The 53,395-nt window shown below is 68.8% G+C and carries 57 protein-coding genes and 2 tRNA genes (2 of these 59 running past the window's edge); 23 read left to right on the forward strand and 36 right to left on the reverse strand.

Going from position 1 to position 53,395, the window contains the following annotated elements; translation table 11 throughout:
* From nirB to cobA, 5 genes are all read left to right on the forward strand, one after another.
* Positions 1 to 177, forward strand: partial view of a nitrite reductase large subunit NirB gene (gene nirB / locus ASC67_RS19570; protein WP_056326201.1) — the final stretch only. It extends 2,271 nt beyond the left edge of the window; the window shows 177 of its 2,448 coding nt (coding positions 2,272-2,448); its start codon lies off the left edge, out of view; the stop codon is at positions 175 to 177.
* An 18-nt stretch (positions 178 to 195) separates the two neighbouring features.
* Positions 196 to 576, forward strand: a complete 381-nt coding sequence (nirD, locus tag ASC67_RS19575; protein ID WP_056326576.1) for a nitrite reductase small subunit NirD — start codon at positions 196 to 198, stop codon at positions 574 to 576.
* A 32-nt stretch (positions 577 to 608) separates the two neighbouring features.
* Positions 609 to 3,398, forward strand: coding sequence for a nitrate reductase (locus tag ASC67_RS19580; protein ID WP_056326206.1), 2,790 nt, complete (start codon positions 609 to 611; stop codon positions 3,396 to 3,398).
* 117 nt (positions 3,399 to 3,515) lie between these two features.
* Complete coding sequence (ybiB, locus tag ASC67_RS19585) at positions 3,516 to 4,472, forward strand: DNA-binding protein YbiB (protein ID WP_056326213.1); 957 nt, start codon at positions 3,516 to 3,518, stop codon at positions 4,470 to 4,472.
* Positions 4,456 to 5,235, forward strand: coding sequence for a uroporphyrinogen-III C-methyltransferase (cobA, locus tag ASC67_RS19590; RefSeq protein ID WP_056326217.1), 780 nt, complete (start codon positions 4,456 to 4,458; stop codon positions 5,233 to 5,235). Before ybiB ends, cobA begins: the two co-directional genes overlap by 17 nt.
* A 15-nt stretch (positions 5,236 to 5,250) precedes the next feature.
* Here cobA and ASC67_RS19595 read toward each other — a convergent pair whose 3' ends face one another.
* Positions 5,251 to 5,895, reverse strand: a complete 645-nt coding sequence (locus tag ASC67_RS19595) for an NMCC_0638 family (lipo)protein (protein ID WP_056326223.1) — start codon at positions 5,893 to 5,895, stop codon at positions 5,251 to 5,253.
* Positions 5,896 to 5,916: 21 nt separating this feature from the next.
* A complete protein-coding gene (gene alaS, locus ASC67_RS19600; protein ID WP_056326227.1) occupies positions 5,917 to 8,544 on the reverse strand; it encodes an alanine--tRNA ligase in 2,628 nt (875 codons plus the stop codon).
* Between the two features lie 170 nt (positions 8,545 to 8,714).
* Here alaS and ASC67_RS19605 point away from each other — a divergent pair, with 170 nt between their 5' ends.
* Positions 8,715 to 10,193: an NAD-dependent succinate-semialdehyde dehydrogenase gene (locus ASC67_RS19605; protein ID WP_056326232.1), complete on the forward strand. Its 1,479-nt coding sequence runs from the start codon at positions 8,715 to 8,717 to the stop codon at positions 10,191 to 10,193.
* 25 nt (positions 10,194 to 10,218) lie between these two features.
* Entirely contained in the window at positions 10,219 to 11,115 is an 897-nt protein-coding gene (locus ASC67_RS19610; protein WP_156466843.1) for an aspartyl/asparaginyl beta-hydroxylase domain-containing protein, read from the forward strand.
* 37 nt (positions 11,116 to 11,152) lie between these two features.
* Here the strand turns inward: ASC67_RS19610 and ASC67_RS19615 are convergent, their stop codons facing one another.
* The 3 genes from ASC67_RS19615 to ASC67_RS19625 all read right to left on the reverse strand — a co-directional run bounded on the left by ASC67_RS19615 (position 11,153) and on the right by ASC67_RS19625 (position 13,186).
* Positions 11,153 to 12,076: a diguanylate cyclase domain-containing protein gene (locus ASC67_RS19615; protein WP_056326241.1), complete on the reverse strand. Its 924-nt coding sequence runs from the start codon at positions 12,074 to 12,076 to the stop codon at positions 11,153 to 11,155.
* A 52-nt stretch (positions 12,077 to 12,128) separates the two neighbouring features.
* A tRNA-Gly gene (locus tag ASC67_RS19620) sits at positions 12,129 to 12,202 on the reverse strand.
* 42 nt (positions 12,203 to 12,244) lie between these two features.
* The gene (locus ASC67_RS19625; RefSeq protein WP_056326246.1) at positions 12,245 to 13,186 is read right to left on the reverse strand and encodes a LysR family transcriptional regulator; all 942 of its coding nucleotides are present in this window, start codon (positions 13,184 to 13,186) and stop codon (positions 12,245 to 12,247) included.
* A 129-nt stretch (positions 13,187 to 13,315) separates the two neighbouring features.
* Here ASC67_RS19625 and ASC67_RS19630 point away from each other — a divergent pair, with 129 nt between their 5' ends.
* The gene (locus ASC67_RS19630; protein ID WP_056326251.1) at positions 13,316 to 13,783 is read left to right on the forward strand and encodes a cupin domain-containing protein; all 468 of its coding nucleotides are present in this window, start codon (positions 13,316 to 13,318) and stop codon (positions 13,781 to 13,783) included.
* On the opposite strand, the gene ASC67_RS19635 is transcribed toward ASC67_RS19630, so the two are convergent.
* Positions 13,720 to 14,703 carry a helix-turn-helix domain-containing protein gene (locus tag ASC67_RS19635; protein ID WP_056326256.1) on the reverse strand — a complete coding sequence of 328 codons (984 nt, stop codon included), beginning with the start codon at positions 14,701 to 14,703 and terminating at the stop codon, positions 13,720 to 13,722. The genes ASC67_RS19630 and ASC67_RS19635 overlap by 64 nt on opposite strands.
* A gap of 97 nt (positions 14,704 to 14,800) precedes the next feature.
* Between ASC67_RS19635 and eat the strand changes: the two genes are divergently transcribed.
* The 3 genes from eat to eutC are packed head-to-tail and all read left to right on the forward strand — an operon-like array spanning position 14,801 to position 18,376.
* Positions 14,801 to 16,165, forward strand: coding sequence for an ethanolamine permease (gene eat / locus ASC67_RS19640; protein ID WP_056326261.1), 1,365 nt, complete (start codon positions 14,801 to 14,803; stop codon positions 16,163 to 16,165).
* Between the two features lie 7 nt (positions 16,166 to 16,172).
* Complete coding sequence (locus tag ASC67_RS19645; protein ID WP_056326267.1) at positions 16,173 to 17,585, forward strand: ethanolamine ammonia-lyase subunit EutB; 1,413 nt, start codon at positions 16,173 to 16,175, stop codon at positions 17,583 to 17,585.
* Positions 17,582 to 18,376, forward strand: a complete 795-nt coding sequence (eutC, locus tag ASC67_RS19650) for an ethanolamine ammonia-lyase subunit EutC (RefSeq protein WP_056326270.1) — start codon at positions 17,582 to 17,584, stop codon at positions 18,374 to 18,376. Before ASC67_RS19645 ends, eutC begins: the two co-directional genes overlap by 4 nt.
* Before the next feature lie 48 nt (positions 18,377 to 18,424).
* Here eutC and ASC67_RS19655 read toward each other — a convergent pair whose 3' ends face one another.
* The 3 genes from ASC67_RS19655 to ASC67_RS19665 all read right to left on the reverse strand — a co-directional run bounded on the left by ASC67_RS19655 (position 18,425) and on the right by ASC67_RS19665 (position 20,216).
* On the reverse strand, positions 18,425 to 18,931 hold the full coding sequence (locus ASC67_RS19655; protein ID WP_056326274.1) for an SRPBCC family protein: 507 nt from the start codon (positions 18,929 to 18,931) through the stop codon (positions 18,425 to 18,427).
* Between the two features lie 219 nt (positions 18,932 to 19,150).
* Entirely contained in the window at positions 19,151 to 19,630 is a 480-nt protein-coding gene (locus ASC67_RS19660; protein WP_056326279.1) for a hypothetical protein, read from the reverse strand.
* Positions 19,631 to 19,739: 109 nt separating this feature from the next.
* Positions 19,740 to 20,216, reverse strand: coding sequence for an LEA type 2 family protein (locus ASC67_RS19665; protein ID WP_056326282.1), 477 nt, complete (start codon positions 20,214 to 20,216; stop codon positions 19,740 to 19,742).
* Positions 20,217 to 20,301: 85 nt separating this feature from the next.
* Here ASC67_RS19665 and ASC67_RS19670 point away from each other — a divergent pair, with 85 nt between their 5' ends.
* Positions 20,302 to 20,772, forward strand: coding sequence for a DUF1772 domain-containing protein (locus tag ASC67_RS19670; RefSeq protein ID WP_056326287.1), 471 nt, complete (start codon positions 20,302 to 20,304; stop codon positions 20,770 to 20,772).
* Between the two features lie 35 nt (positions 20,773 to 20,807).
* The gene (locus ASC67_RS19675) at positions 20,808 to 21,017 is read left to right on the forward strand and encodes a DUF3565 domain-containing protein (RefSeq protein ID WP_056326292.1); all 210 of its coding nucleotides are present in this window, start codon (positions 20,808 to 20,810) and stop codon (positions 21,015 to 21,017) included.
* 567 nt (positions 21,018 to 21,584) lie between these two features.
* On the opposite strand, the gene pcaF is transcribed toward ASC67_RS19675, so the two are convergent.
* The 11 genes from pcaF to ASC67_RS19730 all read right to left on the reverse strand — a co-directional run bounded on the left by pcaF (position 21,585) and on the right by ASC67_RS19730 (position 31,904).
* Positions 21,585 to 22,799 carry a 3-oxoadipyl-CoA thiolase gene (gene pcaF, locus ASC67_RS19680; RefSeq protein WP_056326297.1) on the reverse strand — a complete coding sequence of 405 codons (1,215 nt, stop codon included), beginning with the start codon at positions 22,797 to 22,799 and terminating at the stop codon, positions 21,585 to 21,587.
* Positions 22,800 to 22,814: 15 nt separating this feature from the next.
* Entirely contained in the window at positions 22,815 to 23,444 is a 630-nt protein-coding gene (locus ASC67_RS19685; protein ID WP_056326304.1) for a TetR/AcrR family transcriptional regulator, read from the reverse strand.
* A gap of 13 nt (positions 23,445 to 23,457) precedes the next feature.
* Positions 23,458 to 24,543, reverse strand: a complete 1,086-nt coding sequence (paaE, locus tag ASC67_RS19690; RefSeq protein ID WP_056326308.1) for a 1,2-phenylacetyl-CoA epoxidase subunit PaaE — start codon at positions 24,541 to 24,543, stop codon at positions 23,458 to 23,460.
* A gap of 12 nt (positions 24,544 to 24,555) precedes the next feature.
* Complete coding sequence (gene paaD, locus ASC67_RS19695; RefSeq protein WP_056326579.1) at positions 24,556 to 25,092, reverse strand: 1,2-phenylacetyl-CoA epoxidase subunit PaaD; 537 nt, start codon at positions 25,090 to 25,092, stop codon at positions 24,556 to 24,558.
* Between the two features lie 8 nt (positions 25,093 to 25,100).
* Positions 25,101 to 25,874, reverse strand: a complete 774-nt coding sequence (paaC, locus tag ASC67_RS19700; RefSeq protein WP_056326311.1) for a 1,2-phenylacetyl-CoA epoxidase subunit PaaC — start codon at positions 25,872 to 25,874, stop codon at positions 25,101 to 25,103.
* Positions 25,875 to 25,886: 12 nt separating this feature from the next.
* Complete coding sequence (paaB, locus tag ASC67_RS19705) at positions 25,887 to 26,177, reverse strand: 1,2-phenylacetyl-CoA epoxidase subunit PaaB (RefSeq protein ID WP_036235297.1); 291 nt, start codon at positions 26,175 to 26,177, stop codon at positions 25,887 to 25,889.
* The gene (gene paaA, locus ASC67_RS19710) at positions 26,174 to 27,175 is read right to left on the reverse strand and encodes a 1,2-phenylacetyl-CoA epoxidase subunit PaaA (RefSeq protein ID WP_056326316.1); all 1,002 of its coding nucleotides are present in this window, start codon (positions 27,173 to 27,175) and stop codon (positions 26,174 to 26,176) included. The genes paaB and paaA overlap by 4 nt, the downstream gene beginning before the upstream one ends.
* A gap of 12 nt (positions 27,176 to 27,187) precedes the next feature.
* Entirely contained in the window at positions 27,188 to 28,495 is a 1,308-nt protein-coding gene (gene paaK, locus ASC67_RS19715) for a phenylacetate--CoA ligase PaaK (RefSeq protein ID WP_056326320.1), read from the reverse strand.
* A 14-nt stretch (positions 28,496 to 28,509) separates the two neighbouring features.
* Entirely contained in the window at positions 28,510 to 28,959 is a 450-nt protein-coding gene (gene paaI, locus ASC67_RS19720) for a hydroxyphenylacetyl-CoA thioesterase PaaI (protein WP_056326325.1), read from the reverse strand.
* Positions 28,960 to 29,013: 54 nt separating this feature from the next.
* Positions 29,014 to 29,814, reverse strand: a complete 801-nt coding sequence (locus ASC67_RS19725) for an enoyl-CoA hydratase-related protein (protein ID WP_056326330.1) — start codon at positions 29,812 to 29,814, stop codon at positions 29,014 to 29,016.
* Positions 29,815 to 30,443: 629 nt separating this feature from the next.
* Positions 30,444 to 31,904 (reverse strand): PLP-dependent aminotransferase family protein, encoded by a 1,461-nt coding sequence (locus ASC67_RS19730; protein WP_056326334.1) that lies wholly within the window; start codon positions 31,902 to 31,904, stop codon positions 30,444 to 30,446.
* Between the two features lie 153 nt (positions 31,905 to 32,057).
* On the opposite strand from ASC67_RS19730, the gene ASC67_RS19735 reads away from it, so the two are divergent.
* Genes ASC67_RS19735 through ASC67_RS19745 form a run of 3 tightly spaced genes read left to right on the forward strand, consistent with a single transcriptional unit; the run spans position 32,058 to position 34,077 of the window.
* Entirely contained in the window at positions 32,058 to 32,810 is a 753-nt protein-coding gene (locus ASC67_RS19735; RefSeq protein ID WP_056326337.1) for an alpha/beta fold hydrolase, read from the forward strand.
* 28 nt (positions 32,811 to 32,838) lie between these two features.
* The gene (locus ASC67_RS19740) at positions 32,839 to 33,768 is read left to right on the forward strand and encodes an alpha/beta hydrolase (RefSeq protein WP_056326342.1); all 930 of its coding nucleotides are present in this window, start codon (positions 32,839 to 32,841) and stop codon (positions 33,766 to 33,768) included.
* Positions 33,769 to 33,792: 24 nt separating this feature from the next.
* Positions 33,793 to 34,077, forward strand: a complete 285-nt coding sequence (locus tag ASC67_RS19745) for a YciI family protein (RefSeq protein WP_056326345.1) — start codon at positions 33,793 to 33,795, stop codon at positions 34,075 to 34,077.
* 335 nt (positions 34,078 to 34,412) lie between these two features.
* Here ASC67_RS19745 and ASC67_RS19750 read toward each other — a convergent pair.
* The 6 genes from ASC67_RS19750 to cysS form a co-directional block, all read right to left on the reverse strand.
* A tRNA-Ser gene (locus tag ASC67_RS19750) sits at positions 34,413 to 34,506 on the reverse strand.
* 13 nt (positions 34,507 to 34,519) lie between these two features.
* Positions 34,520 to 35,800: an aspartate kinase gene (locus tag ASC67_RS19755; protein ID WP_056326348.1), complete on the reverse strand. Its 1,281-nt coding sequence runs from the start codon at positions 35,798 to 35,800 to the stop codon at positions 34,520 to 34,522.
* Positions 35,801 to 35,901: 101 nt separating this feature from the next.
* Positions 35,902 to 37,254 (reverse strand): tRNA lysidine(34) synthetase TilS, encoded by a 1,353-nt coding sequence (gene tilS / locus ASC67_RS19760; protein ID WP_056326353.1) that lies wholly within the window; start codon positions 37,252 to 37,254, stop codon positions 35,902 to 35,904.
* Positions 37,205 to 38,176: an acetyl-CoA carboxylase carboxyltransferase subunit alpha gene (locus ASC67_RS19765; protein WP_056326356.1), complete on the reverse strand. Its 972-nt coding sequence runs from the start codon at positions 38,174 to 38,176 to the stop codon at positions 37,205 to 37,207. The genes tilS and ASC67_RS19765 overlap by 50 nt, the downstream gene beginning before the upstream one ends.
* A 57-nt stretch (positions 38,177 to 38,233) precedes the next feature.
* On the reverse strand, positions 38,234 to 38,887 hold the full coding sequence (locus tag ASC67_RS19770; protein WP_056326359.1) for a DNA-3-methyladenine glycosylase: 654 nt from the start codon (positions 38,885 to 38,887) through the stop codon (positions 38,234 to 38,236).
* Between the two features lie 31 nt (positions 38,888 to 38,918).
* Positions 38,919 to 40,304, reverse strand: a complete 1,386-nt coding sequence (gene cysS / locus ASC67_RS19775; RefSeq protein ID WP_056326364.1) for a cysteine--tRNA ligase — start codon at positions 40,302 to 40,304, stop codon at positions 38,919 to 38,921.
* Between the two features lie 161 nt (positions 40,305 to 40,465).
* Between cysS and ASC67_RS19780 the strand changes: the two genes are divergently transcribed.
* The 4 genes from ASC67_RS19780 to ASC67_RS19795 are packed head-to-tail and all read left to right on the forward strand — an operon-like array spanning position 40,466 to position 43,194.
* Entirely contained in the window at positions 40,466 to 41,032 is a 567-nt protein-coding gene (locus tag ASC67_RS19780; RefSeq protein WP_056326367.1) for a peptidylprolyl isomerase, read from the forward strand.
* A gap of 1 nt (position 41,033) precedes the next feature.
* Positions 41,034 to 41,537: a peptidylprolyl isomerase gene (locus tag ASC67_RS19785; RefSeq protein WP_056326372.1), complete on the forward strand. Its 504-nt coding sequence runs from the start codon at positions 41,034 to 41,036 to the stop codon at positions 41,535 to 41,537.
* A gap of 14 nt (positions 41,538 to 41,551) precedes the next feature.
* On the forward strand, positions 41,552 to 42,403 hold the full coding sequence (locus ASC67_RS19790) for a UDP-2,3-diacylglucosamine diphosphatase (protein WP_056326376.1): 852 nt from the start codon (positions 41,552 to 41,554) through the stop codon (positions 42,401 to 42,403).
* Positions 42,400 to 43,194, forward strand: coding sequence for a zinc-dependent peptidase (locus ASC67_RS19795; RefSeq protein ID WP_056326380.1), 795 nt, complete (start codon positions 42,400 to 42,402; stop codon positions 43,192 to 43,194). Before ASC67_RS19790 ends, ASC67_RS19795 begins: the two co-directional genes overlap by 4 nt.
* 59 nt (positions 43,195 to 43,253) lie before the next feature.
* Here ASC67_RS19795 and clpA read toward each other — a convergent pair whose 3' ends face one another.
* Together clpA and clpS are read right to left on the reverse strand one after the other, a co-directional pair.
* Positions 43,254 to 45,560 (reverse strand): ATP-dependent Clp protease ATP-binding subunit ClpA, encoded by a 2,307-nt coding sequence (clpA, locus tag ASC67_RS19800; RefSeq protein ID WP_056326384.1) that lies wholly within the window; start codon positions 45,558 to 45,560, stop codon positions 43,254 to 43,256.
* Positions 45,557 to 45,913, reverse strand: a complete 357-nt coding sequence (clpS, locus tag ASC67_RS19805; RefSeq protein WP_056326388.1) for an ATP-dependent Clp protease adapter ClpS — start codon at positions 45,911 to 45,913, stop codon at positions 45,557 to 45,559. Before clpS ends, clpA begins: the two co-directional genes overlap by 4 nt.
* Before the next feature lie 176 nt (positions 45,914 to 46,089).
* On the opposite strand from clpS, the gene ASC67_RS19810 reads away from it, so the two are divergent.
* Positions 46,090 to 46,371, forward strand: coding sequence for a cold-shock protein (locus ASC67_RS19810; RefSeq protein ID WP_056326394.1), 282 nt, complete (start codon positions 46,090 to 46,092; stop codon positions 46,369 to 46,371).
* 126 nt (positions 46,372 to 46,497) lie between these two features.
* Here the strand turns inward: ASC67_RS19810 and ASC67_RS19815 are convergent, their stop codons facing one another.
* The 4 genes from ASC67_RS19815 to ASC67_RS19830 all read right to left on the reverse strand — a co-directional run bounded on the left by ASC67_RS19815 (position 46,498) and on the right by ASC67_RS19830 (position 48,111).
* Positions 46,498 to 46,740, reverse strand: a complete 243-nt coding sequence (locus ASC67_RS19815; protein WP_056326397.1) for a hypothetical protein — start codon at positions 46,738 to 46,740, stop codon at positions 46,498 to 46,500.
* A gap of 432 nt (positions 46,741 to 47,172) precedes the next feature.
* Entirely contained in the window at positions 47,173 to 47,436 is a 264-nt protein-coding gene (locus ASC67_RS19820) for a hypothetical protein (protein WP_156466839.1), read from the reverse strand.
* Between the two features lie 70 nt (positions 47,437 to 47,506).
* Complete coding sequence (locus tag ASC67_RS19825; protein ID WP_082536139.1) at positions 47,507 to 47,785, reverse strand: hypothetical protein; 279 nt, start codon at positions 47,783 to 47,785, stop codon at positions 47,507 to 47,509.
* Positions 47,786 to 47,874: 89 nt separating this feature from the next.
* Positions 47,875 to 48,111 (reverse strand): hypothetical protein, encoded by a 237-nt coding sequence (locus tag ASC67_RS19830; RefSeq protein ID WP_056326410.1) that lies wholly within the window; start codon positions 48,109 to 48,111, stop codon positions 47,875 to 47,877.
* Positions 48,112 to 48,451: 340 nt separating this feature from the next.
* On the opposite strand from ASC67_RS19830, the gene ASC67_RS19835 reads away from it, so the two are divergent.
* On the forward strand, positions 48,452 to 48,655 hold the full coding sequence (locus ASC67_RS19835) for a hypothetical protein (RefSeq protein WP_056326414.1): 204 nt from the start codon (positions 48,452 to 48,454) through the stop codon (positions 48,653 to 48,655).
* Positions 48,656 to 48,713: 58 nt separating this feature from the next.
* Here the strand turns inward: ASC67_RS19835 and ASC67_RS19840 are convergent, their stop codons facing one another.
* The 4 genes from ASC67_RS19840 to hemN all read right to left on the reverse strand — a co-directional run bounded on the left by ASC67_RS19840 (position 48,714) and on the right by hemN (position 52,944).
* Positions 48,714 to 49,313 (reverse strand): regulator, encoded by a 600-nt coding sequence (locus ASC67_RS19840; protein ID WP_235566399.1) that lies wholly within the window; start codon positions 49,311 to 49,313, stop codon positions 48,714 to 48,716.
* A gap of 118 nt (positions 49,314 to 49,431) precedes the next feature.
* Positions 49,432 to 50,685: an NADP-dependent isocitrate dehydrogenase gene (gene icd, locus ASC67_RS19845; RefSeq protein ID WP_056326424.1), complete on the reverse strand. Its 1,254-nt coding sequence runs from the start codon at positions 50,683 to 50,685 to the stop codon at positions 49,432 to 49,434.
* 125 nt (positions 50,686 to 50,810) lie between these two features.
* Positions 50,811 to 51,500 (reverse strand): sulfite exporter TauE/SafE family protein, encoded by a 690-nt coding sequence (locus ASC67_RS19850; protein ID WP_056326429.1) that lies wholly within the window; start codon positions 51,498 to 51,500, stop codon positions 50,811 to 50,813.
* Positions 51,501 to 51,513: 13 nt separating this feature from the next.
* On the reverse strand, positions 51,514 to 52,944 hold the full coding sequence (gene hemN / locus ASC67_RS19855) for an oxygen-independent coproporphyrinogen III oxidase (RefSeq protein ID WP_082536136.1): 1,431 nt from the start codon (positions 52,942 to 52,944) through the stop codon (positions 51,514 to 51,516).
* A gap of 167 nt (positions 52,945 to 53,111) precedes the next feature.
* Here hemN and fnr point away from each other — a divergent pair, with 167 nt between their 5' ends.
* A protein-coding gene (gene fnr / locus ASC67_RS19860; RefSeq protein WP_404932895.1) for a fumarate/nitrate reduction transcriptional regulator Fnr crosses the window boundary here: on the forward strand, positions 53,112 to 53,395 show its start. 457 nt of this gene lie beyond the right edge of the window; only the first 284 of its 741 coding nucleotides appear in the window; it begins with the start codon at positions 53,112 to 53,114; its stop codon lies off the right edge, out of view.

Consider the following 53,395-nt stretch of genomic DNA (forward strand, 5'->3'; position numbering starts at 1 on the left):
CACTACGTGAACCGGGTCGGGCTCGACTACGTGAAGAAGAAGATCCTCGACGACGCCGAGGGCCGCAAGGCGCTGTGGGAGCGGCTGCAGTTCGCGCTCGACGGCGAACCCGATCCGTGGTTCGAGTTCGACAAGGCCGAGGTCGACAAACGCCAGTTCGACGCGCTGAACGCCTGAGCCCGAAGGAGACCGATGATGAGTGACTGGAAGACGATCTGCCGTGTCGAAGACATCCCGGTGCTGGGCGCGCGCCGCGTGCTGCGCGCCAACGCCGTGGCCGTGGCGGTGTTCCGCAACGGCGAGGACAAGGTGTTCGCGCTGCTCGACCGCTGCCCGCACAAGGGCGGTCCGCTGAGCCAGGGTATCGTGTTCGGCGAGAGCGTGGCCTGCCCGCTGCACAACTGGACGATCGGCCTCGCCGACGGTTGCGCCAAGGCGCCAGACGAAGGCTGCACGACGCCGTTCGCCTGCAAGGTCGAGGCTGGCGAGGTGTTCCTCGATGCCGCGGAACTGGCGAGCAAGGCACTCGACGCCGTCGCGCCGGTGGCCGGCCCCTGCGCCAAGGCCGCAGCCTGACAACGCGAGACGAAAGACGGCACGCCCGAGCCATGCGCGAAACCCGCTCCACCTGCCCCTACTGTGGCGTCGGCTGCGGCGTGATCATCGAGTCGCAGGGCGCGCAGATCACCGGCGTGCGCGGCGATCCGGAGCACCCGGCGAACTTCGGCCGCCTGTGCACCAAGGGCAGCACGCTGCACCTCACCGCCTCGGCGGCCATCACGCAGCAGACGCGCCTGCTGCGTCCGCTGCGGCGCGCCGCGCGCGGCCAGGCTGCCCAGCCGGTGGGCTGGGAGGCGGCGCTCGACGAGGCTGCCGAGCGCTTCGCGGCGGTGATCGCGCAGCACGGGCCGGACGCGGTGGGCTTCTACCTGTCGGGCCAGTTGCTGACCGAGGACTACTACGTCTTCAACAAGATCGCCAAGGGCCTGATCGGCACCAACAACGTCGACACCAATTCGCGCCTGTGCATGAGCAGCGCGGTGGCCGGCTACAAGGCCACGCTCGGCGCCGACGCGCCGCCGGCCTGCTACGACGACCTGAAGCACGCCAACACGATCTTCATCGCGGGCAGCAACACCGCCTGGGCCCACCCCATCCTGTTCCGTCGGCTCGAGGACGCGCGCGCCGCCAACCCGGCGATGAAACTGATCGTCGCCGACCCGCGCCGCACCGAGACCGCCGAGGTCGCCGACCTCCACCTGCCGCTGCTGCCCGGCACCGACGTGGCGCTGTTCCACGGGCTGCTGCACCTGTTGATGTGGGAGGGCCTGACCGATACCGCCTACATCGCCGCGCACACCAGCGGTTTCGAGGCGCTGCGCGACCGGGTGCGCGAGTTCACGCCCAAGCACGTGGCCCAGGTCTGCGGGCTCGACGAAGCGGCGATCGTGCAGGCGGCGCGCTGGTTCGGCCAGAACACGCCCACGCTGAGCCTGTACTGCCAGGGCCTCAACCAGAGCAGCAGCGGCACCGACAAGAACGCCGCGCTGATCAACCTGCACCTCGCCACCGGACAGATCGGCAAGCCCGGCGCGGGCCCGTTCTCGCTGACTGGCCAGCCCAATGCGATGGGTGGCCGCGAGGTCGGCGGCCTGGCCAACCTGCTGAGCGCGCACCGCGACCTCGCCAATCCGCAGCACCGCGACGAGGTCGCCGCGCTGTGGGGCGTGCCGGACGTGCCCGCCGTGCCGGGCAAGAGCGCGGTCGAGATGTTCCAGGCCGCCGCCGACGGCGAGATCAAGGCGCTGTGGATCAGCTGCACCAACCCCGCGCAGTCGATGCCCGACCAGACGACGGTGCGCCGCGCCCTCGAACGCTGCGAGTTCGTCGTGCTGCAGGAGGCCTTCGCCACCACCGCCACCGCGGCCTACGCCGACCTGCTGCTGCCGGCCACGACCTGGGGCGAGAAGGACGGCACCGTCACCAACAGCGAGCGTCGCATCAGCCGCGTGCGCCCCGCCGTGTCGGCGCCCGGAGAGACACGCCACGACTGGGCCGCCGCGGTCGACTTCGCGCGCCGGCTCGAGGGCCGGTTGCCGCGCCGTGCCGCGGACGGCGGCAAGCTGTTCCCGTACGCGAGCCCTGAGTCGGTGTGGAACGAGCACCGCGAGAGCACGCGCGGACGCGACCTCGACATCACCGGCCTCAGCTACGCCCGCCTCGACCAGGGCCCGCAGCTGTGGCCCTGCCCGGAGGGCCAGGGCGAAGGCCGCGCCCGGCTCTACGAGGACGGCGTGTTCGCCACCGACGACGGCCGCGCCCGCTTCGCGGCAATGGCCTATCGGCCGGTGGCGGAGCCGCGCGACGCGCGCTACCCGGTCTCGCTGACCACCGGCCGGCTGCGCGACCACTGGCACGGCATGAGCCGCACCGGCACGCTGGGTCGGCTGTTCGGTCACGTCGCCGAACCCGGTGTCGAGATCCATCCGCAGGAACTGGCACGCCGGGGCTGGGAAGAAGGCGCGCTGGTGCACGTGACCTCGCGGCGCGGCTCGATGATGCTGCCGGTGCGCGCCAGCGAATCGGTCGCGCCGGCGCAGGCCTTCGTGGCGATGCACTGGGGCGAGGAGTTCGTCTCCGGCCTCTCGCCGTCGGGCGTGCGGCTGGCCGGCATCAACGCGCTCATGCCCAGCGCCTACTGTCCGCAATCGAAGCAACCCGAACTCAAGCACGCCGCGGTCAAGCTGCTGAAGGCCGAGATGCCCTGGCAGCTGCTGGCCGCCGCCTGGCTGCCCGAGGACCAGGCTCTGCTGGCGCAACAACGGTTGCGCGAGCTGATGCCCTCGTTCGCCTACGCGCACTGCGTGCCCTTCGGGCGCGAGCCGCACGCGCGCGGTGTGGTGGGCGTGCTGTTCCGCGCCGCGGCCGAGGAGCCGGCGAGCGACGAGCTGATGACGCAGATCGAGAGCCTGCTCGGCGTGGCCGGTCCACAGGCGCTGCGCTATGCCGACTCCAAGCGCGGCCAGCGCCGCGCGATGCGGCTGGTGGCCGGCGGCGGCGGCAACGCGCGGCTCGACGCCTTCGTGCTGGGCGGCGACATCCGCGCCGAGGCCTGGGTCAAGGCGCTGCTGACCGACGAGTTGCCGGCACAGGCCTACGGCCGCGCGCTGCTGCGGCCGGGCGCCCAACCGCCGGTGGCGGTGGTGGCGCGAGGCAAGCAGGTGTGCTCCTGCTTCAACGTCACCGAGCCCGAGATCCTGGACGCCCTGACGCGCTGCAGCGGAACCCCGGAGGCTCGGCTCGATCAACTGCAGGGCACGCTGAAGTGCGGCACGAACTGCGGCTCCTGCATCCCGGCCCTGCGCACCCTCGTTCGCGGTTCGGTGCAGGCCGCCTGACGCACACCAGGGGAGTGCGCATTCGACGAGTGTGGGCTAGCCTTCGTTTGCAAGCCGTTGCACCTGCGACGGCACAGACGGCCGGCTTGGCCTGAGTCTTGCGGAACACGGATCACGATGGGCATCGCGCACTACCTCAAAGAAATCGGCCGCGGCAAGGAAGGCGCACGTTCGCTGACCGAGGCCCAGGCCTACGACCTGATGAACCAGGTGCTCGACCGCGAGGTGAGCGAGGCCGAGCGCGGCGCGTTCGCGATCGCGATGCGCATCAAGGGTGAGAGCACCGAGGAGCTGGCCGGCTTCACCGCCTGTGCGGCCGAGCGCAGCCTCGTGCTGGAGGCGGATGCCGCGCCGGTGCTGCTGCCCTCGTACAACGGCGCGCGCAAGCTGCCCAACCTCACGCCGCTGCTGGCGCTGCTGCTGGCGCAGGAAGGCGTGCCGGTGCTGGTGCACGGACCGCTGCACGACCCGGCGCGCGTCACGACCTACGAACTGTTTGAGAGCCTGGGGTTGCCGATCGCCCGCGACGCCGCCGGCGTGCACGATGCCTGGGCACGCCACGAGCCGGTGTTCGTGCCCACCGCGGTGCTGTGCCCGGCGCTGGTGCCGCTGCTCGAACTGCGCTGGGTGCTCGGCCTGCGCAACCCGGCGCACACCGTGGCCAAGCTGCTCACACCGCGCGGCAGCGCCTGCCTGCGCATCGTCAACTACACGCATCCCGAGTACGCGGCTGCGCACACGCGCTTCCTGCAGCACACCGGCGCACACGCCTTGCTGATGCGCGGCACGGAGGGCGAGCCGGTGGCCGACGCGCGCCGCTTGCCGCGGCTCGACGTCTTCATCGCCGGCACGCCACGGCCCGAACTCGGCCGGGCCGCGGTCGAGGGCGTGCTGGCCGAGCTGCCGCTGCTGCCGCGCAGCAGCGATGCGGCGACGACGGCGGTCTACATCCAGGCGGTGGTCAGTGGCGAGAAGCCGGTGCCCGGCCCCATCGTCGAGCAGGTCGAGGTGCTGGTCCGCGCGCACGCCACGATGCGACAACACGAGGAAAGAGCCCATGAGCGCTCGGCCTGAACTTCCTGTGCCGACTGTCTGGCTCGTCGGCGCCGGCCCCGGCGACCCGGAGCTGCTGACCTTGAAGGCGGTGCGCGCGATCCGCGCCGCCACGGTGCTGCTGGTCGACGACCTGGTCGGCGACGCGGTGCTGCGCTACGCACGACGCTCGGCACGCATCGTCCACGTCGGCAAGCGCGGCGGCTGCCGCAGCACGCCGCAGGCCTTCATCGAGCAGTTGATGCTGCGAGAGGCGCTGGCCGGCGAGCGCGTGGTGCGGCTCAAGGGTGGCGACCCGTTCATCTTCGGCCGCGGCGGTGAGGAAGCCGCCTCGCTGCGCGCGCACGGCGTGCACGTCGAGGTGGTCAACGGCATCACCGCCGGCCTCGCCGCGGCCACCTCGATCGGCGCGCCGCTGACGCACCGCGACCACGCCCACGGCGTGATGCTCGTGACCGGCCACGCCAAGGACGAGTCCACCACCCTGGACTGGCGTGTGCTCGGCGCCGCGGCCGCGCAGGGCCTCACGCTGGTGATCTACATGGGCGTGAGCCAGGCGGCGCGCCTGCAGTCGGGCCTGCTCGAAGCCCTGCCGGCCGGCACGCCGCTCGCCATCGTGCAGCACGCGAGCACCGCACGGCAGCGCAGCGCGTTCACCACGCTGGGGGGACTGCTGGACACGCTGGCGCACGAAGGCCTCGGCAGCCCGGCGGTGCTGATCGTCGGAGACGTGTTGCGCGGGTTGGAGCAGATCGCTTCGCCGGCGGTCGCGCAGGCGGCCTGAGCGCACCAGACCGGGTCAGGGACCGGCCGGCGCCACCCGCAGCAGTTGCACGCCCGGTCGGTTGCCGACCAGCGTGATCGCGTCGAAGGCTCGGCGGGCCGGGTCTTCGCCCAGATCGAAGCCGGTCTGCCGACGCCAGCCGCCGGTGATCTGCACGACGCGCTCGCGCACCGGGCGCAGCGACGTGCCCGGGCCGTAGACCTCGTCGATCACGTGCAGGAAGCCGGCGCGCACGCTGGGGCCGTCGGCGTGCTCCGCCCACACCACGCAGCGGCCGTCGTCGGCGACCGCCAGTTGCAGCAGCGCCTCGCGGCCGGGCGCTGCATAGACCTGGCCGCTCGCCCCGCCCAGCAGGCTGCTGCGCTGCGCGTCATCGGTCTGCAGCGGTGCCAACCCCGCGGCCAGCGCCAGGTCCACCCGCGCGCCGGCATCGCTGCTGGCCACGGCGCAGGTGCGGCCGTAGAGCTCCACCGCTTCCCGCGCCAGGGTCTGTGCGTCGACGACCGGCCCCTGCACCACCGCATCGGTGCGTGCCGATCCCGGCGGCGCCACGAACTCCGGGCCGCTGCTCGACTGCGCCGCGGCCGACAAACCCACGACGATCCCCAGCAGCCCCACCCAGCCGCGACGGCCCGCGCACAGCGGCAGCAGCAGATTCATGCGGCCGGGGCGCCTTGCGGCTCAGGCCCGTTCGCCGACCCAGCCGGCCACCGAGGCCAGTGCCGCGCCCAGCTTGGCCGGCTCGGTGCCGCCGGCCATCGCGAGATCAGGCTTGCCGCCGCCCTTGCCGCCGACCTGCTGCGCGACGAAGTTGACCAGCTCGCCGGCCTTGATCGTGCCCATGCGGTCGGCCGTCACGCCGGCGGCAATCTGCACCTTGCCGCCCTCCACGGCCGCCAGCACGATGGCGGCGCTCTTGAGCTTGTTCTTCAGCTGGTCCATCGTGTCGCGCAGGGTCTTCGCGTCGGCACCCTCCAGCTGCGCCGCCAGCACCTTCAGGCCCTTCACGTCGACCGCTTGCGCCAGCAGCCCGTCGCCCTGCGACGAGGCCAGCTTGCCCTTCAGCGCGGCGAGTTCCTTCTCGAGCGCGCGCACCTGGTCCAGCACCGCGGCGATACGCCCCGGCACCTCGGCGGGCGCCGCCTTCAGCGTGCCGGCGATGCCGTTGACCGTGCCTTCGAGCGACTGCAGGTAGGCCAGCGCGTTGTCGCCGGTGATCGCCTCGACACGGCGGATGCCGGCCGCGACGCCGCTCTCGGCGACGATCTTGAACAGCCCGATGTCGCCGGTGCGCTGCACGTGGGTGCCGCCGCACAGCTCGCGGCTCGTGCCGATGTCGAGCACGCGCACCTCGTCGCCGTACTTCTCGCCGAACAGCATCATCGCGCCGGACTTCTGCGCTTCCTCGATCGGTAGCACTCGCGCCTGAGTCGCGGCATTGGCCAGAATCTCGGCATTGACCTTGGCCTCCACCTCACGGACCTGCGCCTCGCTCATCGGCGCGTTGTGCGCGAAATCGAAGCGGGTGCGCTCGGCGTTGACCAGCGAGCCCTTCTGCTGCACGTGCGTGCCCAGCACCTCGCGCAGCGCCTTGTGCATCAGGTGGGTCACGCTGTGGTTGCGCACGGTCCTGGCGCGCTGCTCGGCATCAACCCGCGCATTCAGCACGTCGCCCACCTTGATCTCGCCCTCGACCACGCGGCCGTGGTGGCCGAAGACGTCGGCCTGGATCTTCTGCGTGTCCTCCACGATCACGCGGCTCGTGCCGTTGCGCAGCTCGCCGCTGTCGCCGACCTGGCCGCCGCTCTCGGCGTAGAAGGGCGTGTGGTCGAGCACGATCACCGCGTCGTCGCCGGCCTTCGCGCTCGCGACCGCCGAGCCGTCGACGTAGACCGCGGTAACCCGGGCGCCCTCGTGCACCAGGTGTTCGTAGCCGTGGAAGGTGGTGGCCGCGCCGGCGTACTCGAGGCCGGCGGCCATCTTGAACTTGCCGGCCGCGCGCGCCTGCTCGCGCTGGCGCTTCATCGCCGCGTCGAAGCCGGCGTTGTCGACCGTCACGCCGCGCTCGCGGCACACGTCGGCCGTCAGGTCGAGCGGGAAACCGTAGGTGTCGTGCAGCTTGAAGGCGGTTTCACCGTCGATGGTCTTCGAGCCGCCGGCCAGGGCCGTCTCGAGGATCTCCATGCCGTTGGCGATGGTCTGGAAGAAGCGCTCCTCCTCCTGCTTCAGCACCTCGGTCACGCGCGCCTCGGCGCGGGCCAGCTCGGGGTAGGCCTCGCCCATCTGGCGCACCAGCTCGGCCACCAGCGTGTGGAAGAAGGGCTTGCGGGCGCCGAGCTTGTAGCCATGGCGGATGCCACGGCGGGCGATGCGACGCAGCACGTAGCCGCGGCCCTCGTTGCCGGGGATCACGCCGTCGACGATGGTGAACGAGCAGGCACGGATGTGGTCGGCGATGACCTTCAGCGACGGCGAGTCCTTGTCGCAGTCGCCTGCGCCGCCCACGTCGACCGCCTTCTTGGCCGCCGCCAGCAGCGCGACGAACAGGTCGATCTCGTAGTTGGAGTGCACGTGCTGCAGCACGGCGGTGATGCGCTCCAGGCCCATGCCGGTGTCGACGCTCGGCTTGGGCAGCTTGTGCATCACGCCCGCCTCGTCGCGGTTGAACTGCATGAACACGTTGTTCCAGATCTCGATGTAGCGGTCGCCGTCCTCGTCGGGCGAGCCCGGCGGGCCGCCGGGGATCTCGGGGCCGTGGTCGTAGAAGATCTCGGTGCACGGACCGCAGGGCCCCGTGTCGCCCATCATCCAGAAGTTGTCGGAGGCGTAGCGCGCGCCCTTGTTGTCGCCGATGCGCACGATGCGCTCGGCCGGCACGCCCACCTGCCGGTTCCAGATCTCGTAGGCCTCGTCGTCCTCGGCATAGACGGTGACCCAGAGCTTGTCCTTGGGCAGCTTGTAGACCTCGGTCAGCAGCTCCCAGGCGTAGGCGATCGCCTCCTTCTTGAAGTAGTCGCCGAAGCTGAAGTTGCCCAGCATCTCGAAGAAGGTGTGGTGGCGCGCGGTGTAGCCCACGTTCTCCAGGTCGTTGTGCTTGCCGCCGGCGCGGATGCACTTCTGCGCCGTGGTGGCGCGCGAATACGCCCGCTTGTCGAAGCCCAGGAACACATCCTTGAACTGGTTCATCCCCGCGTTGGTGAACAGCAGCGTCGGGTCGTCGCCGGGCACCACCGGGCTCGAGGCCACGATCTGGTGACCCTTGGACTCGAAGAACTTCAGGAAGGTGGAGCGGATCTCGGAGGCTTTCATGCGGGGGCTCGGTCGGGTCGGCGGGCGGTGCGCGGCGGCGGTCCGCGACGCGCGAATGCTGGCGCAAGTGCTTGATTCAACAAACTTTTTCATTATAGGTTTGCAACCCTCACGGCCTGCGTGGAACAGGGTCGGCGCGTATCATCGAAATCCGGTTCCGGAGACACCGCATGGACATGAAGAATTCGCCGCTGGCCACCCTGGCCGACCCCACCCTGCTGAAGACCGCCGCGCTGATCGACGGCACGTGGGTCGACCGTGGCGAGCGCTTCGCCGTCACCGACCCGGCCACCGGGCTCGAGCTGGCGCAGGTGGCCAACCTGGGCGCTGCCGATGCCGAAGCCGCCCTCGCCGCGGCCGCCCGCGCCTGGCCCGCCTGGCGCGCCAAGACCGCCAAGGAGCGCGCCGCCGTCCTGATGAAGTGGTACCAGCTGCTGCTGCAGCACGCCGACGACCTGGCCCGCATCATGACCGCCGAGCAGGGCAAGCCGCTGGCCGAGGCCAAGGGCGAGGTCGGCTACGGCGCGAGCTTCATCGAGTGGTTCGCCGAGGAGGCCAAGCGCGTCTACGGCGAGACGGTGCCGACCACCGACAACAACAAGCGCTACCTCGTCCTCAAGCAGGCGATGGGCGTGTGCGCGGCGATCACGCCGTGGAACTTCCCGATCGCGATGATCACCCGCAAGGTCGCGCCGGCGCTGGCCGCCGGCTGCCCGGTGGTCATCAAGCCGGCGGAGCAGACGCCGCTGTCGGCGCTGGCCGTCGCCGAGCTCGCCCAGCGCGCCGGCATGCCGGCCGGCGTGCTGAACGTGCTGACGGCCGACGCCGAGCGCTCGGTGCTGATCGGCAACGTGCTGTGCGCCAGCGACACGGTGCGCCACCTGAGCTTCACCGGCTCCACCGAGGTGGGCCGCATCCTGATGAAGCAGTGCGCGCCGACCCTCAAGAAGCTTTCGCTCGAGCTCGGCGGCAATGCGCCCTTCATCGTGTTCGACGACGCCGACCTCGACAGCGCGGTCGAGGGCGCGATGATCAGCAAGTACCGCAACGCCGGCCAGACCTGCGTGTGCGCCAACCGGCTCTACGTGCAGGCCGGCGTCTACGACGCCTTCGTCGAGAAGCTCGCCGTGAAGGTGAAGGCCATCAAGGTCGGCAACGGCTTCGAGGGTGGCGTGACGCAGGGGCCGCTGATCGATGCGGCGGCGCTGGAGAAGGTGGAGTCCCACGTGGCCGACGCGCTGGCCAAGGGCGCGAAACTGCTGACCGGCGGCCAGCGCATCGGCGAGCGCTTCTATGCGCCCACGGTGCTGGCCAACGCGACGAGCGAGATGCGTTGCGCCCGCGAGGAAACCTTCGGGCCGGTGGCGCCGGTGTTCCGCTTCGAGACCGAGGCCGAAGTGGTGGCGCTCGCCAACGACACCGAGTTCGGCCTGGCCAGCTACTTCTACAGCCGCGACGTCGGCCGCATCTTCCGCGTCGGCGAGGCTTTGGAGTACGGCATGGTCGGCATCAACACCGGCCTGATCTCGACCGCCGAGGTGCCGTTCGGCGGCGTCAAGCAGTCGGGTCTGGGCCGAGAGGGCTCGCACCACGGCATCGACGACTACGTGGAGATCAAGTACCTCTGCCTGGGCGACATCCAGAAGTGACACGCCGAGAACGACCATCATGGAGCTGCGCCACTGGGTCCTCGTCGTCTTCCTCGCCTCGGCATTCTTCATCCACTTCCGCGGCAAGGTGCGTTTCCCGCTGAAGCGGGCACTCGACTTCACCATCGTGCTGGCGCCGGTGAACGCGCTGATGTACCTGTTCTCGCGCGTGCCGGCCAAGGCCTACCTCGACCCGCAGCAGTTTCCGGAACTGGCACCCCTGCAGGCGAACTGGCAGACCATCCGCGACGAGGCGCTGAAGCTCAACGACGAGGGCCAGATCCGCGCCGCCGCGAGCTATAACGACATCGGCTTCAACTCCTTCTTCCGCACCGGCTGGAAGCGCTTCTACCTCACCTGGTACGGCAAGGATCTGAGCAGCGCCAACGCGCTGTGCCCGCAGACGGTCGCGCTGCTGAAGAGCATCCCCAGCATCAAGGCGGCGATGTTCGCGTCGCTGCCGCCCGGGGCCACGCTGGTGCGGCACCGCGACCCGTATGCCGGCTCGCTGCGCTACCACCTGGGCCTGACCACGCCCAACGACCCCGGTTGCTTCATCGAGGTGGACGGCCAGCGCTACCACTGGAAGGACGGCGAGGTGGTGATGTTCGACGAGACCTTCATCCACCACGCCGCCAACGAGACCCAGCAGCAGCGCGTGGTGCTGTTCTGCGACGTGGAGCGGCCGCTGCACACGGCGCCGGTGCGCTGGTTCAACCGCTTCTTCGCGACCCACGTGATGGCCGCCGCGTCGTCGCAGAACGAGACCGGCGACGAGCCGGTGGGCGCCATCAACCGCTTCTTCGCGTTCGCCTACCAGTTGCGCCTGAAGGCCAAGGCCTTGAAGTCCAGCCACCGGCAGGTTTACTACGCCGGCAAGTGGCTGCTGATCGTCGGCCTGCTGTGGCTGCTGTTCTACTGAAGCAGAAGAACAGACGGCCGCCGCGGCGACAGCCGCACTAAGACTCGTCGTTGGCGGCGGTCGCCGGCCCGCCCCGCTCCACACGGTTCGAGAACCCCTCTCGTCCCAGCGGCACGGCCCCAGCGGCAGCGGCGAAGGCCTGGCGCAGCAAGGTCTGCGCATCCTTGCCATGCTCCGGGTAGCGCCCGATGCCGGCGCTCGCGGCCACCGCGATCTCCTGGCCACCCACCCGCACCGGCCGGCCCAGGCTGCGCACCAGCTTGGCGGCCACGCGATCGGCGGCCAGCGGCGTGTCGATCCAGGCCAGCAGCGCCGCGAAGGCATCCGCCCCCACCGACGCCACTACGTCGCTGGCGCGCAGCGCCGCACGCAGGCGGACCGCGAGCTTGCGCCGCAACGCACCGGCCGCCGCGACACCGAGCGTGGCCTCGGCGGTCGTCAAGCCTTCGATGCGGATCACCAGCAAGGCCATCGGAGCGGGCTCGCGCTCGCGCAGCGCCAGCAGGTGGTTCACATGCTCCAGCAACTGCATCTGGTTGGGCAGCCCCGTGGCCAGGTCGGTGGCGTAGGCCTTGCGGGCCGCGCGCTCGATGCGCTGGCGGGCGATGGCCAGGTGCACCGCCAGCGCGAGCCGCTCGGCGGTGGCCTCCGCCTGCGGCAGCACATCCTGCACGCCGCGCTCGACCAGCCGCTGCACCAGCGGCGCCCCCGGTGCGCCCGTCACCAGCAGCACAGCCGCTTCGGCACAGGCCTGCGACAGCGCCGGCCAGACCGGCAGTCGCTCCGCCGACGCCGCATCGGTCAGTTCGATCAGCACGGCGTCGTAGCTTGCGTCTCGCAGCCGGACGGCCGCCTCATTCAGCGAGTCGCAGCGCTCGATGGCGAACGGCCCCCAGGTCGATGCGGCCAGCCCGTCGGGCACCGGTCCCACCACGAGCAGGCGGATCTCAGCAGCGTTCATGCGCGGCGGTCCCAGACGCAACAGAGGCCACCGCGGTGGCCTCGAGCAAAGCTGGAGCGGGTGAAGGGAATCGAACCCTCGTATGAAGCTTGGGAAGCTGCCGTTCTACCATTGAACTACACCCGCAATACGCACCGATTCTAGCGCGGCAGGCGCCTACGCCGAGGCCTAGGAACGGCGCGCGCGGCGGCGCGCCGGTACGCGCGCGACGGGCAGCGCCGCCGGGCCGCTCAGGGTCGTGAGCCAGTCGACGAAGGCGCGCGTGCGGGCCGGCAGGTTGCGCTGGCTCGCATACACGGCGTTGATCGGTGTGGGCGGCGGCCGGATGCCGGCCAGCACTTCGACTGCCTCGCCGCGGTCGATGGCGTCGGCCGCCATGTAGTCCGGCACCTGCGCCACGCCCAGCCCGGCCCGCACGGCCACGACCATCGCCTCGCCTTCGTCCAGCATCATGTGCACGCGCGGCCGCAACTGGACCGCACGGCCGTCGCAGCGGAACATCCAGGGCCGCTCGCGGCCGGTGGTCGGCCAGCGAAAGCTCAGGCAGCGGTGCCGCGCCAGGTCGCCCAGCGTCGCCAGCGCCGCGCTGTCCTTCAGGTAGGCCGGCGAGGCGATCGTCACGACCTGCTGCGTCCACAGCGGTCGCGCGACGAGGCTCGAATCGACGAGCGTGCCGATGCGCACCGCCACGTCGACGCGCTCGTCGACGAGCGCCACCTGGCGATCCGACAGGTCCAGTTCGAGCGTCACGTCGGGCCGTGCCGCGAGGAACTGCGACAGACGTGGCACGACGAACAGCTTGCCCAGCGTCGACGGGACGCTCACCCGCAGACGCCCGCTCGGCGCGGCGCCGCGGTCGGACATCAGGCTGCGCGCCGCGTCGAAGTCGTCGAGCAACCGACGGCAATGCTCGAAGAACACCGCGCCGTCGTCGGTGAGCGACACCTGACGCGTGGTCCGGTGCAGCAGCCGCAGGCCGAGCTGCGCCTCGAGCCGCGCGACGCTCTTGCTGACGCCCGACGGCGTCACGTCGAGCAGGCGCGCGGCCTGCGCGAAGCTGCGCGACTCGGCGGTGCGGACGAAGGCCAGGATGCCGGTGAGCTGGTCCATGGACGGAACGCCGCTCGGACGCTCGATTGATGACAGTTCGTCTGCAGTCTAGTGCCAGCCCCTGGACTTATCAACGCGACGGCGGCTGCCCACACTGCAGGCATCGCCCCCTGCTCCAAGGAGATTGCCATGAACGCCGTCGTTTCCCACCCCGCCACGCTTCCCGAACTGCTGCCCGGCATACGGCACCGCACGCTCGCGGGCCCCGACGACGGCCTGTCGAGCCTGGAGGTCTGGTCGCAGTCGATCGCGGGACACGGCGCCACGCCGCCGCACCAGCACGATTGCGAGGAGGTGGTCCTGATCCTGGCGGGCCGGGGCCTGCTGGCGATGAACGGCACCGACATGCCTTTCCAGGCCGGCGACACGCTCATCATCCCGCGTGGTGTGGCGCACCAGATCCTCAACGACGGCAAGCACGAGCTGCGGCTGTTCGCCGCGCTCGGCATGGCGCCGGTGCGGGCGGCGTTCCCGGACGGGACGCCGATCGCACTGCCGTGGCAGCAGCCCACCGCCACCGCAGCGGCGTGCGTTCAGCCGCCGGTCCGGGCCACCGCGGCGCGCGCCAGCGTCTCCGACGCCCGCTCGCCGAACTGACGCCGGTAGTCACCGGCGAAGGCGCTCAGGTTCCAGAAGCCCCAGTGGGCGGCGGCGCGCTGCACCGTCAGGCCGGGTGCGGCCTCGCGCAGCAGGCGACGCACGCCGTTCAAACGCACGCTGCGCAGGTAGGCGAGCGGGTTGACGCCCACCTCGTCCTCGAAGGCGTATTGCAGCGTGCGGCGGCTCACGTGCAGCGCCACGCACAGCTCGGGCACGCTGGGCGCGCGATCGGGAGAGGCCTCGATACGTTCTCGTACCTGGGCCACCAGGCGCCGCCGCGCGCTGGCATTGCCGCGCTCGCGCCGCCCTGGCCCACGCGTGGCCAGCAGGCCGGCCACGACGTCCAGCATCGCGGTGCGCAGGTCGGATTCCACGCCCGCGGCCGCCAGCACCAGGATGGCGCGTGCGTGCACCAGCGCGGCATGGCGCTGGACCGGATCGACGGCCCACCACGCCGCCCCGGCCTCCGGCGGCAGCGCCAGCTCGGGGGCGTGCAGCGCGAGCGCCTCGCGCGAGACGACGAAGCCGACGATGTCGTGCCCCGGCGGACTCACCAGCTCGAAGCTGCCGTCGCCGCCGCTGGCCATGATGCAGTCCGTGCCCACCTGGCGACCATCGAGGCGCGAGCCGTCGTCGGCGGCCGTGATACCGCACCACACCGCGCCCTTCCACACCTCACAGCGCTGGCGCAACTGGTGGCTGGTGCGCTCGCGGAACAGCTGCACACCGTCGCTCACGGCCTCGTCGAGCCGGCCGGTGAAGCCGCCGCCGCCGAGCTGGTCGTACTCCTGGCGCCAGCCGCTCAGGTGCGAAGCGTGTTCGTCGACGTCGGCCGACACCATGGAGCGGGCGTGCCAGGCGGCGTCCTGCGGCGGTGCAGGACGCACTCCGTTCGTGCCAGGGGGGTTCGCCAACATTGCCGATTTCCGCTAACGCTCCGGTCGACGCGCGCCTACGCTCATGCAAACACCGCGCCATCAGCGGGGACTTTCACATCATCCGGAGGGATTACGCATGAGTACAAGTACGGGACCGGGACTCAACAAGTCCCTCTCGACCCTGCAGCTGTGGGGCATCGCGGTCGGCCTGGTGATCTCGGGCGAGTATTTCGGCTGGAGCTACGGCTGGGCCGGCGCCGGCACGCTGGGTTTCCTGGTGACGGCGGGCTTCATCGCGCTGATGTACACCACCTTCATCTTCAGTTTCACGGAGCTGACGACCTCGATCCCGCACGCGGGCGGGCCGTTCGAATACGGCCGCCGAGCCTTCGGCCCGACCGGCGGCTACATCGCCGGCTACGCGACGCTGGTCGAGTTCGTGTTCGCACCGCCGGCCATCTCGCTGGCGATCGGCTCCTACCTTGCGGTGCAGTTCCCGGGGCTGGATCCGAAGACGGCGGCTGTGGGCGCCTACCTGATCTTCATGACGCTCAACATCCTGGGCGTGCAGATCGCGGCCACCTTCGAGCTGGCGGTCACGCTGATCGCGATCTTCGAACTGCTGGTCTTCATGGGCGTCGTGGCACCGGGCTTCTCGATGGCCAACTTCGTCAAGGGTGGCTGGTCGGGTCAGGACAGCTTCAGCATCGGCTCGATCCCGGGCATCTTCGCCGCGATCCCCTTCGCGATCTGGTTCTTCCTCGCCATCGAGGGCGTGGCGATGGCCGCCGAGGAAGCCAAGGACCCGAAGCGCTCGATCCCGATCGCCTACATCGGCGGCATCATCACCCTGCTGCTGCTGGCCACCGGCGTGATGATCTTCGCCGGCGGCGTCGGCGACTGGACCACGCTGGCCAACATCAACGACCCGCTGCCGCAGGCGATGAAGGCGATCGTCGGCGAATCCAGCGGCTGGCTGCACATGCTGGTGTGGCTGGGCCTGTTCGGGCTGGTGGCTTCGTTCCACGGGATCATCCTCGGCTACTCGCGGCAGATCTATGCGCTGTCCCGTGCGGGCTACCTGCCAGCGGTGCTGGGCCGTGTGCACCCGCGCTTCCACACGCCGCACCTTGCGGTGATCGCCGGCGGGGTGGTGGGCATCCTCGCGATCTTCAGCGACGAGATCATCAAGATCGGCGGCCAGACGCTGACCGCCAACATCGTGACGATGAGCGTGTTCGGCGCGATCGTGATGTACATCGTCAGCATGGCCAGCCTGTTCAAGCTGCGCCGCAGCGAGCCGAACCTGGCGCGGCCCTTCCGCGCGCCCATGTTCCCGATCTTCCCGGCCTTCGCGCTGGCGGCGGCCGTCGTGTGCCTGGCCACGATGGTGTATTTCAACCCCCTGGTCGCGATGCTGTTCGTCGGGCTGGGCGTGGTCGGCTACGGCTACTTCCTGCTGACCCACAAGCGCCGCGAACAGGCGCTCGCTGCGGCATGATCGAGGCATGGCCTACGCGCACTCCATCGGCCCGCGGCGCTACACCTTCGACGACCTGCGCACGTTGATGGCCCGGGCTTCGCCCGCGCGCTCCGGTGACGAACTCGCCGGGGTCGCGGCGCGCAGCAGCGAGGAGCGCGCCGCGGCGCAGATCGCGCTGGCGTCGCTGCCGCTCAAGACCTTCCTGAACGACGCGCTGGTGCCCTACGAGGACGACGAGGTCACCCGCCTCATCCTCGACGGGCACGACGCCGTCGCCTTCGCCCCGCTCGCCCACCTCACGGTGGGCGACCTTCGCGACTGGCTGCTGTCCGACGCGGTGGACGGCGACACGCTGCGCGCCGCGGCCCCCGGCCTGACGCCGGAGATGACCGCGGCGGTCAGCAAGATCATGCGCAACCAGGACCTGATCCTGGTCGCGCGCAAGTGCCGCGTGCGCACGCGCTTTCGCGACACCATCGGCCTCGCCGGCCGGCTGTCCACGCGGCTGCAGCCCAACCACCCGACCGACGACGCCGCCGGCATCGCTGCCAGCACGCTCGACGGCCTGCTCTACGGCAGCGGGGACGCGGTGATCGGCATCAACCCGGCCACCGACAACGTAGCCCAGGTGACACGGCTGCTGCAGATGCTGGACGCGGTGATCCAGCGCTACGAGATCCCCACGCAGAGCTGCGTGCTGACCCACGTGACCAACACGCTGCAGTGCATCGAGCGCGGCGCGCCGGTGGACCTGGTGTTCCAGTCGATCGGCGGCACCGAGGCCACCAATCGCAGCTTCGGCATCGACCTGGCGCTGCTCGGCGAGGCGCGCGCGGCGGCGCTCTCGCTGCAGCGCGGTGCGCTGTTCGACGACGACGGCCAGCGCGGCAGCAACGTCATGTACTTCGAGACCGGCCAGGGCAGCGCGCTGTCGGCCCAGGCTCACCACGGCTGCGACCAGCAGACCATCGAGGCCCGCGCCTACGCGGTGGCGCGGCATTTCGAGCCGCTGCTGGTGAACAGCGTGGTCGGCTTCATCGGCCCGGAGTACCTGTACGACGGCAAGCAGATCATCCGCGCCGGCCTGGAGGACCACTTCTGCGCCAAGCTGCTGGGCCTGCCGATGGGTTGCGACATCTGCTACACCAACCACGCCGAGGCCGACCAGAACGACATGGACGTGCTGCTCACGCTGCTGGGCGTGGCCGGCTGCAGCTTCATCATGGGCATTCCGGGCTCGGACGACGTGATGCTGAACTACCAGACCACCTCCTTCCACGACGCGCTCTACGCGCGCCGCGTGCTGGGCTTGCGGCCAGCGCCGGAGTTCGAGCGCTGGCTGGAGGCCATGCACATCACGCAGCCCGGTGCGCCCGACCGGCTGCTCGAATCGATGCCGCCCGCCTTCGATCGCCTGCTGTCGAACCAACCCACATGAACAGTCCAGTGATCGCCAACCCCTGGAGCGTGCTGCGCCGCCACACGCCGGCGCGCATCGGGCTGGGCCGCAGCGGCATCAGCCAGCCCACTGCGCCGCAGCTCGACTTCCAGCTCGCACACGCCCAGGCGCGCGATGCGGTGCACCGGCCGCTGGACCATGCAGCGGTCGATGCCGCGGTCCGCGCGCTGGGCCTGCCCACGCTGGCGCTGCACAGCGCCGCCGCCGACCGCCATGTCTACCTGCAGCGGCCCGATCTGGGACGACGGCTCGACGAGGCCTCGATTGCGCAACTGTCCGCACTCGCCGACGGTGACGCGCGCGCCGAACTCGCCGTGGTGGTGGCCGACGGCCTGTCGGCGCTGGCCATCGAGCGCCACGCCGCGCCCTTCATCGCCGAGCTGAAGCGCGTGCTGGCACGTGACTGGCGCTGGGCACCAGTGGCGATCGTTCGGCAGGCGCGTGTGGCCATCGGCGACCCGATCGGCGCGGCGCTCGGCGCGCGGCTCGTCGTGGTGCTGATCGGCGAGCGGCCCGGGCTCAGTTCGCCGGACAGCATGGGGGTCTACGTCACCTGGGGGCCGCGGGCCGGTCGCGTGGACGCGGAGCGCAATTGCATTTCGAACGTGCGGCCCGAGGGCCTGCCGCTGCCGGTGGCCGCCGGCCGCCTGGCCTGGCTGCTGGGCGAGGCACGCTCACGTCAGCTCACCGGCGTGGAACTGAAGGACGACAGCGTGACGGCCCTCGAGACGGTCGGGGCGGCCGGCAGTTTCCTGCTGGCGCCGCCCTGAGCCGCCCTCGGACCGGCACGCCGGTCAGGTCGTCGATGTTCGACGCGCTTACTTCACGGTGGCCGGCAGGTTGTCCAGACCGGCACGGTAGACGCCGGAGATGACCTTCTTGGCATCGTCGTCCGACGTGCCTTCCTTGGCCTTGAAGGTCGACGACCACGTCACCGTCGAGCCGCCCTTGGACTTCGCGACCTTCAGCGTCGAGACATAGCCGGTGACCGGCAACGGCGAATCGGTGATGCGGTACTTGTAGCTCATCGACGAATCGCTGTGCGACAGCAGTTCCTCGGTGATCTTGGCGCCGTCCTTGGTGGTCAGCACGCGCACGGTGCCCTTGGTGTTGCCCTTGCCCTTGGTGATCTCGGTGCCGCCGATCGCCGGGTGCCAGTTCTGCCAGCTGTCGAAGTCCTTGATGGCGGCGTAGGTCTTGGCCGGCGTCGCGGCGACATCGACCTTTTCCGTGACCGAGAGCGTCTTGCCGGCGGCCAGGGCGCCCCCGGTGGCGAAGGCGAACGCGAGAAGGATGCCGAACGAGCGATGGCCTGTTGCTGTCATGTTGTCTCCAATGTTCTGATGGACGGGATTGCGAACGCCGCGCGGCGCTGCCAATCGATGCGCGCGGAACCCGAAGCGATGCTATGCGCGGCAAGCCCGTCCGGGCCCGTGCCGCGTTCGGGCAACTTGCCCGCGCTGCACCGGGCGTCGGCGCCGTGTCAGCCGCCCAACGTGTGATCCACGGTCCCGTACTGTCGCCTGGGCGACACGTGTGCACCGTCAGCGGTCGCGCTCGCGGCCGCTGGCCGTCTGGGCGTCGAGGCCGCGGGCCGGTGACTCGGCCACCTGCGGCAAGTCGTCGTCATGCTCGATCAGTTCCTCGACGATCAGGCGCCCGTACTTCTGCGCCCGCTCGGCATTGAAGCGCCGAACCAGCGCAGCGACTTGCCGGGCCTCGTCGTCGCCGGGCGCGTGCACCACCAGCCAGTGATAGCCCTGCTCGGCCAGCGCACGGTGCGCCTTCACCAGGTTGAGTTCCTGCCCGAGCGAGGCCAGCGGGCTGGCGTCTGCAAGCTGCGCGTCGATCTGCGCGATCATCGCGGCCGGCGTGTAGCTCATCACCGTGTCGGGCCCGTAAAAGCCGGCCTCGGCCAGCGCGGCCTGCGCGAACCGCATGTCGGCGTCGGTCGGGAACGAGATCACCACGTGACCGACCGGTTTGAACACGCCATAGGCTTCGGGGACATCGTGCTTGCTCATCTGCGACTCCTGCTGAGTTTGCAGACATCGTCGCCCCGCTGACGCCACCGGGGGATCAGCGAAGCGCGCCCCTTCGTGTCGGCCCAGGCCTACAGCCGCCGGCTCGCCTTCACCGGCTCAGCGCGGTCCCGCCAAAGGCTGAGATGTCGAGCTCGCCCTTGGCCTCGAAGCGCAGCGCCGCTCCCACCGGCCCGCCGAGCTTGCCGCGCAGGCGATAGTCGAGCCGGCGCACGTCGCGCGACGGCAGACCCAGCATCTGGCGGATCGCGTTCATCGCCGAGACGGTGGCCGGCACGCCGATCACCGCCTCGCCGAAGCGCGGCACGCTGCCGGCCGCGTCGCTGACGCCGCTGGCGAACGGCTGGCCCATCAGGTCGAGCTCCATCGAGATGCCGCGGTAGTCGATCGCGCCTTCGTTCGGGTTCTGGACGCGCAGCTTCACGAGGAAGCGCAGTTCCAGCCCCTCCCCGGGCAGCGCCTCGATGCCGGCGACCGACACCCGCGGTGGGTCGCTGCCGGACAGGCTCGCACACGCGGTGGCTGCGAGCGCAGGGACGACGAGAACGAGTTGGCGGCGGCTGGACATCGTGCGCCATCATGCGCCACCCGGCCCGGTAGAGTTGGCGCTGGCCGTACCGTCGCGTCCGCTTTCCTGCTGCCCCTCTTCCTTCATGCTGACCACGCTCCCGTTCCTGGTGTGCATCGGCGCCGGCCTGATCGGCGGCGTGTTCTTCGCGTTCTCCGCCTTCGTGATGAAGGCGCTGGCGCAATTGCCCGCGGAGCACGGCATTGCGGCCATGCAGCGCATCAACGTGGTCGTGCTCAACCCCGGTTTCCTGGGCCTCTTCATCGGCACGACGGTGCTGGCCGCCATCTGCATCGTCGCCGGCTTCTTTCCGTGGGGAACGACGCGCTCCGCGCTGCTGCTGGGGGCGGGCCTCTGCTACGTGGTCGGGTGCTTCGGCGTCACCGCCGGCTTCAATGTGCCGCGCAACGAGCGGCTCGCACGGATGGACAGCGAGTCGGCGGAGGCCGCGGCGTACTGGCCGCGCTACGTCCGAGAGTGGCTGCTGTGGAATCACGTGCGCACGGTGGCTTGCCTGGTGTCCGCCGCCTGCGCCGCCGCAGCCCTGGCCGGTTGAGCACGCGACATCAGGACACCGGGAGTTCGACCGCGATGGACCAGCGCATCGTCGGCTTTCATCGGGACGACGAAGGGCACTGGGTCGCCGAGCTCGAATGCGGGCACAACCAGCATGTGCGCCACGACCCGCCGTGGACGAACCGACCCTGGACCACCACCGCCGAGGGCCGCGAAGGCGCGCTCGGCAAGCACCTGGCCTGCAGGAAGTGCGACCAGAACGCGCCGCGAGACTGGTTCAGTTGAGTCGGCACGAACGGACTCCACGCCGAAACGACAAAGCCCCGTGAAACGGGGCGCTGCGGGGGATTCAGAGCGGTCTTGCGATGCTCTGAAAGCGATCCTTGGCAGCGCCGCGAGTCGCCAGTGAACCGTCTCGGCCGGCTAAGCGGCGATAACGGGGAACTTGTGGTGCCGTATCAGGGAACGAGCCGGTCGGTCCGAAGCGATTCCGCTCGAAGCGTGTACACCGCGTCGGCCGGATGGCTGTGGCCGCCATCCACCCTATCAGCGTCCAACGCGTCCCTCGACCGCTTTGTGGCCAACTGCCCCCTCGTCGTTCATCGCGCTCCACTCATCTGAAAGCGCAGCCTAGACGGCCGGTCCGCGCGCGTGTTGCTCCAGTGTGGGCCGAAACGGCGTACAGCGTCTCCTTGTGCTCGGTGAGGTACTTGCCAAGCGCCTTCAGTCGCTCAGCTCGCGGTTGGAAGTCGAGCGCAAGCAGTGCTGGCACGCCTGCACGGCGAGCCACCGCCCAGCGATGAAACTTTGTAGGGCCGGCATCATGGCGATTGATTCCTCGTCAACGAGATGTCATGCGCGCTCGATCGCGAGTGCGATGCCCTGGCCGACGCCGATGCACATGGTGGCCAAGGCACGCCGCCCTCCAGTGCGCTCGAGCTGACGCAGGGCGGTCAGCGCGAGGCGCGCACCCGAGGCGCCGAGCGGGTGTCCGATCGCAATGGCGCCTCCGTTCGGATTGACGTGCTCGGCGTCGTCGGGAAGGCCCAAGCGTCGCAGCACCGCCAAGCCCTGGGCTGCGAACGCTTCGTTCAGCTCGATCGCCTGGAACTCGCCTATGGAGAGCCCCAGTCGGTGCATCAGCTTTTCGCTCGCTGGCGCGGGGCCGATACCCATGATCCGTGGTGGTACGCCTGCCACGGCCGAGCCCAGAACGCGAGCACGTGGCTTGAGCCCATAGCGTTTGACTGCGTCGTCCGAAGCCAGCAACAGTGCGCAGGCACCATCGTTCACGCCTGAGGCGTTCCCGGCCGTGACGCTGCCGTCTGGGCGGACAACCCCCTTGAGCCTCGAAAGCTGCTCCATCGAAGTGTCGGGACGAGGGTGCTCGTCCACTGTCACCGTGATCGATTCGCCTTTCTTCGACGGAATGACGACTGGGACGATCTCGCCCTGGAAGAACCCTTGTTCCCGGGCTGCCTTCCAACGCTGCTGAGAACGTAGCGCGAGCAGATCCTGGTCAACACGAGAGACACCGAAGTCGACGGCCACGTTCTCCGCTGTCTCCGGCATCGAGTCGATGCCAAAGTCACTTCGCATCCTCGGATTGACGAAGCGCCAGCCTAGGGTCGTGTCCTCGATCTTGGAACTGCGCGAGAAGGCTGACTCTGCCTTGGGCATGACGAAAGGTGCTCGCGTCATGCTTTCGACGCCCCCTGCAATCATCAGCTCTGCTTCGCCAGCCGCGATCGTCCTTGCAGCCATCGCCACGGCGTCCAGGCCTGAGCCGCACAGACGATTCAGCGTGACACCAGGGACATCCATGGGCAAGCCGCCCAGCAAGGCCACCATGCGAGCGACGTTGCGGTTGTCTTCGCCGGCCTGATTCGCGCAGCCGTACAGCACATCATCGACGGCAGCCCAATCGACACCGCGGTTGCGCTCCACCAGGGCACGGATGGGAACAGCCCCCAGATCGTCGGCGCGCACCGCAGCCAGAGACCCACCGTATCGACCGAATGGCGTTCGAATGCCATCGATGATCCATGCGTTTCCAGTCAAAGCCATGTGTTCCCCGAATGTTCAATCAATCACTGCAATTGGCGCCGGCCGCTCAGTCCGGACCGCCGGCAGCCCGCCGAGAAAGAGGTCGGCCACGATCGGCGCCAGCGCGGCATGGTCGAGCGGGCCTTCGGGCTTCACCCAGGTGAACATCCAGTTCACCATGCCGAACAGCAGCATCGTCAGCGGCTTGGCCATCGCGGCCTCCTTCAGGTCCGGTCGCAACGCCACCACCGCCGCAGCGAACGACGCCACCACCTGCCGCTCCTTGCCGAGGATGCGTTCGCGATCGCCCTCTTCCAGGAACTTCACGTCCTCGGTGAGCACGCGGTGCGCGTCCTGCGCCCCGGCGTACTCGCGCACCAGGCGGGCGATCAGCTCGCGCAGCCGCGGCTCGGGCGCCAGCGTCGCGTCGGCGTCCACCTCTTCGACCAGCCCCTGCAGCCGCGAGACATGTCCTTCGGCGATGCTGACGAGCAGCGCGTACTTGTCGCGGTAGTAGTGGTACAGCGTGGCCTTCGAGACCCCGCAGGCCTCGGCCACCTGGTTCATCGTGGTGGCCGGGTAGCCACGCCGCGCGAACAGGCGCGCCGCGTGCTCCAGGATCAGGTCGAGCTGGTCTGCATATCCGGGCAGGCGGCCACGGGCCATGGGCGTCCTCGTCTCAGCGTTCGTCGAAGGAGAGCACCACGCGGTCGGTCAGCGGGTGCGCCTGACAGGTCAGAACGAAGCCCGCGGCCACCTCCTTCTTGTCCAGTGCGAAGTTTCGCTCCATACGGACCTGACCCTCGATCACCTTGGCCCGGCAGGTGCCGCAGACGCCGGACGTGCAGGAGAACGGCACTTCGAGCCCGGCCGCCGAGGCCGCGTCGAGCAGACTGGGCTGTCCCTTGGTGAACGAGATCTCGCGCCGCAGGCCGTCGCGGACGATCGTGACCTTGGCCTGTTCGGCGTCGCCGGGCCGGGCCTCGTGGACCACCGCATCCGCCGTGCCGCCGGCCGGCAGCGCGACGCCGAAGCGTTCGATGTGGATGCGGTCCTCCGGCACGCCGGCCGTCCGCAGCGCCGCCTCGGCCTCGTCGTTCATCTGGAACGGGCCGCAGATGTAGGCGTGGGCAATGCCGGCAGCCGGCACCAGGACGGACAGGAACTCGCCGATCTTGTCGCGGTTCATCACGCCGCGGTTCAGCGGCGCGTCGGTGTGCTCGTCGGAGAACACATGGTGCAGCACCAGCCGCGTCAGGTAGCGGTTCTTCAGGTCCTCGAGTTCCTCCTTGAACATCGTCGAGTTCAGCAGGCGGTTGCCATAGATCAACGTGAAGCGGCTGCCCGGCTCGCGCGCCAGCACCGTCTTCATGATCGACAGGATGGGCGTGATGCCACTGCCGCCCGCGATGCCGAGATGATGGCGCCGCGATGCAGGCTCCAGCGGCACGAAGAAGCGGCCCTGTGGCGCCATGACCTGGACCACGTCGTCCGTGCGCAGGTGCTCGTTGATCCAGTTCGAGAACACGCCGCCGCGCACCTTGCGCACGCCCACGCGCAGCTGGCCGTCGTCGACGCCGGCGCAGATGGAGTAGGAGCGGCGCAGGTCCTGCCCGTCGATCTCCTTGCGCAGCGTGAGGTACTGGCCCTGCGTGAAGCCGAACACCTCGCGCAGCGCGGGCGGCACGTCGAACGTCACCACGACGGCCTCGGCCGTGTCGGGCTCGATGGCGCGCACGCGCAGCGGATGGAAGAGAAGGCTCATGGGGCGGTGCGCTCAGAGCGGCTTGAAGTGCTCGAACGGCTCGCGGCAGCTCAGGCAGCGGTACAGCGCCTTGCAGGCGGTCGACCCGAAGGCCGACAGGCGCTCGGTCTGGCGACTGCCGCAGCGCGGGCAGGCCAAGGGCGCCGGTGTGCCGCGGCCGAAGAAGCGGATCGGTGTCGCACCGTCCGGTCGGACGGTCGGCCCCGGCGGCGCGATGCCGTAGGCGGCCAGCTTGCGGCGGCCGGCCTCGCTGATCCAGTCGGTGGTCCAGGCCGGCGCGCGCTGCAGCGTCACGCGGGCCGGTCCCAGGCCAACCGCTTCGATCGCGGCCCGCACCTGCTGCTCGATCACCTCGGTGGCCGGACAGCCCGAGTAGGTGGGCGTCAGCACGATCTCCAGGCCCGCGCCATCGGCGCGGACCGCGCGAACGATGCCGAGATCGCAGACCGACAGCGCCGGCACCTCGGGATCGAGCACCTCGCCCAGTGCCGCCCACGCCCGCGCGCAACGCACGGCATCCTCACGATCGACCGCCTCGCGCACCGTCATCACCGCGTTCACCACACGCCCCCCGGGAACGTCCGCTGCAGCTGCTGCATCTCGGCGAGCAGGTAGCCCATGTGTTCGCTGTGCACGCCGCGGCTGCCGGTGCTCGTGTAGCCGCCGGTCGCGGGCAGTGCCAGGCCGGCCTCGGCGAACACGGCGGCCATCTCCGCCAGCCAGGGCTCGCGCAGGTCGGCGCGGCGCGGGCCGAGCCCGGCCTGGTGGGCGTGTTCGTCGACGGCGTCGGACTCGAACAGCTCGGGGGTGTAGCGCCAGGCCTGTGCCAGCGCCACCTCGATGCGGCGGCGCGATTCGTCGGTGCCGTCGGCGAGCCGCACCACCCAGTCGATCGCGTGCTGCTGGTGGTAGCGCACTTCCTTGACCGCCTTGCCGGCGATCGCGGCCACCTCGGCATCGCCGGAATCGCACAACCGCTCCCACAGCAGCCGCGCCCAGCCGGCGACGAACAGGTTGCGCAGCACCGTGAACGCGAAGTCGCCGCGCGGCAACTCGACCAGCGTGAGGTTGAAGTAGTCGCGCTCGTCGCGCAGGAAGGCGAGCTGGTCCTCGTCGTGGCCGCGGCCCTCGAGCTCGCCGGCGCGCGTGAGCAGCGCACGCGACTGGCCGACCAGGTCGAGCGCCATGTTGGTCAGCGCGATGTCCTCCTCGAGGATGGGCGCATGGCCGCACCACTCGCCGAGGCGCTGCGCCAGGACCAGCGTCGTGTCGGCGATGCGCAGCAGGTACTGCACCGCGGGATCGCGCCGGAGTTCGATGGATTGCGTCATGCCGGCCTCACCTCACATGTGATCGACCGACTTCGGCAGCGCGTAGAAGGTCGGGTGGCGGTAGACCTTGTCCTCCATCGGATCGAAATAGGCACCCTTCTCGGCCGGGTCGCTGGCGGTGATCTGGTCCGAGCGCACCACCCAGAGGCTGGTCCCTTCCTGGCGGCGCGTGTAGACATCGCGCGCGAGCTGGATCGCCATCTTCGCGTCGGTGGCGTGCAGGCTGCCGCAGTGCTTGTGGTCCAGGCCGGCCTTGCTGCGCACGAAGACCTCCCACAGCGGCCATTCGGTGTCGGTGCTCATGCGGCCTCCTTCTTCAGTGCCTGCTTGCGCGCATGCGCCAGCGCGGCCTCGCGCACCCAGGCGCCCTCCTCCCAGGCCTGCACGCGGGCGGCGAGGCGCTCGCGATTGCAGGGCCCGTCGCCGGCCAGCACGCGCTTGAACTCGCTCCAGTCGATCGGCCCATGGTCCCAGTGCTCGCGCTCGGCGTTCCACTGCAGCGCCGGATCGGGCAGCGTGACGCCCAGCACCCGGGCCTGCTCCACCGCGGCGTCGATGAACTTCTGCCGCAGCTCGTCGTTGCTGACGCGCTTGATGCCCCAGCGCATCGACTGCGCCGAGTTCGGCGACTGGTCGTCCGGCGGGCCGAACATCATGATCGACGGCCACCACCAGCGGTTCACCGCGTCCTGCACCATCGCCCGCTGCGCGTCGCTGCCCTGCTGCATCATCGTCAGCAGGGCCTCGTAGCCCTGGCGTTGGTGGAAGCTCTCCTCGCGGCAGATGCGCACCATCGCCCGCGCATAGGGCGCGTACGAGCAACGGCAGATCGGCACCTGGTTCATGATCGCCGCGCCGTCGACCAGCCAGCCGATCGTGCCCATGTCGGCCCAGGTCAGTGTGGGGTAGTTGAAGATCGAGCTGTACTTGGCCTGGCCGCTGTGCAGCGCATCGAGCAGCTGGTCGCGCGACGTGCCCAGCGTCTCGGCCGCGGCATAGAGGTAGAGGCCGTGGCCGCCCTCGTCCTGCACCTTGGCCAGCAGGATCGCCTTGCGCTTGAGCGTGGGCGCGCGGCCGATCCAGTTGCCCTCGGGCAGCATGCCGACGATCTCGGAGTGCGCGTGCTGGCTGATCTGGCGAACCAGCGTGCGGCGGTAATGCTCGGGCATCCAGTCCTTGGCCTCGATGAACTCGCCGGCGTCGATGCGCTCGTCGAAGCGCTGCTGGAGCTGCGCCTCCTCGACCGAGCGGACCGCCGGGCGCTCGTCCTTCGGCGCGCTGTCCATGGCTTGCGTGTACATGGTGCGGGTTCCTTACTTGGGTCGCTTGTCGATCACGCGGCGGGCCTTGCCGACCAGCGTGCGTTCGATCGAGTCCGGCAGGCCGACGCTGACCGCCGTGTTCACGCCGATCAGCGTCTTGATGCGCTGCTGCAGCCGCGCACCGAGGGCGCCGCGGTCGACCCCGGCATGCGCCGGCTGCACCTCGCAGCGCACCTCCACCTCGTCGAGCAGGCCCTCGCGCGTGACCACCAGCTGGTACTGCCCCGACAGCTGGCCTTCCTGCAGCACCAGCTCCTCGATCTGCGTCGGGAACAGGTTGACGCCGCGGATGATCAGCATGTCGTCGCTGCGGCCGACGATCTTGCTCATGCGGCGGAACGACCGTGCCGTCGGTGGCAGCAGCCGCGTCAGGTCGCGCGTGCGGTAGCGGATGATGGGCAGCGCCTCCTTGGTCAGCGAGGTGAAGACCAGTTCGCCCTCGGCGCCATCGGGCAGCACTTCGCCGGTCTCGGGGTCGATGATCTCCGGGTAGAAGTGGTCTTCCCAGATCACCGGGCCGTCCTTGGATTCGATGCACTCGTTGGCGACGCCCGGGCCCATGACCTCGGACAGTCCGTAGATGTCGACCGCGTCGAGGCCGGCCCGGCCCTCGATCTCCTGGCGCATCGCCTCGGTCCAGGGTTCGGCACCGAAGATGCCGACCTTCAGCGAGCTCTCGCGCGGGTCCAGGCCCTGGCGCACGAACTCCTCGATGATCACCTGCATGTAGCTGGGCGTGACCATGATGATGTCGGGCCTGAAGTCGCACAGCAGCTGCACCTGCTTCTCGGTCTGGCCGCCCGACATCGGGATGACGGTGCAGCCGACCCGCTCGGCGCCGTAGTGCGCACCGAGTCCGCCGGTGAACAGCCCGTAGCCGTAGGACACGTGGACGAGATCGCCCGGGCGCCCCCCGGAGGCGCGGATCGAGCGCGCCACCAGCTCGGCCCAGGTGTCGATGTCCTTCAGCGTGTAGCCCACCACCGTCGGCTTGCCGGTGGTGCCGGACGACGCATGGATGCGGGCCACCTGTTCGCGCGGCACCGCGAACATGCCGAACGGGTAGTTGTCGCGCAGGTCCTTCTTGACGGTGAACGGAAACCTGGAGAGGTCGCCGAGCTGCTTCAGGTCGTCGGGATGCACGCCCTGGGCGTCGAAAGCGCGCCGGTAGTGCGGCACCCGGTCGTAGGCGTGGCGCAAGGTCGCGCGCAGGCGCTGCAGCTGCAGCGCCGAGATCTCGTCGCGGCTGGCGGTCTCGATCGCCTCGAGGTCGCCGGGGGCGGGGCGTTTCACGGGCATGACGGTCTCCTCGTTCAGCGGCCGGCGGACGCCACCGCGGGCTTCCCGAGCATTGCATAGGAGCGGCCGCGGAACACCGCGACGCGTTCGCCGCGCTGGTTGCCGACGGTCGTGTCGTAGACCCCCGTACGACCGGCGCGCGACACCTCGGTGCAGCGCGCCTCCAGCACGTCGCCGCGCTGTGCCGGGGCAATGAAGTCGATCGAGAAGCCCGAGGCCACGGTCAGTTCGTTGCCGGCGTTGCAGGCGAAGGCGAAGGCAGAGTCGGCCAGCGTCGCGATGAGGCCGCCGTGGCACATGCCGTGGCCGTTGAGCATGTCCTCGCGCACGCGCATCGTCAGCACGGCGCGGCCCGGACCGATCTCCGTGACCTGCATGCCCAGGGCCTGCGAGGCGCGGTCGCCGGCCCACAGGCCGTCGCGCACCTGTTCGGCGAGGCGCTGCGCGGAAGACGGTTCAGTCATGGCGATGGGCTCCGGGCGGAAGGGAAAGGCGTGGTGCGGCCGACGGCATCACGCTCAGCGGTCGGTGAAGCGCGGCGCACGCTTGCCGATGAAGGCGCTCACGCCCTCGAGGTAGTCGCTCGCATGGCCCTGCTCGCGCTGCAGCCGCTGCTCCTGCTGCAGCGCGGCGTCGAAATCCAGCGTCTGCGCGGCGTCGATCGCGTGGCGCGTGGCGACCAGCGCCCGCGTCGGCATCGCGCTCAGGCGCTCGGCCAGCGCCTGGGTCTCGGCCGGCAGCGCGTCATCGTCGACGCACTGCCAGATCAGGCCGAGCCGCTCGGCCTCGGCGGCCGGCAGCTTGTCGCCCAGCAGCGCCAGGCCGAGCGCCTTGGCACGGCCTGCCAGGCGCGGCAGCAGCCAGGTGCCGCCGGTATCCGGGATCAGGCCGATCTTCGTGAAGGCCTGGATCAGCACGGCCGAGCGCGCCGCCAGAACAAGGTCGCAGTTCAGCGCCAGGTTGGCACCGGCGCCGGCCGCAACACCATTGACCGCGGCCACCACCGGCACCGGCATCGAGCGCAGGCGCAGCGCCAGCGGGCGGTACCAGCGCTCGATCACGGCGCCCAGGTCCTTGCTTTCGCCACCTGCCGGATCGACCGCGACGGCCGGGTCGGCGAGATCCTGGCCCGCACAGAAGGCGCGGCCGGCCCCGGTCAGAACGACGCAGCGCACGCCGGCGTCGCCGGCCGCCGCGTCCAGCTCGCCCCGCAGGCGCTCGTGCATCTCGCCGGTGAAGCTGTTCAGGGCGGCCGGTCGGTTGAGCGTCAGCGTCCGGACGCTGCCTGTCTGCGCGACGAGAACGGTGGGATCTGGCATGAGGCTTAAGTGGATAGAACGTCAGCCAACCACGGAAATCTATGATTGACCGACCAGTCGGTAGACTATAGATTTCGATCTGCCTTGGCGCAAATCAATCGAATTAGAGTTAACCCTTAGGCCAAAAGATGTCGCTTCTAGACAAGCACCGAACCTTGTTGGCCGAGGCCGTCAGCGCCCTCAGCACCCGCTCCTTTTGGTCTCCGTTTCCGGAGATTCCCTCTTCGCGGACTTACGTCGATACGGCTCAGACCGAAGGTCAAGTCGCTGTGGAAGCGCTTTTCCAGTCTGACTACCCACTTGACCAGCCCGGCGACACGCGTCGAGTCGCAACGGAGCAGTCGCCTTACAGGATCTCGATGGGCATTCGCTATCCGGTGTGCGATGCAGAGGCCTTGCTCAAGGCCGCTGGCGAGGCAGAGCCGAGCTGGCAGGTCGCCGGGCTGGAAGGATGTTCTACGACCCCAAGCAGCGCCACGGAACTGCCGGAGAGACTTCGCCGGCGGAGTTCGAGCGACACCATTCCCAACGGCTCAAAAGCGGCTAGGGAATTCGAGGCGATTCAGACCGTCCCTAGCCCGGTCGTCAGGTCGCGCGCAAAAGGTTCCCCACTTGTTTGGAGACCGCACTTAGATCGGAAGTCGGGGGCCTCGGCGAACGTCTCCTGCCGGCAATTGCGAACGCATCGCACGCCAAACTTCGGCCAGTCGACGAATCGCTTCATTGCTCGTCTCTGTCGGCAGGGTGAAGGGCAGGCGCACAAAGCGCTCGAATGCGTCGTCTATTCCAAACCTTGGGCCCGCCGAGAGAAGGACTCCTGCATGGCCTGCCGCGCTGACAAAGCGCGATGAGGTTCGCTCTTGAAGATCGACCCAAAGGCTGAGTCCGCCGAGCGCCTTCGTCGGACGCCATTCCGGAATGTGGTTGCCCAGCTGAGAAATCATTTCGTCGCGCGCGGTGCGAAGCACATGTCGGCGATGCGCAACCACCTCGTGCAACCGGGGGAAAAGTGAGGCGACGATCAGCTGCTCGAGGATCGGACTCGACATGTCGAGCGGAGGTCGAAGCCCCGCCACCTTGCGAATGACGGCGGCCGGGGCGCGCAGCCACCCGACACGTATTCCACCCCAAAAGATCTTGCTCGCCGATCCAATCGTCACGATGGGCGTCGCTTCGTCGGCGCTGTACACGCCGGTCGGTTCCGGTGCGTCGTATTCGATGCCGAGTTCAACAAGTGTCTCGTCGATGATCAGTGGCGTCCGCGTGCGATGTGCCGCAAGGACAAGCTGCTTGCGGTCCGCAGCGGACATGCAGCGGCCGGTCGGGTTGTGAAAGTCCGGAACGAAATAGCCAAGTTGCGCTCCGGAATCTCGCATGGTGGACGCGATCTGGTCGAGGTCCCACTCCCCTTCGCTGAAGGGCACCGGAACCGGACGGGCTCCCCGCTGACGGATGGCGTCGATGGCATTGGGGTAAGTCGGGTGCTCAATGATGACCTTGGACCCGTGGTCCGCGAAAGCCATGATGGCGAGGCTGAGCGCCTGTTGGGCGCCACTCGTGATCAACACCTGCTCTGAGTTGGTGGGAAGGCCTCGTGCCGAGAACCGTGCGGCGACGATCTCCCTCAGCTTGGGCAACCCGAGCAGGTTGTAGCCGTGTCCGCGCAGGTGAATTGACAGCTGACTGGTGGCCTCGGCCATCGCGGAATGGAACACCTCCACGGGCGCGCTGAGAGCGGCATGCGAAAGATCCAACTCACTTCTTGCCGCGCCTGGAAGCCAAGGCGCGGTCGCTTCGGAGTCCACGTCCTCAGGCAATGCAATCCATGTCCCGGAGCCTTGTTGGCTTTGCAGGAATCCGCACTGCCTCAAAAGGTCGTACGCGGCAGCTACGGTGGTTCTGCTGATGGCCAGCTCCGCCGCCAGCGAGCGTTCGCTGGGTAAGCGCGTCATCACGGGAAGTCGGCCGTCCAGGACCATCAGCCGTGTTTGCTCCGCGAGCGTCGAGGCGAGGTTCCCGCTGATCCCTTGGCGCCATCGGCCTAGATGCCTGGCAAAGCTTTGGCTGCTCACGCGGCGATCGATCTGCATGCGTTTGATCCACTATTCGGTGATTGGCCATTTCTGCCGCCGCCATCTAGATCCAATATAGCGGAACTGAGCGGCTGCATTCAATCCACTTTGGTTAAAGTGGATCGTTTAGACGCTCATCCACGATCCGCCGATTGGTGCAATGGAGAGCGTATGAATCAGCTTGCTGCGGTCGAAGGTTCTGGCCTGCATCGTGTGCTCGTTCTTCACGGATGGGCGCTCGACAGCGGGGTATGGCTGGCGAGCCGCGCTTTGACCGACCAGGCGCAGTTCTGCTACGCGTATTTCGATTTCCCAGGCTATGGGGTGAACCGAGGCCAAGCGCCGGCTGCGAGCTTGGACGATATGGCCGCGGCCGCGCTGGCGGCGGCCGATAGTCTCGGGTGGAGTTCGTTCTCCGTCGTGGGTCATTCGATGGGCGGCGCCACGGCCATGCGGGTCGCGACGATGGCGCCCCAACGAGTCAGCTCGGTGGTCGCGGTCACCCCAGCGTCGCCCGGAGGGACGCCACTCGACGCAGATGCCTATGCCCACTTCCAAAACGCATGGGCCGACCCGGCGACACGCATCGTCAAGGCGCTCTCGCCGGGCATTGCACCGGTCGACCTGCGCAACCTTTCAGCGCGCAACCGCGCCACGATGAGCCAAGCCGTCTGGGACGCGTACCTCGCGAACTGGACCGCTGCCAGTTTTCTGACCGAGTTGAAGAACTACGACGGCCCCGTCGAGTTGCTGTACGGAGAAGACGACCCGTTCGTCACCTCGGCTTACCTGTCCTCAACGATCGCCGCGCTGCCCCGGCACAACTTGCGCTGCATCACCAAGGCCGGTCATTACCCCATGGTCGAGCAGCCCGCTGCGACCGTCGGCTTGTGGGAAGTGGCGCTGGCCACGTCAGCACGCTGACCTTCACTGACTCAAGGAGACATTGCAAATGCCAGTTGATGCACACGCACAAGGACTGCTGGACGCCCTCAAGGCACAGGGTCTCAAGTCGTTCGAACAGATGACCATCACCGAGGCGCGCGGGGCGATCGAGACGTTCGTGGGCCTGCAGGCTCCTCGCGAGGAGGTGAAGCAAGTCCACGACCTAACGGTGAAGGGGCCTGCTGGTGAGCTCCAGTACCGGGTCTTCGTTCCCGCTGCCCCGACTCCTATGCCCGTTATCGTGTACTTCCACGGAGGCGGTTGGGTCGGCGGGAGTCTCGCGGTGGTGGACGAGCCCTGCCGCGCGATCGCGAACCGTTGTGGCGCCGTGGTCATTGCTGCGAGCTACCGACTCTCACCGGAAGCCCGGTTCCCCGCGGCGACGGAAGACGCATACGCCGCAGTCCAATGGGCCAGCGCCAACGCCGCGACCTACGGCGGTGATGCGAACCGTCTGGGCGTCATGGGCGACAGCGCCGGCGCCAATCTCGCGGCGGTCGTGTCAATGATGGCGCGTGATCGCAAGGGGCCGGCAATCAAGGCTCAGATCCTGACCTATCCCGTTATCCAGCGTGACGGCGACTTTGCGTCCCGCAAAGCCAACGGAGAGGGGTATCTGCTGACGTCGGCGGGCGTCGCTTGGTTCTGGAAGCAGTACCTGGCGAGCGATGCGGACGCGGTCAACCCGTACGCATCGCCCATCATGGCCAAAGATCTGACCGGCCTGCCCCCCGCGCTGGTCTTGACAGCCGAATTCGATCCCGCCCGCGACGAAGGGGAGGCCTACGGCAAGGCGCTGGCTAAGGCGGGGGTTCCTGTGACGGTCCGCAGGTTCGACGGCCTGATCCACGGCGTCTTCTGGATGTCCGGCGCGGTTCCGCGTGGCGCCGAACTGCAGCAAGCAATCGTGCAGTTCGTTTCCAAGCAGATTAACTAGCCCACGCACCAACAGGCCTCCCCCATGAACACCTATGCCGTTCTCTGGACCTACACCGCCGATGCCGAGCAAATCGCTCGCCACAGAGACAGTCACATGCAATACATCAAACGTCTGGCAGCGGAGGGAGCCATTGTTGAAGGGGGAGGCTGGCGTGACGGCTCGGGCGCATTGATCGTCTTCCGCGCCAGTGATCGCGAACAACTCAAGGGCTACCTGGATGCGGATCCATTCACGACCGAAGGCGTGATCGTCGCCACTCAAATCCACGAATGGGCCGCAGCGATCGGGCCGATCGCCCGGATCTGACCGGGCATGGATGCCCCACTTCCCAACGCGCCCCTGAGATCACCTCATGCAGAGCTTCTTTCAGCTCTCAGATCCGACTCTCCTTTGCGAGGAAGTCTGATTGATGGCGGCTGGGTCGGTTAGTAAGGACGCCGCTTGCAATGAGCGGATGTGCGCAGTTTCGCCTCGTTGGTGAGGTGTCGTGAATCAGGGGCGATGTCCAATCGCGGCGCTCACCAGAAGGCGCTTCGATGGTCAGGACAGCAGCCTACTGAGAATGGCCATCGGGCCTGCAGGCCGCGCCACGCGGGGCTCACGCGAAAAAAAGCCCGCGTCGTGCGCGGGCTTGGACTACCTGGCGGAGTCGGAGGGATTCGAACCCTCGATGCAAGTTTTAGCTCACATACTCCCTTAGCAGGGGAGCACCTTCGGCCTCTCGGTCACGACTCCAGCACGGGAACGATTATGCCGCAGGCGAGGCGGCCGGCGCGTCGAGGTCGAAGGCCTTGTGCAGCGCGCGCACCGCGAGCTCCATGTACTTCTCGTCGATCACGACGCTGGTCTTGATCTCGGAGGTGGAGATCATCTGGATGTTGATGCCCTCCTCCGACAGCACGCGGAACATGCGGCTGGCCACGCCCACGTGACTGCGCATGCCGATGCCGACGATGCTGACCTTGCAGATCTTCGGGTCGCCCAGCACCTGCGCCGCGTTGATGACCGGCTGCACCGTGCCCTTCAGCAACTCCATCGTGCGCGCGTAGTCGTTGCGGTGAACGGTGAAGGAGAAGTCGGTCTTGCCGTCGTGCGAGACGTTCTGGATGATCACGTCGATGTCGATGTTGGCCTCGGCCACCGGGCCGAGGATCTGGAACGCGATGCCGGGCTTGTCGGGCACGCCCATCACGGTGATCTTCGCCTCGTCGCGGTTGAAGGCGATGCCCGACACGACAGCTTGTTCCATGTTCTCGTCTTCCTCAAAGGTGATCAGGGTGCCGGACTTCGCTTCCTCGTCGAGCGGGATGTCCCAGGGCGTGAAGCTCGACAGCACGCGCAGCGGCACGCGGTACTTGCCGGCGAACTCGACCGAGCGGATCTGCAGCACCTTGGAGCCCAGGCTGGCCATCTCCAGCATTTCCTCGAAGCTGATCGCCGACAGGCGCCGGGCCTCGGGCACGACGCGCGGGTCGGTGGTGTAGACGCCGTCGACGTCGGTGTAGATCAGGCACTCGGCGGCCTTCATCGCCGCCGCCACCGCCACCGCCGACGTGTCCGAGCCGCCACGGCCCAGGGTCGTGATGTGGCCCTCGCCGTCGATGCCCTGGAAGCCGGTGATCACGACCACCTTGCCGGCGGCCAGGTCGGCTCTCACGCGCACGTCGTCGATGCTCTCGATGCGAGCCTTGGTGTAGGCGCTGTCAGTGCGCACAGGCACCTGCCAGCCGGTGTAGCTGACGGACTCCACACCCTCGGCCTGCAAGGCAATGGCCAGCAGGCCGACCGACACCTGCTCGCCGGTGGCGGCGATCATGTCGAGCTCACGCGCCAGCTGTGGCGTGTGCGATGCCGGCGAAAGTTCTTTCGCGAGGCCCAGCAGGCGGTTGGTCTCGCCGCTCATCGCCGAGGGCACGACCACCATCTGGTGGCCGGCGCGCGCCCATTTGGCGACGCGCTTGGCGACGTTGCGGATGCGCTCGGTCGAGCCCATCGACGTGCCGCCGTATTTGTGAACGATCAGTGCCATGAGAAAAGCCGCGGCGGGAAAGTCGGTTGGGCGGAGTGCCCGGCGCCGCGAGCCCAATATTTTAGCCGGCCGGCGCGGCGCCCCCGCTCAACGCGGACCTCTCAGTCCGGCGGCAGCGGCTCCCAGCGCAGCGCCAGCTGCGGCTCGCCGGGCGCCGCCAGCACTCGGGCGTCGATGCCCAGGCCGGGCACGAACAGCAATCGTCCATTGCCCCCATACAGCAGCGGGCCGCCACGCGCCCAGGCCGGTACGGCGGCCGCCTGGTACTGCTTCTTGAGGCTGCGCGCCGGTCGGCCGGCGGCGCCTTGGAACTGTTCGCCGCCTCGGCGCGGCTGCAGGCTCAGCGCCGCCAGCAGCGCCGTCGGCACACCGCCGGCGCGCACCTGCTCGGCCACCAGCACGCCGCCCCAACCGGGCAAGCGGTAGCGGCCGCCGCGGCGCAGCACGAGCGTGCTCTCGCGCTCCACGGGATCCGCTGGAGAGGACGGCGCGGCCACGAAACGCAGTTCGCCCCGGTAACGCCGCAGCTCGCCACCCTTCACCGGCCAGCGGGCCGGCGCGCCGGCGGGTAGTTCGGCCATCAACCGCTCCAGCTCGGCCGCGGTCACCGCCCCGGCGCCGGCCTGCCTCAGCCACAGCCGGAGCACTTGCACCGCGCGGTGCGGCCCCAGCCGCTGCCAGGCCGCGAGACTGAGTACGCCGCCATCGGCGCAGCCCGCCAGGTCCAGCGCCGCCAGATCGGCCACGCAGGCCGCGGCTTGCTGTGCCCAGCGCGCGGCGTCGGCCAGCGTGCCCTCGGCCTGGGGAAACGCCGCCTGCAGCGCCGGCCAGACCTGCAGCCGCAGGCGGTTGCGCGCGAAGCGCGGGTCGTCGTTGCTGTCGTCGTCGATGTGGCGCAGCCGGTGCCGGCGCACATAGGCCTGGACCGCGACGCGCGAGTGGCCAAGCCAGGGTCGGGCCCAGGTGATGCCGTCGCGTTCGATCGAGGCCGGCATGCCGGCCAGCCCGGCCACGCCGGCGCCGCGCAGCGCCTGCAGCAGCAGGGTCTCGGCCTGGTCGCGCTGGTGATGGGCCAGCAGCACGAGCGCCACGCCCTGCTCGACGGCCAGCGTGCGCAGCGCCGCGTAGCGGGCCGTGCGCGCGACGGCCTCGAGGCTGTCGCCCGGCCGGCAGGCGAGCTGCACGCGCACCGAGTGGAAGGCGACGGGCAGTCCGCGCCGCGCCCAGCGACGGCACTGCGCTTCGCAGTGCGCGAGCCAGGCGTCGGCATGGGCGCTCAGGCCGTGGTGCACGTGCAGCGCATGGACCGCAAGGCCGGTCTCGCGGGCCGCGACCAGCGTGGCGTGCAGCAGCGCGGTGGAGTCGCGCCCGCCGCTGTAGGCGACGGCCAGGCCGCGGGGCGGCTCAGCGCTCCTTGGTGTCGTTGTAGCGGCCGTAGCTCTTGAGCCGCTCATAGCGCTGGTTCAGCAGCTCGCGGGGCTTCAGGTCGGCGACCTGGCGCAGCGCGTCGTTGAGCGCACGCTTAAGGTAGACCGCCATCTGTGCCGGGTCGCGGTGGGCGCCGCCGACCGGCTCGTTGACGATCTTGTCGATCAGGCCCAGCGCCTTGAGCCGGTGGGCAGTGATGCCCATCGCCTCGGCGGCGTCGGCCGCGCGCTCGGCGGTCTTCCAGAGGATGGAGGCGCAGCCTTCCGGCGAGATCACCGAGTAGACCGAATACTGCAGCATCAGCACCTGGTCACCCACGCCGATGGCGAGCGCACCGCCGGAGCCGCCCTCACCGATGATGGTGGTGATGATCGGCACCTCGAGCTGCGCCATCGCGAAGATGTTGTGGCCGATGGCCTCGGACTGGCCGCGCTCCTCGGCGCCGATGCCGGGGTAGGCGCCCGGCGTGTCGACGAAGGTGAACACCGGCAGGCCGAACTTCTGCGCCAGCGTCATCAGGCGCAGCGCCTTGCGGTAGCCCTCGGGCCGGCTCATGCCGAAGTTGCGCAGCGCGCGCTCCTTGGTGTCACGCCCCTTCTGGTGGCCCAGCAACATGCAGGCCTGGCCGTTGAAGCGCGCCAGGCCGCCGACGATGCTCTGGTCGTCGGCAAAGGCACGGTCGCCGTGCAGTTCCTGGAAGTCGGTGAACACGTGGTTCACGTAGTCGAGCGTGTACGGCCGCTGCGGGTGGCGCGCGATCTGCGTCACCTGCCAGGGCGTCAGGCTCGAGTAGATGTCCTTGGTGAGCTGCAGGCTCTTCTTGGACAGGCGGTCGATCTCCTCGGAGATGTCGACCGCCGACTCGCTCTGCACGTAACGCAGCTCGTCGATCTTGGTTTCGAGGTCGGCGATCGGCTGCTCGAACTCGAGGAAATGTTTCTTGCTCATCCCAAACGATCCTTTCTCGGGAAAGGTGGATGCATTGTCGCGGAATTCGCGGCCGCCTCAGTACGCCACGCGCGGGTCCAGGCTGCGCCACAGGTACCAGGTGGCCACCGAACGGTACGGCGCCCACGCGTCGCCCACTTCACGGGCCTCGTTGCGCGACACCGGCTCACCGCTGAAGTAATGCAGGCTGATGCCCTTGAGCAGGCCGAGGTCGTCGAGCGGCAGCACGTTGGGGCGCATCAGGTGGAAGATCAGGAACATCTCGGCCGTCCAGCGGCCAATGCCGCGAATGGCGACCAGTTCGTCGATGATGGACTCGTCGTCCATCGAGGTCCAGTTGCGCACGTGCACCGTGCCGCCATCGAAGTGCCCGGCCAGATCCCGCAGGTACTCGATCTTGCGCGCCGACAGGCCGGCCCCGCGCAGCGCGACGCCGTCGGCGGCCAGCACGCCTGCCGGCCGCACATGCACCGCGGAGCCCCCCTCGAACAGCGCCGCGAAGCGCTCCCACACCGCCTGCGCCGCAGGCACCGAGATCTGCTGGCCGACGATGGAGCGTGCCAGCGTGGTGAAGGCATCGCCGCGGCTTTCCAGACGGGCCTCGCCGAGCTTGGGAATCAGCTTGCGCATCACGCGATCGCGCTTGGCGAGGTGCTTGCACGCCTCGTCCCAGTAATCGGGCGTGACGAAGCCGGGGCCGCGGGGCGACATGGTGCGCGAGGCTCGTTGATCGGGTGAAGGCTCAGGCCTTGACCCAGGTGGTTCCGGCGGGCGTGTCCTTGAGGACGATGCCCTGCGCCGCCAAGGCGTCGCGGATGCGGTCGGACTCGGCGAAGTCGCGTGCGGCCTTGGCCGCCGCCCGCGCCGCGATCTGGGCCTCGATGTGGCCGGTGTCGACGCCGCTGCCGCCCTGCAGGTACTGAGCGGCTTCCTGCTGCAGCAGGCCCAGCGTGCCGGCCAGCGAACGCAGCAGGCCGGCGCTGTGCGCCGAGCGGCTGCGGTTCACCTCGCCGGCCAGGTCGAACAGCACCGACACGGCGATCGGCGTGTTGAAGTCGTCGTCCATCGCCGCCTTGAAGCGCGCGGCATGCGGGTCGGTCCAGTCGATCTCTGTCGGCGCGGCCGCCGTGCCCTGCAGCGCGGTGTAGAGCCGGCGCAGGCCGCCGCGGGCATCGTCGAGCCCGGCATCGCTGAAGTTGAACGGGCTGCGGTAGTGCACCCGCAGCATGAAGAAGCGGATCGTCTCGCCGTCGTAGCTCTTGAGCACGTCGCGGATGGTGAAGAAGTTGCCCAGCGACTTGGACATCTTCTCGTTGTCGACGTTGAGGAAGCCGTTGTGCATCCAGACGTTGACGAAGCTGCGGCCGCTGCCCAGGTGGAAGGCGCCGTCGCTCTGGGCGATCTCGTTCTCGTGGTGCGGGAACTGCAGGTCCATGCCGCCGCCGTGGATGTCGAAGCGCTCGCCGAGCAGCGCATGCGCCATCGCCGAGCACTCGATGTGCCAGCCCGGCCGGCCGGCACCGAACGGCGCGTCGTACTTCGCGTCGGCCGGCTCTTCGGGCTTGGCCGACTTCCACAGCACGAAGTCCAGCGGGTCGTCCTTGCCCTCGAGCACCGCCACGCGCTCGCCGGCGCGCAGCGCATCGATCGACTTGCCCGACAGCCGACCGTAGCCGGGGAACTTGCGCACCGAATAGTTCACGTCGCCGCCCGGCACTCGGTAGGCGAGCCCGTTGCGCTCCAGCATCTCGATCAGGCCGACCATCGCGCCGACGTACTCGGTCGCGCGCGGCTCGTGCGTCGGCGGCTCGATGCCGAGCGCACCGATGTCCTGGTGCATCGCCGCGGTCATCTCGTCGGTCAGCTGGCGGATCGGGATGCCGCGCTCGAGCGCGCGCCTGATGATCTTGTCGTCGATGTCGGTGATGTTGCGCACGTAGGTGACGCGCAGCCCGGAGACCCGCAACCAGCGCTGCACCACGTCGAACGCCATCATCATGCGCGCATGTCCGACGTGGCAGAGGTCGTAGATCGTCATGCCGCACACGTACATGCGCACGTGGCCGGGTTCGATCGGCGAGAACGCCTCGGTCGAGCGAGTGAGGGTGTTGTGGATGCGCAGGCTCATCGGGACGGATCGATCGGGTCTGTCACGGACAGGCCTCAAGCCGACGATCGAAGCGCCGCAGTATAGCGATCACCCCCCTGTCCGCGACGGGGCTTCCGATCGGTGGAGAATACGGCCCGGAGCGGGTGGCGAACCCGCCTTTTGCATTCAGGAGACCCCCGATGATTTCCAGAACCTGGGCCGCCTTGGCGCTGGCTGCTGTCGTGATCGCCGCGCCGCTGTCCGCGACGGCACAGAAGGTGCGGTTCGCCACGAGCGAAGGCGACATCGTGCTGCAGCTCGACCCCGCCAAGGCCCCGAAGACCGTCGACAACTTCGTCGCCTACGTGAAGGGCGGTCACTACGACGGCACGATCTTCCACCGCGTGATCGACGGCTTCATGATCCAGGGCGGCGGCTTCGACAAGGACATGAAGGAGAAGAAGACCGGGGCGCCGATCGCACTCGAGAACCGCAGCGGCCTGCGCAACGAGCGCGGCAGCATCGCGATGGCGCGCACGATGGACCCGAACTCCGCCACCGCGCAGTTCTTCGTCAACCTGTCCAACAACGCATTCCTCGACCCGGCGAACTCGCGCGACGGCAATGGCTACGCGGTGTTCGGCAAGGTTGTCGAGGGCATGGACGTGGTCGACCGCATCAAGGGCGTGCCCACCACCACCAAGGGCCCCCACCAGAACGTGCCGGCGACGCCGGTGCTCATCAAGAAAGCCACGCTGGAGCCATGACATGACCAAGACCATCGAACTGCACACCAACCATGGCGTGATCCGCGCCGAGCTCGACGACGCCAAGGCCCCTGCCACCGTCGCCAACTTCCTGAGCTACGTGAAGGCCGGCCACTACGACGGCACGGTGTTCCACCGCGTCATCAAGGGCTTCATGGTCCAGGGCGGCGGCTTCGAGCCGGGCCTGAAGCAGAAGCCCACCCAGGCCCCGATCGCCAACGAGGCGAACAACGGGCTGAAGAACGACAAGTACACGCTGGCGATGGCGCGCACCAATGCGCCGCACTCCGCGTCGTCGCAGTTTTTCATCAACGCCACCGACAACGACTTCCTCAACTTCAAGTCGGAAAGCCCGCAGGGCTGGGGCTATGCGGTGTTCGGCAAGGTGGTGGCCGGTACCGAGGTGGTCGATGCGATCGAACGCGTGAAGACCGGCCGCCAGGGTGGCTACGACGACGTGCCGCTCGAGGACGTGGTGATCACGCGCGCGAACGAAGTCGCCTGAGGCGCACGGAGCCGATGACCGTGTCGCCGGCCGCAACGCCCCGGGGCGCCGGCGCGTCGCCATCGCTGCCACAGTTCTGGGAGTTCGAGGCGCCCGCCGACTGGCGGGCGATCGACTTCATCTCCGACCTGCACCTGCAGGCGAGCCATCCGCGCACCTTCGAGGCGTTCTCGCAGCACCTGCTCCACACAGCCGCCGATGCGGTGTTCATCCTCGGCGACCTGTTCGAGGTGTGGATCGGCGACGACGCGCGGCACGAAGGCTTCGAGCAACAGGTCGTCGAGGTGCTGAAGGAGGCGGCCGCGCGGCGCAGCGTGTCCTTCATGGCCGGCAACCGCGATTTCCTGGTCGGTGCCGAATTGCTGAAGGAGTGCGGCGTGACGGCCTTGCCCGACCCGACGGTGCTGCGGGCCTTCGGCGAGCGGGTGTTGCTGACCCACGGCGATGCGCTGTGCCTGGAAGACGTGGAGTACCAGCGCTTCCGCGCGGTCGTGCGCACCGAACAGGCCCGTGAGGACTTCCTGGCGCGGCCGCTGGCCGAGCGCCGTGCGCTGGCCGCCCAGATCCGCGCGGTCAGCATGCAGCAACAGCAGCGCGACGGCCGGCCGGAGACCTGGGCCGACCTCGACACCGGCGCCACCGTGCAATGGATGCACGAAGCCGGCACGCCGCTGCTGGTGCACGGCCACACCCATCGTCCGGCCACGCAGGAACTGGCCCCCGGCTTCACCCGCCACGTGCTGACCGACTGGGAGCTCGACGAGGCCCCCGCGCGGGCGGCTCGCGCCGGCGTGCTGCGCCTGAGCACCCGCGGCCTGCAGCGGCTGGCCCCCGCCGCTCCTCCGGCCGCGCACGCCGCGCCGTGATCGCGCGCTGGTGGCGCCGTCGGCGCGAGGCTCGCACGCTGCGCACGCGGGCGGTGCCGTCGGCGTTGTGGCAGTTGACGCTGCAGCGCTACCCCTTCCTCGCCGCGCTCGACGACGCCGGGCGTGAACGTCTGCAGGCCCTGGTCAGCCTGTTCCTGGCGGACAAGGAGTTCACCGCGGTCGGCGGCCTGGAGCTCAGCGACGAGATCGCCGTCTCGATCGCCGCGCAGGCCTGCCTGCCGGTGCTGGAGCTCGGTCTGGCCGCCTATGACGGCTTCGTCGGCATCGTGGTGCATCCCGACGAGGTGGTGGCGCAGCGCGAACATGTGGACGAGCACGGCATCCTGCACCGCTACGAAGAGGTGCTCACCGGCGAGGCGATGGAAGGCGGGCCGGTGATGCTGTCCTGGCACGACGTGGCCGAGGCCGGCGTGACCGCGGAGCGCGGCTACAACGTCGTGATCCATGAGTTCGTGCACGTGCTGGACATGGCCGACGGCCTGGCTGCCGACGGCGTGCCCGTGCTGCCCGGTCGCGCGGCGCGCGTGCACTGGCTGCAGGTGCTGGAGTCAGCCTACCAGCGGCTGTGCCGCGAGCTCGACGCCGGCCGCGAGCCCTTCCTCGACCCGTATGGCGCGGAAGCCATCGAGGAATTCTTTCCGGTGGCGGCCGAGGCCTTCTTCGTCGCGCCGCACGCGCTGCGCGACGAGCAGCCCGCGCTGTACGAGCTGTTCCGCGACTACTTCCGACAAGATCCCGCCGCCCGCCTGGCGCCTCAGCCCGGGGCCTGAAAGCACAACGGGGAGCCGAAGCTCCCCGCTGTCTGCACGCCGCTGCCGGCCGGGCCGGATCAGTCGGCCGTGGCCGGCTCCGATTTCGGCTTGTCGCTCTTCTTCCACGGCGTGATATCGAGCACCGGCTGGCCTTCGGCGTCGATGTCGACCGACAGGCGTCCGCCATCGACCAGCTGGCCGAACAGCAATTCGTCGGCCAAGGCGCGCCGGATCGTGTCCTGGATTAACCGCTGCATCGGCCGCGCGCCCATCAGCGGGTCGAAGCCCTTCTTCGCCAGGTGCTTGCGCAGGGCGTCGGAGAAGGTCACGTCGACCTTCTTCTCGGCCAGCTGGCTCTCGAGCTGCAGCAGGAACTTGTCGACCACCCGCAGGATGATCTCCTCGTCGAGCGCGCGGAAGCTGACGATCGCGTCGAGCCGGTTGCGAAACTCCGGCGTGAACAGGCGCTTGATGTCGGCCATCTCGTCGCCCGCCTCGCGGGCGTTCGTGAAGCCGATCGTCGACTTGTTCATCGTCTCGGCGCCCGCGTTCGTGGTCATGATGATGATCACGTTGCGGAAGTCGGCCTTGCGCCCGTTGTTGTCGGTCAGCGTGCCGTGGTCCATGACCTGCAGCAGCACGTTGAAGACGTCGGGGTGGGCCTTCTCGATCTCGTCGAGCAGCAGCACGCAATGCGGCTTCTTGGTGACCGCCTCGGTCAGCAGCCCGCCCTGGTCGAAGCCGACATAGCCCGGCGGCGCGCCGATGAGGCGGCTCACCGTGTGGCGCTCCATGTACTCGGACATGTCGAACCGCACCAGCTCGATGCCGAGGATGAAGGCCAGTTGCTTCGCCGCCTCGGTCTTGCCGACGCCGGTGGGACCGCTGAACAGGAAGGAGCCGATCGGCTTGTCCGGCTTGCCCAGGCCCGAGCGCGCCATCTTGATGGCCGACGCCAGCGCGTCGAGCGCCGGGTCCTGACCGAACACCACGCTCTTCAGGTCGCGGTCCAGGTTCTTCAGCTTGCCGCGGTCGTCGTTGCTGACGCTCTGCGGCGGGATGCGCGCGATCTTCGCGACGATCTCCTCGACCTCGGCGCGGTTGATGGTCTTCTTCTGCTTGCTCTTGGGCAGGATGCGCTGGGCCGCACCGGCCTCGTCGATCACGTCGATCGCCTTGTCGGGCAGGTGACGGTCGTTGATGAACTTGGCCGACAGCTCTGCCGCGGCCTGCAGGGCACCGAGCGCGTACTTCACGCTGTGATGTTCCTCGAAGCGCGACTTCAGGCCCTTGAGGATCTCGATCGTCTGTTCCACCGACGGCTCGACCACGTCGACCTTCTGGAAGCGCCGCGACAGCGCCGCGTCCTTCTCGAAGATGCCGCGGTACTCGGTGAAGGTGGTCGCGCCGATGCACTTGAGCTGGCCCGACCCGAGCGCGGGCTTCAGCAGGTTGCTGGCGTCGAGCGTGCCGCCCGAGGCCGCGCCGGCGCCGATCAGGGTGTGGATCTCGTCGATGAACAGCACGGCATGCGGCTGCTCCTTCAGGGCCTTCAGCACGCCCTTCAGGCGCTGCTCGAAATCGCCGCGGTACTTGGTGCCGGCCAGCAGCGCGCCCATGTCCAGCGAGTAGACGGTCGCGTCGGCCAGGATCTCGGGCACCTCGTTCTGCGTGATGCGCCACGCCAGGCCCTCGGCGATCGCCGTCTTGCCGACACCGGCCTCGCCGACCAGCAGCGGGTTGTTCTTGCGCCGGCGGCACAGCACCTGGATCACGCGCTCGACCTCGTGCTCGCGGCCGATCAGCGGATCGATCTTGCCGTCGCGCGCCAGCTGGTTGAGGTTCTGGGTGAACTGGTCCAGCGGCGAGCCCTTGCCTTCGCCGGCCTCTTCCTTCTCGCCTTCGCCGCTGCCGCCCTCGGCGCCCTTGGAGGGCTCGGGCGGCTCGGACTTCTTGATGCCGTGGGCGATGAAGTTCACCACGTCCAGCCGCGTGACCCCCTGCTGATGCAGGTAGTACACCGCGTGCGAGTCCTTCTCGCCGAAGATCGCCACCAGCACATTGGCACCGGTCACTTCCTTCTTGCCCGAGCCGGTGGACTGCACGTGCATGATCGCGCGCTGGATCACACGCTGGAACCCCAGCGTGGGCTGGGTGTCGACCTCGTCGGTGCCCCCCACCGTCGGCGTGTTCTCCTTGATGAACTGCGTCAGGCTCTTGCGCAGGTCATCGAGGCTTGCGGAGCAGGCGCGCAGCACCTCGGCCGCGGACGGGTTGTCGAGCAGCGCCAGAAGCAGGTGCTCGACCGTGATGAATTCGTGGCGCTGCTGACGCGCTTCGACGAACGCCATGTGCAGGCTGACTTCCAGTTCTTGCGCAATCATGCGGCCTCCATAGTGCATTGCAACGGGTGTCCCGACCGCTTGGCCGCGGCGAGCACCGACTCGACCTTGGTCGAGGCGACATCTTTCGTGTAGACGCCGCACACGCCCCGACCCTCGTGGTGGATTTTGAGCATGATTTGCGTCGCCGTCTCGATATCCCGCTGGAAGAACTCCTGCAGGACCATCACGACGAACTCCATCGGCGTGTAATCGTCGTTGAGCAGCACCACCTGGTACATCCGGGGCGGCTCGACGCGGGCCGACTGCCGTTCGACCACGACCGCGCCCTGCCCGTCGTCCGGCTTGGTGGCCGGGCGTTTCGGGGGCGCGGGCGGGACGGTGTCGTCAGGCATGGAAATGATTCTATCGACAGCTTGGAAGCGACTTCCATGCCGGTCAATATGACACCACTGGGCCCGAACTCAAGGCCCCGGCCGGTCGATCCCGTTCGTCCGTCACGACGGACGCCGGCTTGACAGGCCCCGTCCGCCCTGCCCAGAATCGATCGTCGAGGGGTTGGAGAACATCCATGGTCAACGGCACGGTCAAGTGGTTCAACGATGCCAAGGGCTTTGGCTTCATCGAACCTGAAGGCGGCGGGGAGGACGTGTTCGCTCATTTCTCGGCCATCGCGATGGAGGGCTTTCGCACGCTGAAGCAAGGCGCCCGCGTCAGCTTCGATCTGGTGGACGGGCCCAAGGGCAAGCTGGCCCAGAACATCGCCCCGCTGGAGAGCCGCACCGACGCGGCTTCGGCCTCGGCGGCCGTCCGGCCCTCCGCCGGCGACCGGGAACTGGCGGCCGGACACTGAACCCACGCGCGCCGCCCAGGCGCAGCGATGTGCACTGGAATGCGGCAACGACGGGCCTCCAGCCATTGGGCCTGCCCCGGCCCGAGCCAGCGGCGCACCGGATTCATGCAGTGCCGAGGCGCTTCCTCAGCGGGACCGCCCCCCGGCCTCGTCCGGCATGGGACGGGCCAGTTGCACGTCGGCAAACAGATCGCCCGGCAGCGTGTCCAGCGGCGACTCCGACACGTCGAGCCCCTGGCGCAAGTCGAACGACGACGCCAGCCAGCCCGCGCCCTCGGTGTCCGCGGGCGCCGCGGGAACGGCCGGCATCACGCACGTCAGGTCGGGCGGTGGCAGTGCACGTTTCTTGGGAGACTTGAAGAATGCCATGGCTCTCTCTGCGGGGTGGCACGCGAAACGCGCGGGCCGACTGCGGATTCGATCATTGCAAATGCCGGGCCCGCGGCCTCCCCCGTCGCTGAGGGGTCGCCACCGTCCGATCTCCGGATGGTGCGCAGGACGACACGGCAGGCCGTCCCCAGCGAGCGGTGGAGCGTGAAAGGACCGAGTCAGCGGCTCGGCGCGTAATGGTGCGCGTGAAGCCCGCACACACCGCGCCCGAAGATCCGGCGACCGACACACCGCCACCCCGGCACGCGTCCGGCATGGGGAGGGCGGCTCCGGGCGCTACGGACGTCGAGCAACGACGCCGGGCCTGGGAGCAACGGCGATTGGATCTGGACCAATTCTCGAACGAGAACTACGCGCCCGAGGCTTGACCCGTCCTGGCGCCCGCATGGGCAGATCCTGGGCGCCGGCAGGCTAGCCGCACAGCCGCCTCGCGTCGTTTGCGGTGCAGTCGATGGCCTGGATGAAGGCGTCGACATCGACGCGCTGCGTGACATTGAACAGGGTTTCGCTGCCGAAGGCATTGAGCGCGCCCAGCAAGCGGTCACCGATGGCGATCGAACCGCCGCCCAGCCACTTCATCACGGTGAACTCTCCGGTGTCATGCACTTCCACAGCGGCCACGCTGCCGTTCCGAGAGAGGGCGCGAATGGTGCCGGTCAGGAGCACTGCGTCCATCGCCATCTCACCGCTACGGTCAGTGCAGGCACTCGACGGTGGCCACAAGCCGCGCGGGGGTCACGAGCTTTCACTCCCCTCGGCGGGACGGAGGCGTCATGTCCAGCACTGCAGGGACCGTTTCGTCGGTGCTCACCAGCCCGGCGTGGATCGCCCGCAGCGCCGCGAGGTTGTCCACGTGGGGAAGCACCGTGTCGGCACCGCAGACCGGGCAGGCCGCCGTGGTGTCCTCGTGCAGCCAAAGCACGATGTCGGCCGGCCGGAAGATGCCCAGACACGAGAAGCAGCCGGCGACTCGCGCGCGCATCAACTCCTCGCGGTTGTTGAAGGACTCGTAGCCGGTATCCATGATGATCGCCACATTACAACGCCTGAGCCACGGTCGGCAATCCGTCCGTTACCGGCACTGCTGAGGCCTGGACGACACCCTGCCCGCGCCTAACGCCGACGTTTCGACGCGTCCAGCGCGGTGGCGAGTTGCTCCTGCAACTCGCCTGGCAAGGTGTCGAAGGGATGCTCGATCACGGTGAGGCCGCTGCGGAGCTCGATGGTCGAGTTCAGCCATGCCTGGTCGGACGTCGCAGGCTCGTCGATGTCGAAATCGATCGGCGCCACCGGCGTCTGCCTCGGCACGCCCAGTCGGGACTTGCGGGGGCGGAGCCTGAACCAGGCCATCGGACCGTCGAGTCCTGCTTCAGTTGAAGAAGAAATAGATGATCACCAGCACGATGGCCGGCACGCCCAGAATCCAGCCCAGAAAGTACTTGCCCATGGTGATGCTCCGTTGACCTGACGAGGAGCCCCATGCTCGAACATTCCGGACGCGTCATGACGAGGACGCCGCCGCACGCTCACGTAGGACAAGCGCCCGGCGCTCGAGGAGCCATGCCGCTGGTGTGCTCGGGCCGACACCCTCGGTGCCGGATCCCCTGCAATAGGTGGCGAAGCGTCGGGCCAACACCTCTCGTGACCTTTGCACGACACGGGCGCAGCCTGCTGCGCTTCAATCGCACGCATGGGAACTCAAGACCGCGACGGATACCTTGAAGCGCTGCAGGGCCGCGAAGACTACGTCGACCGCGCCGGGTTCCGGACGGTGGCCGCCGAAGTCGATCGGCTGGAGCACGCGATGGCGCCGTGGCCGATCTGGGTACGGTCTCTGGCCCAGATCGCCTTCTTGCTAGCTGCCTTCGTGCTCTTCGCCCGCGCACCGCGCTAAGCGGCGCGGTGCGCGACTCTGGGTTGATGTGGGCCTGTTTCAGGCCCTCGATCCGCGATCACGACGAAGTCGCTGTCACCGTCGTACTGCGCGCTTGTTCTTGCTGAAGCTGGTACAGCGCCGCGAGGTCCTGCATCGAGATCGTGGCAATCGTGTTCTGGTCATCGTCGAGCACCTCGTAGAGCACGCCGTCGTTGCCCCTGATGCTGAACAGGATGACGACGTCCTGGTCGCCGCCTCCCTCGCGGTGCGGCGCCGGATTGGCTGGGCTCGAGGTGTAGCTCCCCACCGGCCGGACTTCCTTGAGCCGGCCGTCGGGCTCATACAGCCGATGTTCACCCTGGATCACGAAGGTGTTGTTGAGCGCCATGTGCCGGTGCAGCGCGATCTTCTGGTTCGCTGCGAACTTGAACAGCACGTCGGCCGTCAGGCGCGCCTCGTCGATGTTCAGGATGGAATAGGCCAGGTGCTGAAAACCGCCGAGCGTGTTCCAGCGGGTGTTGCGATCATCGAACTGGTAGGCAGCCATGTCGTCCTCGTTGAATGAAGTGCGGGCGCGATGCGTGGACTCGACGTTCCGGGTCAGCCCGCTGATCGCCGAGTCCTCCGGTTGAGCACGTCGATGATGGGGACACGCCTGCGCTTCCGGAATAGGCATTCGGCCCGGATCGGCGCGGGCAACTTGCCCGGCCGGGCCGTAAGACGACAAGAAGCCCCAGGCATATCCATGCGCTGGGGCTGTCGGGTCGCGGGCCGGCGGACTGCCGGCAACTCCATCACATGTGGTCGATCATCACCTGCCCGAAGCCCGAGCAGCTGACCTGCGTGGCGCCGTCCAGCAGGCGCGCGAAGTCGTAGGTGACCTTCTTCGAGAGGATGGACTTCTCCATCGACGAGATGACGAGATCGGCCGCCTCGGTCCAGCCCATGTGGCGCAGCATCATCTCGGCCGACAGGATCTCGGAGCCCGGGTTCACGTAGTCCTTGCCGGCGTACTTGGGCGCGGTGCCGTGGGTGGCCTCGAACATCGCGATCGAGTCCGACAGATTAGCGCCCGGGGCGATGCCGATGCCGCCCACCTGGGCCGCCAGCGCGTCGGACACGTAGTCGCCGTTCAGGTTGAGCGTGGCGATCACCGAGTACTCGGCCGGGCGCAGCAGGATCTGCTGCAGGAAGGCGTCGGCGATCGAGTCCTTGACGGTGATGTCCTTGCCGGTCTTCGGGTTCTTGAACTTGCACCACGGGCCGCCGTCGATCGGCTGCGCGCCGAACTCCTTCTGCGCCAGGCCATAGGCCCAGTCGCGGAAGCCGCCCTCGGTGAACTTCATGATGTTGCCCTTGTGCACGATGGTCACGCTGGGCTTGTCGTTGTCGATCGCGTACTGGATGGCCTTGCGCACCAGGCGCTCGGTGCCCTCGCGCGACACCGGCTTGATGCCGATGCCCGAAGTATTGGGAAAGCGGATCTTCTTGACGCCGAACTCGTCCTGCAGGATCTTGATGAGCTTCTTGGCCTTCTCGCTCTCTGCTTCGAACTCGATGCCGGCGTAGATGTCTTCCGAGTTCTCGCGGAAGATCACCATGTTGGTCTTGTGCGGCTCCTTGACCGGGCTCGGCACGCCTTCGAAGTACTGGATCGGGCGCAGGCAGACGTAGAGGTCGAGTTCCTGGCGCAGCGCCACGTTGAGCGAGCGGATGCCGCCGCCCACCGGCGTGGTCAGCGGGCCCTTGATCGACACCACGTACTCCTTCAGCACCTGCAGCGTCTCCTCGGGAAGCCAGACGTCGGGACCATAGACCTTGGTCGACTTCTCGCCGGCGTAGATCTCCATCCAGTGGATCTTGCGCTTGCCGCCGTAGCTCTTCTCGACCGCCGCGTCGACCACCTTGATCATCACCGGCGTGATGTCGAAGCCGGTACCGTCGCCCTCGATGAAAGGGATGATGGGCTGATCGGGCACGTTGAGCGAGTAATCGGCATTGACGGTGATCTTTTGGCCGTCGGCAGGCACCTTGATGTGCTGGTACATGGACTTGCGTCTCCGCTGGGTAAGGGGTCGAAAGGAACAGAGGGGGTAACTTCGATTCTAGGCGAGCCATCGTGCAGCGCAGCGAACGATCGGGACCTTCCCGCGGCCGCCATCGACCCGGTGCACTAGACGACCCCGCACCACGGCCCGGACGGCCCGGTCAGCTGCTGCCAGATCGCCCACCCGCCGGCCGTCACCAGCACGGCGCCGGCCCACCTCGCCGCGCCGGCGCCCCGTCCCAGGCGCCCGAGCACGCCGCGACCGAGCAGCAAGGCCAGCCCACCGCCCAGCGCGAAGGCGAGCATGACCGCCGCGCCCGCCATCGGCCCGTCGGCCAGCGCCGCAACGACCAGCGCCGAATAGAGCAGGCCGCAAGGCCAGGCCGCCCACAGCAGACCGGCGGTGCCGGCCCAGGCCCAGCCGCGCCGCCGACCCATGGCCGGGAGCGGCCCGAGCATCGGCACGGCTGCGCCGGGACCGGCGCCGGTCCCCAGCACGATGCGGGGCAGGCGCCCGGTAACCAGCAGCCACAGGCCGAACACCACCACGGCCACCTGCAGCAGGGTCCACAGCGGCCGCAGCCAGGTGGTGGCCTGGGCCAGTTCGGTCATCCATCCGGCCCCGGTGGCCACCAGCGCCCCCGCCAGACCGTAGGACAGCAGGCGCCCCAGATGCAGGGCGGCGGCGGCCCGCGCGGGCCGTGCGCCGCCGCAGGATCGCTCGATCGCCGCACAGGGCGCGGCGCACATCGCTGCGCAATGCGGGCTGCCCGCCAGCCCGATCGCCAGACCGGCCGCCACCAGCGAGAGGCTCATGCGGTGTCCGCGCTCAGATCAGCCGCGAGTAGCGTTCGCGGTCGCGGTCGGCCTGCAGGTGGCGATCGAACACCATGGCCACCGCGCGCACGAAGTACCAGCCCAGCGGCGTGAGCTGGATCGCGTCGTCGTCGATCTCGATCAGCCCCTGCCCGGCCAGCGGCTCCAGCCGCCGCAGCTCGGCCTCGAAGTAGCGGCGGAAATCGAGCAGGTGGGCCAGCTCGATCGATTCGAACACCACCCGCCCCTGGCACATCAGCGCCATGATCACCGCGCGGCGCACCACGTCGTCGCGCGTCAGCACCAGGCCCCGCACCACCGGCAGCTCGCCGGAGCGGAGCGCGTCCTGGTACTCCGGCAGCGTCTTCGCGTTCTGGCTGTACGACGCGCCGACGCGGCCGATGGCCGAGACGCCCAGGCCGATCAGGTCGCAGTCGGGCTGGGTGCTGTAGCCCTGGAAATTGCGGTGCAGCCGGCCCTGTCGCTTGGCCGCCGCCAGCGCGTCGCCGGGCAACGCGAAGTGGTCCATGCCGATGTAGTCGTAGCCGTGCGCCAGGAAGCCGGCGATTGCGTTCGACAGCATCGTCACGCGCTGCGCCGTTCTCGGCAGGTCCGCCGCGTGGATGCGCCGCTGCGGCTTGAAGCGCTGCGGCAGGTGCGCATAGCCGTAGAGCGCCACGCGGTCCGGCCGCAGCCGCGCCACCTGCTCCACCGTCCGGGCCAGCGAGGCCGGCGTCTGCTTGGGCAGGCCGTGGATCAGGTCGACGTTGATCGAATCGAAGCCCAGTGCGCGCGCGCTGGCGATCAGCGCCTCCACCTGTTCGGCCGGCTGCACGCGATGCACCGCGTGCTGCACCGCGGGGTCGAAGTCCTGCACGCCGAAGCTCAGGCGGTTGAATCCCAGGGCCTTCAGGTGCCGCAGCCGCGCCGCGTTGACGGTGCGCGGGTCGACTTCGATCGAGCATTCGGCCTGCGGCTGCAGATCGAAGGCGCCGCGCAGCAGCGCCATCAGCTGCGACAGCTCGGCATCGTCCAGGAAGGTCGGCGTGCCGCCGCCGAAATGCAGCTGGCTGACGCGCTGGCGGCTGCCGATCACGTCCTGGTGCAGCGCCACCTCGCGGCCCAGCCACTCAAGGTACTCGGTTCCGCGCCGGTGCTGGCGCGTGATCACCTTGTTGCAGGCGCAGTAGTAGCAGACCGACTCACAGAACGGGATGTGGACGTAGAGCGACAGCGGCGTGCCGCCCCCCACCGCGCCCGCCGCCGGGGCGCCGCTGCGGCGCTGGTCCAGGGCCTGCCGGTACTGCGCTGGGCCGAAAGCTTCCACGAAGCGGTCGGCGGTCGGGTACGAGGTGTAGCGCGGCCCCCCGGCGTCCAGGCGACTCAGGAGTTCCTCGCTCGGCGCAGCCGGTTCCAGCATGTCGGTCAGGGTCGGAGGGGGCATGTCCGGACTGTGCCGAGGGGCCTTCACGGGGCTCTTGATCTGGGTCAAGGCCGGCTGCCGGCGGCCCCCGACAATCCGCACACAGCTTGAGGACGATCATGCAACTTGCCCCTCACGACACCGTCGCCGACACACTTGCTCCTCCTCAGGCGGCGCACAAGACCATAATGAAACGCATGGAGCGCGAACCGATCCGCATCGAGGCCCTCAAGGTCGCCTGTTCCAGCTGCAACCTGCGCGAACTCTGCCTGCCCGTGGGTCTGTCGGACGAGGATCTCGACCACCTCGACCAGCTGGTCGGCAGCCGCCGCCCGGTAAAACGCGGCGACACGCTGTTCCATGCCGGCGATCGCTTCGAGTCGCTCTACGCGGTGCGCACCGGCTTCTTCAAGACCTGCGTGTCGGCCGACGACGGCCGCGATCAGGTGACCGGCTTCCAAATGGCCGGCGA

It is taken from the genome of Methylibium sp. Root1272, from assembly GCF_001425905.1.
Classification (GTDB): domain Bacteria; phylum Pseudomonadota; class Gammaproteobacteria; order Burkholderiales; family Burkholderiaceae_C; genus Methylibium.

Excerpts from the sequence above, each read along its gene's own strand:
- nirD (WP_056326576.1), top strand. The coding sequence starts at position 196 with ATGAGTGACTGGAAGACGATCTGCCGTGTCGAAGACATCCCGGTGCTG.
- ASC67_RS19580 (WP_056326206.1), top strand. The coding sequence starts at position 609 with ATGCGCGAAACCCGCTCCACCTGCCCCTACTGTGGCGTCGGCTGCGGC.
- ybiB (WP_056326213.1), top strand. The coding sequence starts at position 3,516 with ATGGGCATCGCGCACTACCTCAAAGAAATCGGCCGCGGCAAGGAAGGC.
- cobA (WP_056326217.1), top strand. The coding sequence starts at position 4,456 with ATGAGCGCTCGGCCTGAACTTCCTGTGCCGACTGTCTGGCTCGTCGGC.
- ASC67_RS19595 (WP_056326223.1), bottom strand. The coding sequence starts at position 5,895 with ATGAATCTGCTGCTGCCGCTGTGCGCGGGCCGTCGCGGCTGGGTGGGG.
- alaS (WP_056326227.1), bottom strand. The coding sequence starts at position 8,544 with ATGAAAGCCTCCGAGATCCGCTCCACCTTCCTGAAGTTCTTCGAGTCC.
- ASC67_RS19605 (WP_056326232.1), top strand. The coding sequence starts at position 8,715 with ATGGACATGAAGAATTCGCCGCTGGCCACCCTGGCCGACCCCACCCTG.
- ASC67_RS19615 (WP_056326241.1), bottom strand. The coding sequence starts at position 12,076 with ATGAACGCTGCTGAGATCCGCCTGCTCGTGGTGGGACCGGTGCCCGAC.
- ASC67_RS19625 (WP_056326246.1), bottom strand. The coding sequence starts at position 13,186 with ATGGACCAGCTCACCGGCATCCTGGCCTTCGTCCGCACCGCCGAGTCG.
- ASC67_RS19630 (WP_056326251.1), top strand. The coding sequence starts at position 13,316 with ATGAACGCCGTCGTTTCCCACCCCGCCACGCTTCCCGAACTGCTGCCC.
- ASC67_RS19635 (WP_056326256.1), bottom strand. The coding sequence starts at position 14,703 with ATGTTGGCGAACCCCCCTGGCACGAACGGAGTGCGTCCTGCACCGCCG.
- eat (WP_056326261.1), top strand. The coding sequence starts at position 14,801 with ATGAGTACAAGTACGGGACCGGGACTCAACAAGTCCCTCTCGACCCTG.
- ASC67_RS19645 (WP_056326267.1), top strand. The coding sequence starts at position 16,173 with ATGGCCTACGCGCACTCCATCGGCCCGCGGCGCTACACCTTCGACGAC.
- eutC (WP_056326270.1), top strand. The coding sequence starts at position 17,582 with ATGAACAGTCCAGTGATCGCCAACCCCTGGAGCGTGCTGCGCCGCCAC.
- ASC67_RS19655 (WP_056326274.1), bottom strand. The coding sequence starts at position 18,931 with ATGACAGCAACAGGCCATCGCTCGTTCGGCATCCTTCTCGCGTTCGCC.
- ASC67_RS19660 (WP_056326279.1), bottom strand. The coding sequence starts at position 19,630 with ATGAGCAAGCACGATGTCCCCGAAGCCTATGGCGTGTTCAAACCGGTC.
- ASC67_RS19665 (WP_056326282.1), bottom strand. The coding sequence starts at position 20,216 with ATGTCCAGCCGCCGCCAACTCGTTCTCGTCGTCCCTGCGCTCGCAGCC.
- ASC67_RS19670 (WP_056326287.1), top strand. The coding sequence starts at position 20,302 with ATGCTGACCACGCTCCCGTTCCTGGTGTGCATCGGCGCCGGCCTGATC.
- ASC67_RS19675 (WP_056326292.1), top strand. The coding sequence starts at position 20,808 with ATGGACCAGCGCATCGTCGGCTTTCATCGGGACGACGAAGGGCACTGG.
- pcaF (WP_056326297.1), bottom strand. The coding sequence starts at position 22,799 with ATGGCTTTGACTGGAAACGCATGGATCATCGATGGCATTCGAACGCCA.
- ASC67_RS19685 (WP_056326304.1), bottom strand. The coding sequence starts at position 23,444 with ATGGCCCGTGGCCGCCTGCCCGGATATGCAGACCAGCTCGACCTGATC.
- paaE (WP_056326308.1), bottom strand. The coding sequence starts at position 24,543 with ATGAGCCTTCTCTTCCATCCGCTGCGCGTGCGCGCCATCGAGCCCGAC.
- paaD (WP_056326579.1), bottom strand. The coding sequence starts at position 25,092 with ATGACGGTGCGCGAGGCGGTCGATCGTGAGGATGCCGTGCGTTGCGCG.
- paaC (WP_056326311.1), bottom strand. The coding sequence starts at position 25,874 with ATGACGCAATCCATCGAACTCCGGCGCGATCCCGCGGTGCAGTACCTG.
- paaB (WP_036235297.1), bottom strand. The coding sequence starts at position 26,177 with ATGAGCACCGACACCGAATGGCCGCTGTGGGAGGTCTTCGTGCGCAGC.
- paaA (WP_056326316.1), bottom strand. The coding sequence starts at position 27,175 with ATGTACACGCAAGCCATGGACAGCGCGCCGAAGGACGAGCGCCCGGCG.
- paaK (WP_056326320.1), bottom strand. The coding sequence starts at position 28,495 with ATGCCCGTGAAACGCCCCGCCCCCGGCGACCTCGAGGCGATCGAGACC.
- paaI (WP_056326325.1), bottom strand. The coding sequence starts at position 28,959 with ATGACTGAACCGTCTTCCGCGCAGCGCCTCGCCGAACAGGTGCGCGAC.
- ASC67_RS19725 (WP_056326330.1), bottom strand. The coding sequence starts at position 29,814 with ATGCCAGATCCCACCGTTCTCGTCGCGCAGACAGGCAGCGTCCGGACG.
- ASC67_RS19730 (WP_056326334.1), bottom strand. The coding sequence starts at position 31,904 with ATGCAGATCGATCGCCGCGTGAGCAGCCAAAGCTTTGCCAGGCATCTA.
- ASC67_RS19735 (WP_056326337.1), top strand. The coding sequence starts at position 32,058 with ATGAATCAGCTTGCTGCGGTCGAAGGTTCTGGCCTGCATCGTGTGCTC.
- ASC67_RS19740 (WP_056326342.1), top strand. The coding sequence starts at position 32,839 with ATGCCAGTTGATGCACACGCACAAGGACTGCTGGACGCCCTCAAGGCA.
- ASC67_RS19745 (WP_056326345.1), top strand. The coding sequence starts at position 33,793 with ATGAACACCTATGCCGTTCTCTGGACCTACACCGCCGATGCCGAGCAA.
- ASC67_RS19755 (WP_056326348.1), bottom strand. The coding sequence starts at position 35,800 with ATGGCACTGATCGTTCACAAATACGGCGGCACGTCGATGGGCTCGACC.
- tilS (WP_056326353.1), bottom strand. The coding sequence starts at position 37,254 with ATGAGCGGCTCAAGAGCTACGGCCGCTACAACGACACCAAGGAGCGCT.
- ASC67_RS19765 (WP_056326356.1), bottom strand. The coding sequence starts at position 38,176 with ATGAGCAAGAAACATTTCCTCGAGTTCGAGCAGCCGATCGCCGACCTC.
- ASC67_RS19770 (WP_056326359.1), bottom strand. The coding sequence starts at position 38,887 with ATGTCGCCCCGCGGCCCCGGCTTCGTCACGCCCGATTACTGGGACGAG.
- cysS (WP_056326364.1), bottom strand. The coding sequence starts at position 40,304 with ATGAGCCTGCGCATCCACAACACCCTCACTCGCTCGACCGAGGCGTTC.
- ASC67_RS19780 (WP_056326367.1), top strand. The coding sequence starts at position 40,466 with ATGATTTCCAGAACCTGGGCCGCCTTGGCGCTGGCTGCTGTCGTGATC.
- ASC67_RS19785 (WP_056326372.1), top strand. The coding sequence starts at position 41,034 with ATGACCAAGACCATCGAACTGCACACCAACCATGGCGTGATCCGCGCC.
- ASC67_RS19790 (WP_056326376.1), top strand. The coding sequence starts at position 41,552 with ATGACCGTGTCGCCGGCCGCAACGCCCCGGGGCGCCGGCGCGTCGCCA.
- clpA (WP_056326384.1), bottom strand. The coding sequence starts at position 45,560 with ATGATTGCGCAAGAACTGGAAGTCAGCCTGCACATGGCGTTCGTCGAA.
- clpS (WP_056326388.1), bottom strand. The coding sequence starts at position 45,913 with ATGCCTGACGACACCGTCCCGCCCGCGCCCCCGAAACGCCCGGCCACC.
- ASC67_RS19810 (WP_056326394.1), top strand. The coding sequence starts at position 46,090 with ATGGTCAACGGCACGGTCAAGTGGTTCAACGATGCCAAGGGCTTTGGC.
- ASC67_RS19815 (WP_056326397.1), bottom strand. The coding sequence starts at position 46,740 with ATGGCATTCTTCAAGTCTCCCAAGAAACGTGCACTGCCACCGCCCGAC.
- ASC67_RS19820 (WP_156466839.1), bottom strand. The coding sequence starts at position 47,436 with ATGGACGCAGTGCTCCTGACCGGCACCATTCGCGCCCTCTCTCGGAAC.
- ASC67_RS19825 (WP_082536139.1), bottom strand. The coding sequence starts at position 47,785 with ATGGATACCGGCTACGAGTCCTTCAACAACCGCGAGGAGTTGATGCGC.
- ASC67_RS19830 (WP_056326410.1), bottom strand. The coding sequence starts at position 48,111 with ATGGCCTGGTTCAGGCTCCGCCCCCGCAAGTCCCGACTGGGCGTGCCG.
- ASC67_RS19835 (WP_056326414.1), top strand. The coding sequence starts at position 48,452 with ATGGGAACTCAAGACCGCGACGGATACCTTGAAGCGCTGCAGGGCCGC.
- ASC67_RS19840 (WP_235566399.1), bottom strand. The coding sequence starts at position 49,313 with ATGCCTATTCCGGAAGCGCAGGCGTGTCCCCATCATCGACGTGCTCAA.
- icd (WP_056326424.1), bottom strand. The coding sequence starts at position 50,685 with ATGTACCAGCACATCAAGGTGCCTGCCGACGGCCAAAAGATCACCGTC.
- ASC67_RS19850 (WP_056326429.1), bottom strand. The coding sequence starts at position 51,500 with ATGAGCCTCTCGCTGGTGGCGGCCGGTCTGGCGATCGGGCTGGCGGGC.
- hemN (WP_082536136.1), bottom strand. The coding sequence starts at position 52,944 with ATGCCCCCTCCGACCCTGACCGACATGCTGGAACCGGCTGCGCCGAGC.